The 57,671-nt window shown below is 64.8% G+C and carries 46 protein-coding genes and 3 pseudogenes (1 of these 49 running past the window's edge); 14 read left to right on the forward strand and 35 right to left on the reverse strand.

Features of this window, described 5'->3' with window-relative positions; translation table 11 throughout:
• From J3476_RS07790 to J3476_RS07840, 11 genes and pseudogenes are all read right to left on the reverse strand, one after another.
• Positions 1 to 830 (reverse strand): annotated as a pseudogene (locus tag J3476_RS07790) (hypothetical protein); the annotation flags it as partial.
• A 10-nt stretch (positions 831 to 840) separates the two neighbouring features.
• Positions 841 to 4,308 (reverse strand): BREX system P-loop protein BrxC, encoded by a 3,468-nt coding sequence (brxC, locus tag J3476_RS07795; protein ID WP_207065924.1) that lies wholly within the window; start codon positions 4,306 to 4,308, stop codon positions 841 to 843.
• Positions 4,305 to 4,865 carry a DUF1788 domain-containing protein gene (locus tag J3476_RS07800; RefSeq protein ID WP_207065925.1) on the reverse strand — a complete coding sequence of 187 codons (561 nt, stop codon included), beginning with the start codon at positions 4,863 to 4,865 and terminating at the stop codon, positions 4,305 to 4,307. The genes brxC and J3476_RS07800 overlap by 4 nt, the downstream gene beginning before the upstream one ends.
• Positions 4,862 to 5,521, reverse strand: coding sequence for a hypothetical protein (locus J3476_RS07805; protein WP_207065926.1), 660 nt, complete (start codon positions 5,519 to 5,521; stop codon positions 4,862 to 4,864). Before J3476_RS07805 ends, J3476_RS07800 begins: the two co-directional genes overlap by 4 nt.
• A gap of 613 nt (positions 5,522 to 6,134) precedes the next feature.
• Positions 6,135 to 7,445, reverse strand: coding sequence for a hypothetical protein (locus J3476_RS07810; RefSeq protein WP_207065927.1), 1,311 nt, complete (start codon positions 7,443 to 7,445; stop codon positions 6,135 to 6,137).
• Positions 7,442 to 9,292: an AAA family ATPase gene (locus J3476_RS07815; protein WP_207065928.1), complete on the reverse strand. Its 1,851-nt coding sequence runs from the start codon at positions 9,290 to 9,292 to the stop codon at positions 7,442 to 7,444. The genes J3476_RS07810 and J3476_RS07815 overlap by 4 nt, the downstream gene beginning before the upstream one ends.
• Positions 9,293 to 9,559: 267 nt before the next feature.
• On the reverse strand, positions 9,560 to 9,949 hold the full coding sequence (locus J3476_RS07820; RefSeq protein WP_207065929.1) for a hypothetical protein: 390 nt from the start codon (positions 9,947 to 9,949) through the stop codon (positions 9,560 to 9,562).
• Positions 9,950 to 10,009: 60 nt separating this feature from the next.
• Entirely contained in the window at positions 10,010 to 15,979 is a 5,970-nt protein-coding gene (locus J3476_RS07825) for a DUF4011 domain-containing protein (RefSeq protein WP_207065930.1), read from the reverse strand.
• A gap of 570 nt (positions 15,980 to 16,549) precedes the next feature.
• Positions 16,550 to 16,900, reverse strand: coding sequence for a hypothetical protein (locus J3476_RS07830; RefSeq protein ID WP_286182732.1), 351 nt, complete (start codon positions 16,898 to 16,900; stop codon positions 16,550 to 16,552).
• Between the two features lie 26 nt (positions 16,901 to 16,926).
• On the reverse strand, positions 16,927 to 17,868 hold the full coding sequence (locus J3476_RS07835; RefSeq protein ID WP_207065932.1) for a DUF732 domain-containing protein: 942 nt from the start codon (positions 17,866 to 17,868) through the stop codon (positions 16,927 to 16,929).
• Positions 17,869 to 17,875: 7 nt separating this feature from the next.
• Positions 17,876 to 18,982 (reverse strand): hypothetical protein, encoded by a 1,107-nt coding sequence (locus J3476_RS07840; protein ID WP_207065933.1) that lies wholly within the window; start codon positions 18,980 to 18,982, stop codon positions 17,876 to 17,878.
• A gap of 334 nt (positions 18,983 to 19,316) precedes the next feature.
• On the opposite strand from J3476_RS07840, the gene J3476_RS07845 reads away from it, so the two are divergent.
• The 3 genes from J3476_RS07845 (at position 19,317) to J3476_RS07855 (ending at position 21,867) form a co-directional block, all read left to right on the forward strand.
• A complete protein-coding gene (locus J3476_RS07845; RefSeq protein ID WP_207065934.1) occupies positions 19,317 to 19,628 on the forward strand; it encodes a DUF732 domain-containing protein in 312 nt (103 codons plus the stop codon).
• A 30-nt stretch (positions 19,629 to 19,658) separates the two neighbouring features.
• On the forward strand, positions 19,659 to 21,323 hold the full coding sequence (locus J3476_RS07850; RefSeq protein WP_207065935.1) for an SLC13 family permease: 1,665 nt from the start codon (positions 19,659 to 19,661) through the stop codon (positions 21,321 to 21,323).
• A 199-nt stretch (positions 21,324 to 21,522) separates the two neighbouring features.
• Complete coding sequence (locus tag J3476_RS07855; RefSeq protein ID WP_207065936.1) at positions 21,523 to 21,867, forward strand: hypothetical protein; 345 nt, start codon at positions 21,523 to 21,525, stop codon at positions 21,865 to 21,867.
• Positions 21,868 to 21,871: 4 nt separating this feature from the next.
• On the opposite strand, the gene J3476_RS07860 is transcribed toward J3476_RS07855, so the two are convergent.
• The 3 genes from J3476_RS07860 to J3476_RS07870 all read right to left on the reverse strand — a co-directional run bounded on the left by J3476_RS07860 (position 21,872) and on the right by J3476_RS07870 (position 25,189).
• Entirely contained in the window at positions 21,872 to 22,657 is a 786-nt protein-coding gene (locus J3476_RS07860; RefSeq protein ID WP_207065937.1) for a hypothetical protein, read from the reverse strand.
• Positions 22,645 to 23,925: a hypothetical protein gene (locus J3476_RS07865; protein WP_286182733.1), complete on the reverse strand. Its 1,281-nt coding sequence runs from the start codon at positions 23,923 to 23,925 to the stop codon at positions 22,645 to 22,647. Before J3476_RS07865 ends, J3476_RS07860 begins: the two co-directional genes overlap by 13 nt.
• A gap of 274 nt (positions 23,926 to 24,199) precedes the next feature.
• Positions 24,200 to 25,189 carry an ERCC4 domain-containing protein gene (locus tag J3476_RS07870; protein ID WP_207065938.1) on the reverse strand — a complete coding sequence of 330 codons (990 nt, stop codon included), beginning with the start codon at positions 25,187 to 25,189 and terminating at the stop codon, positions 24,200 to 24,202.
• Positions 25,190 to 25,230: 41 nt separating this feature from the next.
• Here J3476_RS07870 and J3476_RS07875 point away from each other — a divergent pair, with 41 nt between their 5' ends.
• Together J3476_RS07875 and J3476_RS07880 are read left to right on the forward strand one after the other, a co-directional pair.
• Positions 25,231 to 25,479, forward strand: a complete 249-nt coding sequence (locus J3476_RS07875) for a type II toxin-antitoxin system prevent-host-death family antitoxin (protein WP_207065939.1) — start codon at positions 25,231 to 25,233, stop codon at positions 25,477 to 25,479.
• Between the two features lie 491 nt (positions 25,480 to 25,970).
• A complete protein-coding gene (locus J3476_RS07880) occupies positions 25,971 to 26,444 on the forward strand; it encodes a DUF4262 domain-containing protein (protein WP_207065940.1) in 474 nt (157 codons plus the stop codon).
• A 73-nt stretch (positions 26,445 to 26,517) separates the two neighbouring features.
• On the opposite strand, the gene J3476_RS07885 is transcribed toward J3476_RS07880, so the two are convergent.
• On the reverse strand, positions 26,518 to 27,102 hold the full coding sequence (locus J3476_RS07885; RefSeq protein ID WP_207065941.1) for a DUF3159 domain-containing protein: 585 nt from the start codon (positions 27,100 to 27,102) through the stop codon (positions 26,518 to 26,520).
• Positions 27,103 to 27,340: 238 nt separating this feature from the next.
• Here J3476_RS07885 and J3476_RS07890 point away from each other — a divergent pair, with 238 nt between their 5' ends.
• The 3 genes from J3476_RS07890 (at position 27,341) to J3476_RS07900 (ending at position 28,679) form a co-directional block, all read left to right on the forward strand.
• Complete coding sequence (locus J3476_RS07890) at positions 27,341 to 27,481, forward strand: hypothetical protein (RefSeq protein ID WP_207065942.1); 141 nt, start codon at positions 27,341 to 27,343, stop codon at positions 27,479 to 27,481.
• A complete protein-coding gene (locus J3476_RS07895) occupies positions 27,478 to 27,657 on the forward strand; it encodes a hypothetical protein (protein WP_207065943.1) in 180 nt (59 codons plus the stop codon). Before J3476_RS07890 ends, J3476_RS07895 begins: the two co-directional genes overlap by 4 nt.
• A 161-nt stretch (positions 27,658 to 27,818) precedes the next feature.
• On the forward strand, positions 27,819 to 28,679 hold the full coding sequence (locus J3476_RS07900; protein ID WP_207065944.1) for a helix-turn-helix transcriptional regulator: 861 nt from the start codon (positions 27,819 to 27,821) through the stop codon (positions 28,677 to 28,679).
• Positions 28,680 to 28,683: 4 nt separating this feature from the next.
• Here the strand turns inward: J3476_RS07900 and J3476_RS07905 are convergent, their stop codons facing one another.
• Positions 28,684 to 29,484, reverse strand: a complete 801-nt coding sequence (locus J3476_RS07905; protein ID WP_207065945.1) for a helix-turn-helix transcriptional regulator — start codon at positions 29,482 to 29,484, stop codon at positions 28,684 to 28,686.
• Between the two features lie 101 nt (positions 29,485 to 29,585).
• On the opposite strand from J3476_RS07905, the gene J3476_RS07910 reads away from it, so the two are divergent.
• A complete protein-coding gene (locus tag J3476_RS07910; protein ID WP_207065946.1) occupies positions 29,586 to 30,527 on the forward strand; it encodes an SDR family oxidoreductase in 942 nt (313 codons plus the stop codon).
• A 9-nt stretch (positions 30,528 to 30,536) separates the two neighbouring features.
• Here J3476_RS07910 and J3476_RS07915 read toward each other — a convergent pair whose 3' ends face one another.
• From J3476_RS07915 to J3476_RS07960, 10 genes are all read right to left on the reverse strand, one after another.
• Positions 30,537 to 31,721: a hypothetical protein gene (locus J3476_RS07915; RefSeq protein ID WP_207065947.1), complete on the reverse strand. Its 1,185-nt coding sequence runs from the start codon at positions 31,719 to 31,721 to the stop codon at positions 30,537 to 30,539.
• Between the two features lie 260 nt (positions 31,722 to 31,981).
• The gene (locus J3476_RS07920) at positions 31,982 to 32,872 is read right to left on the reverse strand and encodes a hypothetical protein (protein WP_207065948.1); all 891 of its coding nucleotides are present in this window, start codon (positions 32,870 to 32,872) and stop codon (positions 31,982 to 31,984) included.
• A gap of 499 nt (positions 32,873 to 33,371) precedes the next feature.
• Positions 33,372 to 33,878, reverse strand: a complete 507-nt coding sequence (locus J3476_RS07925) for a hypothetical protein (protein ID WP_207065949.1) — start codon at positions 33,876 to 33,878, stop codon at positions 33,372 to 33,374.
• A gap of 12 nt (positions 33,879 to 33,890) precedes the next feature.
• Positions 33,891 to 34,184 carry an ESX-1 secretion-associated protein gene (locus J3476_RS07930; RefSeq protein ID WP_207065950.1) on the reverse strand — a complete coding sequence of 98 codons (294 nt, stop codon included), beginning with the start codon at positions 34,182 to 34,184 and terminating at the stop codon, positions 33,891 to 33,893.
• A 53-nt stretch (positions 34,185 to 34,237) separates the two neighbouring features.
• On the reverse strand, positions 34,238 to 35,083 hold the full coding sequence (locus tag J3476_RS07935; protein ID WP_207065951.1) for an EspA/EspE family type VII secretion system effector: 846 nt from the start codon (positions 35,081 to 35,083) through the stop codon (positions 34,238 to 34,240).
• A gap of 147 nt (positions 35,084 to 35,230) precedes the next feature.
• Positions 35,231 to 36,040 (reverse strand): DUF1206 domain-containing protein, encoded by an 810-nt coding sequence (locus tag J3476_RS07940; RefSeq protein WP_207065952.1) that lies wholly within the window; start codon positions 36,038 to 36,040, stop codon positions 35,231 to 35,233.
• A 73-nt stretch (positions 36,041 to 36,113) separates the two neighbouring features.
• A complete protein-coding gene (locus J3476_RS07945) occupies positions 36,114 to 37,616 on the reverse strand; it encodes a serine/threonine-protein kinase (RefSeq protein WP_207065953.1) in 1,503 nt (500 codons plus the stop codon).
• A gap of 66 nt (positions 37,617 to 37,682) precedes the next feature.
• Positions 37,683 to 39,068 (reverse strand): wax ester/triacylglycerol synthase family O-acyltransferase, encoded by a 1,386-nt coding sequence (locus J3476_RS07950; protein ID WP_207065954.1) that lies wholly within the window; start codon positions 39,066 to 39,068, stop codon positions 37,683 to 37,685.
• A 138-nt stretch (positions 39,069 to 39,206) separates the two neighbouring features.
• Positions 39,207 to 39,743: a YceI family protein gene (locus J3476_RS07955; protein WP_207065955.1), complete on the reverse strand. Its 537-nt coding sequence runs from the start codon at positions 39,741 to 39,743 to the stop codon at positions 39,207 to 39,209.
• Positions 39,744 to 39,847: 104 nt separating this feature from the next.
• Complete coding sequence (locus tag J3476_RS07960; RefSeq protein WP_207065956.1) at positions 39,848 to 40,513, reverse strand: TetR/AcrR family transcriptional regulator; 666 nt, start codon at positions 40,511 to 40,513, stop codon at positions 39,848 to 39,850.
• A gap of 137 nt (positions 40,514 to 40,650) precedes the next feature.
• On the opposite strand from J3476_RS07960, the gene J3476_RS07965 reads away from it, so the two are divergent.
• Positions 40,651 to 41,076: an MmpS family transport accessory protein gene (locus J3476_RS07965; RefSeq protein WP_207065957.1), complete on the forward strand. Its 426-nt coding sequence runs from the start codon at positions 40,651 to 40,653 to the stop codon at positions 41,074 to 41,076.
• Positions 41,073 to 43,928 carry an RND family transporter gene (locus J3476_RS07970; protein WP_207065958.1) on the forward strand — a complete coding sequence of 952 codons (2,856 nt, stop codon included), beginning with the start codon at positions 41,073 to 41,075 and terminating at the stop codon, positions 43,926 to 43,928. The genes J3476_RS07965 and J3476_RS07970 overlap by 4 nt, the downstream gene beginning before the upstream one ends.
• A 198-nt stretch (positions 43,929 to 44,126) precedes the next feature.
• Here the strand turns inward: J3476_RS07970 and J3476_RS07975 are convergent, their stop codons facing one another.
• Positions 44,127 to 44,972 carry a type IV toxin-antitoxin system AbiEi family antitoxin gene (locus J3476_RS07975; RefSeq protein WP_207065959.1) on the reverse strand — a complete coding sequence of 282 codons (846 nt, stop codon included), beginning with the start codon at positions 44,970 to 44,972 and terminating at the stop codon, positions 44,127 to 44,129.
• Between the two features lie 192 nt (positions 44,973 to 45,164).
• Between J3476_RS07975 and J3476_RS07980 the strand changes: the two are divergent.
• Positions 45,165 to 46,316, forward strand: a pseudogene (locus tag J3476_RS07980) (alpha/beta hydrolase family protein).
• Positions 46,317 to 46,416: 100 nt separating this feature from the next.
• On the opposite strand, the gene J3476_RS07985 reads toward J3476_RS07980, so the two are convergent.
• Together J3476_RS07985 and J3476_RS07990 are read right to left on the reverse strand one after the other, a co-directional pair.
• Positions 46,417 to 47,496, reverse strand: a complete 1,080-nt coding sequence (locus J3476_RS07985) for a hypothetical protein (RefSeq protein ID WP_207065960.1) — start codon at positions 47,494 to 47,496, stop codon at positions 46,417 to 46,419.
• Positions 47,497 to 47,781: 285 nt separating this feature from the next.
• Complete coding sequence (locus J3476_RS07990; RefSeq protein WP_286182742.1) at positions 47,782 to 50,403, reverse strand: CocE/NonD family hydrolase; 2,622 nt, start codon at positions 50,401 to 50,403, stop codon at positions 47,782 to 47,784.
• A gap of 308 nt (positions 50,404 to 50,711) precedes the next feature.
• Here J3476_RS07990 and J3476_RS07995 point away from each other — a divergent pair, with 308 nt between their 5' ends.
• The gene (locus J3476_RS07995) at positions 50,712 to 52,346 is read left to right on the forward strand and encodes a fatty acyl-AMP ligase (RefSeq protein WP_207065961.1); all 1,635 of its coding nucleotides are present in this window, start codon (positions 50,712 to 50,714) and stop codon (positions 52,344 to 52,346) included.
• Here J3476_RS07995 and J3476_RS08000 read toward each other — a convergent pair.
• Together J3476_RS08000 and J3476_RS08005 are read right to left on the reverse strand one after the other, a co-directional pair.
• Positions 52,311 to 53,493 (reverse strand): annotated as a pseudogene (locus J3476_RS08000) (fatty acid desaturase). The gene J3476_RS07995 and the pseudogene J3476_RS08000 overlap by 36 nt on opposite strands.
• Positions 53,494 to 53,708: 215 nt before the next feature.
• On the reverse strand, positions 53,709 to 54,848 hold the full coding sequence (locus tag J3476_RS08005) for a glycosyltransferase (RefSeq protein WP_207065962.1): 1,140 nt from the start codon (positions 54,846 to 54,848) through the stop codon (positions 53,709 to 53,711).
• Positions 54,849 to 55,074: 226 nt separating this feature from the next.
• Between J3476_RS08005 and J3476_RS27865 the strand changes: the two genes are divergently transcribed.
• On the forward strand, positions 55,075 to 55,209 hold the full coding sequence (locus J3476_RS27865; RefSeq protein WP_286182744.1) for a hypothetical protein: 135 nt from the start codon (positions 55,075 to 55,077) through the stop codon (positions 55,207 to 55,209).
• A 77-nt stretch (positions 55,210 to 55,286) separates the two neighbouring features.
• Here J3476_RS27865 and J3476_RS08010 read toward each other — a convergent pair whose 3' ends face one another.
• The 4 genes from J3476_RS08010 to J3476_RS08025 form a co-directional block, all read right to left on the reverse strand.
• Positions 55,287 to 55,529: a hypothetical protein gene (locus tag J3476_RS08010; RefSeq protein WP_207065963.1), complete on the reverse strand. Its 243-nt coding sequence runs from the start codon at positions 55,527 to 55,529 to the stop codon at positions 55,287 to 55,289.
• A 314-nt stretch (positions 55,530 to 55,843) separates the two neighbouring features.
• Positions 55,844 to 56,047, reverse strand: coding sequence for a cold-shock protein (locus tag J3476_RS08015; protein ID WP_152515514.1), 204 nt, complete (start codon positions 56,045 to 56,047; stop codon positions 55,844 to 55,846).
• A 186-nt stretch (positions 56,048 to 56,233) separates the two neighbouring features.
• Positions 56,234 to 56,731 carry a DUF5994 family protein gene (locus J3476_RS08020; protein ID WP_373889041.1) on the reverse strand — a complete coding sequence of 166 codons (498 nt, stop codon included), beginning with the start codon at positions 56,729 to 56,731 and terminating at the stop codon, positions 56,234 to 56,236.
• Between the two features lie 272 nt (positions 56,732 to 57,003).
• Positions 57,004 to 57,671, reverse strand: the 3' portion of a protein-coding gene (locus tag J3476_RS08025) for a cytochrome P450 (RefSeq protein WP_207066075.1). The gene runs 586 nt beyond the window's last position; the window shows 668 of its 1,254 coding nt (coding positions 587-1,254); its start codon lies off the right edge, out of view; the stop codon is at positions 57,004 to 57,006.

Below are 57,671 nucleotides of genomic sequence, written 5' to 3' on the forward strand. Positions count from 1 at the left end.
ACGCCAAAATTTCGCATAAACGCCGGATCCATCACCGTCACCTCAACGACGCTGCCAGGCCACTCATCGAACGACCCCGCCGCCGGACAGCCATCGTCCGCGAATCGCAGATACTCGAAGGTCTTGACCAGCGGACTGTCGGGGTGATGCGCCGCCCACCATGCGCCCAACGAATTCTCCAGCAGGAAGCGCACCATGTAGTTCTCGGTGAACAACTGAGTAACCGGCCCAAGGTCCGCACTACCGATCTTGCGCTCGGAAGCGTTGACTTCGTCCTTCTTGTCCTTCTGCCAGAACTGATACACCCACCCCAACGCATCATCAGCGCAAAACACCTCTGAAGGCAGATCAGTGAGGATCTGCTCTAGGGCGTGACGCCCCTCAGGAGCCAACCGAAGCCGCACGCACGGGTCATCGAGACGGAAGATTCCGGGCAGAATTTCGGACGCGAACCGAACCGCCACCGACCAACCATCAGGCTCCCCAAGCTCGGGCGCCAGCTCCTCACAATCGGTCAGCGAAACCGGTGCCTTGTACCGCGGGTGCAACAACAACCCGTTTTCCGCCAAGAACCGCGCAAATAACAGCCGATGCCATTGCTCGTACGCGCACTCAGCAATCAAGAGCTCCTGATCACCGCCGAGCTGCCGCCATTTCGCGCGTAAGCCGTTACGCAAGACAACCCGATCAGCGTCCAAATGTTCCGGACGCCGATCCGAGAACACCCCCATGCCCTCGACGGCCGCACGCGCTGACGCCTCAGCCGCCCGACGCGCACCCAACACAGCAGACTCCAGCTGCCTACGCAACCCCGACGACAACACACCCATCAGCAGATCCTTAGATGATCACGGTCTTGTTGGCGTCGATGTGCGGCTTGACGCGCTTCCGGACGTCATCAAGGTACGTCTCGAGATCCGGGGCTGAGCGGATTGTCGCAGATGGCAACTGTACGGAAATACTTTCCGGCTCGATAAGCTTGGCTGCTTGGAATCGCGCTTGATCCCGACGTCCGGGGACAAAGGCGATCCGATCGTTCCAAGACTTCAGTGGCAAATCATCAAGTACCTGAAGCAACTTGTCGCTGGATGACACGTCCGGCGTCTTGATCTCATTTAGATCTGTTCCCTCGATGATCGTTGCCTGATCCGCCGGGTTGAGCTCGCCCCAGCTCGCCCAGGACTCAAGCTCGGCAACAGCCGCCCGCTGCACCTCCGCGAGACGAGTTGCTTTGCTCTGCAGTTCAGCTCGAAGAGCATCTTCGATTACAGAGCGGATGGGCGTGACTGGATCCGGATCGTCAAGGAGTTGCCGGCTCTCTCGAACAGCTTCGAGTGCGGGCGCAAGTTCGGTCGCGACGGCTAGCCCCTGGGCGTGTCGTACAAGTCGCTGCAGGTCATTCCAGACCATCTCTCGTTTTTTGCGCTGCTCAACAATTGATTGCCATTGAGTCAACCATTGGCTGAGCTGCTCGTGATCGTCTGCCACGGAACGGAACCTGAGGTTTCCGCTCAAGGTGAGCAAGGCCTCGATGCGTTCCGCACTGGGCGGCTGAGGCAGCGGCGGTTCACCACCACACTGCGCAGCGAGATCTTTGAGGTGCTGGAGAAGCGCGGGAATCTGCGTCCCCTCTTGTCCGGATTCGTATGGTATTCCAGCGGCGGCCAACAATCCTTTGACGGCGAGGCGCTGACCGACTGAAGGCGGTTCGTCTTCTCTATAGAAGCTCACCTTGCCGATTTGAGTAGGCTGAACCTCCCGCGGTCCCGCCAAATCTTTCCCGTCCTGGACTGCGCGGATGTTGCCCGCGGACAACAGGGTGAGGAGTGCGCCGTTCACGGCGTCGCGCGGCCAGCCGTAGCGAGGGCCGGTAAATTGGCGGTGAAGGTCAGCACCCTTTGATCCACTCGGATTGACCGCGGCCAGTATCTCCTTACAGACTGCGTTGACGGCGGGTTCTCCGTGGTAACCGACCGCCTCAAGCGCGTCAGGGGCGCCCTCGCGAGCCTTCGTTACCACCTTGTCCCAGTTGGCACTGTCCGCAATATTGAACTTCGGAAATAGCCTTATGAGCGAACGGTTGGCAGCGATGTCGATGCCTTCGCGCAGTGTCGACGTCGTCACTTCGGCGCCACCGCCTTGAAACACGCGTGCCCGTGTGACGACTTGTCGAAAGAACTCTTCCAGCCGATCGTTTTCGAAGGCCAGGCGGGTCCTCATCGCTTGCTGAGCAGTTCGGCCCTCGTCGGTTTGCGGTGTCGGCCTGCGCAAGGTGTCAGCCGCAGCAGCGAAACTAGCTAGGGCATCCTTGATGCTGACGGGTTCATGTTTTGGAAGCAGCACAAATACCGTTGGACTCTCGTCGCCCGCCTCGGCCGCCACCCTTCTCACGGCAGATTCCGTGACCGACCATTCGTCCCGGATCCAGATGGGCACTTCCCCCTCATCCGCGGCTGGTTCAGTCTGCCCCCAATGAACCTGGATTTTGCGTGGAGTCTTACTCAACCCTTGCACCAGTTTTAGCCCCGCCAGGGCGGAATCCACGGCGGCGCTGAGCCGCTCCGTACGTAACTGGGTGATCCGTGCGGCATCATCACGGATTGCGGCTAAGCGGCCGCGGTAGTCCTTTTCCCATTCGGCGCCCTCCTCCGTTTGAAGCTGGTACTCGTCGCCGGTCCACATGAGTCGGCCGTCGTTCACAAGCTCGTCGAGCAACTCCGGAACTCGCTTGTGAAGTCGTGAGCGATCACTTGCAAGATCTTCGATCAGTAGATCGGTAAGAAGCGGAACGGTAGCTCGAAGTCCGGTTTCACCACCGACTGTCCGGCTTGGGATCTGCGTGATCAAGAAAACCAGGGCCAATATCCGGGCCTTCATCTCGCCATTTCCGCCAGAGTCCCGCAGCTCCGCGATGAGTTCGTCGATCTCTTTGAGTAGGACGCCCGACTGCAGCATGCCCGGCGCTTGCTCGTCGTACAAGAAGTCCGCGCCGACTACATTCCCGAGCGGGCGATTGGCCACCTTCCCCGCCGCCTCATGAACAATCCGCAGTTGGGTTCGAAGCACCCCGGCCTTACCGGCGCGGTCGATCGCACGAAGGGCAAGCTCCCAGAATCTGCGACGGGTCGGTAATAGCGGGTAGTCCGCCGCAAGTACAGGCTTGTCCGCCCCCTTGGGAGCAATTTGGGTTCCGCCAAGCTGCTGGTCGATTTCTCCACTCACATCGTCCAAGGCAGACTTCAACTCGGCGACGTGCTCGGGCTTCTTCCGTAGAACGACCTGTCGGACGACTGACTCAACATCCTTGTCGGACAGGGCAACTTGCACCGCGAAACGGTCAGTGAGTTTCTGTAGCGTCGGCGTTGCCGTTAATGCGCTCTGGCCAGTCGCGACAAAGAGCATCTGGCTTTCAAATCGAGCCGAGCATCCTTCGACGATGTTTTGAACAGTAAGCGCCTTCTCGTTGTCATCGTCGATGTACTGCTGCATTTCATCAAGAACCACGAGCGTCAGCGGCAGTTTGCCTGCAGTGGTGGACTGCAGTCGCAACACGTCCTCAACCACGTCGAACATTTCGTCGTCTGTGATGTCCCTTGTGGTTGGCGGGAACTGCGTCTTCAGGAGCTCTCTGACGTCTTTAGTTGAGTCACCGAGGCTAGGGTCTGCCTCCAGCAACGCCTGCGCAATGATTGGGGAAACGTATAGGTCGTGGATCTCCTTCGAGAACGTCCGACCCTGCGCTTTAATAGCATCTTCGATGGTGTCGAGGTACTGATTCTCTCGGGCCCAGATAGTGAACCTCGCGCGCGCGAATTCCTCAGGCAACCCGGCGCTTTCGAAGAGGACGGAGAGAAAAGCGAGACGGGCCGCACTGCTTTTCCCCGCCGCCAATGTGCCAGCGGCTGACCACAAACCACCGAGGCGCTTGCCTGCGGTGCTGAGCTCAGTCAAGTGGTCTCTCACCTCGTCAGGCAGGGTTACGAGATCCCACGCGCGGTCTCCTCCCGGCAGCTCCACGTCGCGCCAAAGGTACTCGAGCACTCGGACCAGATGTGACTTACCACTGCCGTAGAAGCCGCTTACCCAGACGGCGGGCTGCTGCGACTGGGTCATGTTCTTGAGGAAGCTGTCGAGAATCCGTTCTAAGCCACGGGCGTATTGACCATCACACACAAAGCTCCGTAGTTCCCAGCGGAGTACATCCCACTGCTGGTCAGTTTCTGGGCGAAAGACTTTCGCGACGCCGTCGTTAGGAATCTTGGTATCGGTGGGATCCCTATAAAAGATCTCCCGGTTCTTGATCGTCATAAAACACTCCCGCCTGCAGCTATTGGGATCGCCATGTAGTCCCATCCGTCACGCGCATCGAGCAATCGGTAGTTGTTGCCCTCGTGCTGGCCTGGGAAAAAGACAAGCAGTCGTCCGGCTACGGAATCATTCACGGCGTTGAGTAACGCGGAAACCTTCACGGCGTCGCCGAGGCCGAATAGCGCACCAGCGCCAAGAACGGCAACCACGCCTTCTGCAGCGGTGTACTTGACCAGTTCTGCTCGAACTTTGGTTACCAATTCGTCGAAGAAAGCTGGCATCGCGGTCTCGAGGAGCTCAGGATCCTCGAAGTACGCATCGCGGTATTCGTGTGACCCCATCCAGTCTTCGAACGACGTCGTGATGTCGATGAGGGCCCAACCGTGCCCCGCTTCCGTGGTTACTGTCTTGAACGCTGGAAGATGTAGACGAAGCCGACGCTCATGCTCGGGAGGATAGATAACCATCCATATGCGCTGAGGCGGCGCGAGATTCTGCTGCCAAGGTAGCGCAACGGTCCTTTGATACTGAGCGAGAAGTTCGTTGATGTAGCTCAATCGAGCATCCTCGATTCGTGATCGAAAGGTCGGAGCAGCCTTGTAAACCCAACTTCCATGACGCCGCCCGCCCGACGAAACTCGATCATGCCCAATTGCGACGCTGTTGCTGCGTGTTCGATGAGCTGCGATGTCGGATGGTCGAGAATATTCGCCCATAGTGTATTGAAAAGGCTCTGTCCCCGTTGCCCCTCCAAGTGTCCGAGCATGAGTGCATACGCCACTGCTGCAGGGGTGCAACGCGGGTGCGCACGGACCTTCCGGGCGCGTGTTTCCTTAACAAGATGACCGGCCTGCCTCCACGACGACGCGACATTCCGGCCTACCTTCTGACAGATGCTTGTCTTGTAGATACCCGGGAATTTCTCCTCGATCGCCTTCTCAAAATCGGCGCTACTTACCTCGGATCCGATTTCAGCGGTCAAGATCACCGACGATGACGCCCGGAGTAATCGATCCCTGCTCAGCGCACACAGAACCGCGAGCAACGGCTGGCCTTCATCGTCGTACTCCCACAAATCACGCATTGCACGGAAGAGCAGCTTGGAACCGTCGAGAGCGTACAACTCACGCAGCTGACGAAACGCACGCTTGCGGCCATCCACGGTCTGCTTGCCCAGTACGTTGTCATCGATAACGGCAGATCGGTAAGCCACCGGAGGAGCGTCGCTCGGGACTAGCGACATGAGAGCACGCACGCTAGGTAGCAAGATCGTCTGGCTGATGCTGGGTCCGCCGGGAACGTCGGCGTCCGCTATCTCGGCGGCGTGCGCTGCCGCCACTATGTCACCGCCCGCCTCCAATGGTTTGCTAGTCCTTTCCGGCCGGGTCTACGGCTCTCGTCCTATTAGCTCGACCTACGGATATCTGCCGGCGACACCTCATCGGGGTCTGATCGTAGAGACCCATACCGACACTGCCCATACCGGCCCGTGTGGCCAGTCTAGGGAACTAGCGAATTCAATGTATGTCGTTCCACGGATGCCCTGGCGTTATCAAGGCTGAGGTAGCGCCGTGCCGCTCGGCCAGCACGAGGGCGACGAGGCTAATCGGGGCAGCCCCGGTCGGGGGAAATACCATGAAGTCGTGGGCGACAGATCGCTTCTTGAGTCGCTCTTGCCGTTAATTTGCTAACTCTTCGACCGGAGCAGGCTGCCCAAGATCCGACCGGAGCTGGCAAATGATCCGACAAACTGCGCAGCAATTGATTCGCTCTCAGGACGGTCCAACACTGAATAGACACGATCGCAGCAGCCACTGATGACCGCCCTAACCCTCATTCCTTGCGGCACCGACGCAGCTTCCTCCGACTGCATTTTTAAGTGCAGCAATAGCATCCTCGATGTTGGCTGGTATGCGATCGAACCGCGCGGTCTGGCCGGCAGGAGTCGACCACGGGCCGGCCGTGCTGGCTATGGCGTCGTCCTGGTCGTACGGCGGGTAAGCCAGCACGGCGAGCGGAGCTTCGTGGCCCGCGAGGTACGCAGCGAGCTGATACAGGTCGCCGCGCTCAACTCCGCTTGGGCTGCCAATCCACGATCGCAGCCGCTTGTACTTCGCATCGATGACCGCGCAAACCTGTCCGTCAGCGTCGCGAACAATGATGTCAGGCTTAAGCCTACCCAGATGAACACCCAGGCGGCCTTGCGAATGCAGCAAGTAGGTGCCGTCGCGCTGTGCGGTGCCATGCTCCACGCGGCCCGGTCCGAATGCCCGGCGCGCGCAAGTTAGGAGAAAGAGCTCCCACAGTTCGGCAACATCGATCAGGACGCCGGATACGTCCGCGCCACTCGATGAAGTGAGGTGACCGCGACGCTTGACTATTTCGTAAGACAGCCGAGCCACTCCTTCAAACCTCCGGCTGATCGGCGTGTAGCGCACAGCCCGGAGGGCCGACGGCTTTGGCAGTTCGGGTTGCGAACCGACACTGGCGCGAAGTTGGGCGAGAACATTCCCTGTCCGAGCGGGCCGCCATGTCGGTTTCGCCGGAAGGAGCGACCTCAGTGCTCGGTCGGCAAGAACAAGCACACGCGACACGGGATTGTCGAGATCACGCTCGTGGCGCACCGATGCGATTAAGGGTCTGCCCGCAGAACGATGCTTCGCCGTCTTAGAGGTGTCGATCTTGCCTCGTAGATACAGTTCGTCGTGCCGAGTGATACGACGAAGCCGAGGCGTACCGTGGCGGGCCGCGTCAGCGACTGCTGCCGACCACACCCGGTCAATAAGCTCAACGATTAGTGGTCCGCGCGGTCCGACGGCCGCAGACTTCGGTATCACGGTGACATTCAGCGCCAGTGCCAGCCACTCGCCTATCACGTTGATACCGAGCCTTGGCTCGATGCGGATTTGGCGATCTTCGAACCTCAGCTCGCCTATATAGCGCCCTGCCCACCAGTTACCGTCGATTCCGCGAGTCAGCGCGGACTCGTCTTCGTCGTCGACGCCCTTCGGACCACCGGTGAGACGCACGACGTGATCGTCGTGCAGGCGTGCGGCCAGTCGCGCCAGCCAGGCGTCCTCGGCAGGGCTAGCAGGCGTATAGGCGGACAAGTCTTGCAGGGCGAGCGGCTGGCTCACGTCACGGTTCCGGTGAAAAGCACCGCTCTCAGGCGGTCACGCTCGCTCGCGGCGACGTCAGAATCGAGCCCGCCGAGATACTGCACGAGCAGCGGTTCGATCGAGTACTTCCATAGATCTAGCAGGCTGCGTCGTGGTTTGCCCTTGTTCGTCCAGAACACGCCGCCGGTGAGCGTCTTGCGGCCGCGTAACCAGTTGCCGACGAAAAATGCAGCATCGAAGTAATAAGTGTGGCCCAATTCGTACTGTGGCCCGAGGTGTGGTGACTGCGCGATGGCTTGATTGAGCAGCACTGCCCGTTCGGAGAGGGTCGTTATGTCTGTGACGGCGCGGTCCCAGCCCCACTTCTTGGGAATGTGCTGTGGCCAGCGTACCTCGTTGACGGCGACGATGGCGTTCTGCTCGAATTCGGCGGGGCGCCAGAAAAATCGTCGACGAAGCGCAAAATCGAGTTCCTCGACGGACTGGTCGATCAGATTCATGGTGCCGATGACGAACAGATTTGATGGTAAGGCCAGTGTCGGAGTGGCGTCATCTTGGCCATCCGCGTCATTAATCCCCGGGAGCGTGACTTCGGAGTCACGGTTCTCAAGCAGTGTGAAGGCCTCACCAAACATCCGGCTCAGATCAGTACGATTAATCTCGTCGAGGACGAGTACCACCGGTAGGCGGTCGTCTGGGGGAACCTCGTTCATCGTCGCCACGAGCCGAGGGAGGAAGCCGGCCACGTATTTCGTGCTGCCGTCGGGAGCCAGACGCAGGCCGCGGACGAACTCCTCGTAGCCGTAGCCGGGGTGCAACTGCAACCAGTGCACATTTTGCTTGACATAGTCGTCGAGTGCGGACTGCTCTCGGAAAAACCTGGCAGCACCCCATTGCTGGAGGGCGCTGCGACGTATTATCTGCTCAGCCAGCTGGCGAGTCCGGTGCGTCTTTCCGGTGCCGGGTGCACCGAAGATGACCATCTGCTTCTTGTAGAGCAGCAAGTCGATGTCGGTGGCACCACCATCTTCTTGCGCTGATCCGGAGTCCCAGATCGCGTGAAGCGGCGGCCGGTAGAAATCCAGTACCGGATCGCCGCCGGTCGGCTTGGCTCCCAGTTCCATCAGTTTCTGGCGTATCAGGTACAGCTGTTCGTCGGGATCGTCTGGTACGCCGTCGCCAGATAGGAATTCCTTCGCGAAGGCGTCGGTGATGACCCGTTTGTGATTGCGACTCGATATCCGCTCGAACTCGTCGGGGAAGAGTAGGTGGAGCAGGATGTGTCGCATCTCGCGCACCGCGATATTGGGGCTAACATCATCGGCGAAATCACGCATTAACCATGGGTCTTGCAGCAGTTCGTGCTGCTTCTGGGGTTCCTCGATCGCCTTAAAGCGCAGGCAGAAGTCCATGAGGTAACCGAGTTGGCGGTCCCTAGTGAGGTTGTAGCCGGGGCCGGGGTTGGCGACGCCCTCGCTCATGGCATCGGCAATCCGCTGCCAACCCGGCGGAAGTTCATAGCCAGCTGGCTCGATGATGGACTTCAGCATGCTGCGCTTTGCACCGGGACTGATGGCTCCAAGCGCGAAGAGGAAGTAGACCGCGACGAGTTCGACGACGAGCCACCGCAGATCTTCATCGGCCGTCTCGAGTTGTTTCGAGAGCTTCTGCGCGAACGTGCGGTCGGAACCTTCAAGCGGATTTTCGATGAGCCGCTCGCGAAAATCCTGGAGCTTCGCGGTTGTCCACAGTTGACGATCGGGGAAGAGTAAGGAACCGGATTCTAGGAGGCAGCCTGCCTTCCAGTCATTCACGAGTGCGTCGACCTTCGCGCGACTTTTCCCCGGATCTACAAATCGCGCCACGGGACGCAGTCTATCGAAGCGGTTAACAATCGGAGGCTCGATAGCGCGATGAGGGCGATCGCACCTCTCAGCAGTGACATTCTGCGAAGGTGATCTAGTGCGCGTCGCCAGTCGAAACATCGACTCTCTACAGAACAGCGTCGGCAATTACCAGTCGTTAGTGTCTACTGGACCCGTACAACGAATCATTAGTCGTCCGCCTACGGACCAGTCATTCGACGCGATCCGCTGCGCTTGCACCACAGCCCAGAAGGCAACTCTGCTGCCTTAAGAGGATTGGTACTTCTCGAAGACTCGTGCAACCTGCGCCTGAAAGAACTCGAACTTCTCAACTCCCGGGTGCAGTAGGCCCAGCTTCCTCGCCAAGCGATAGAAGCCCTCCCCAGGGTCGCCCGCGCCCTTCTGAACCACGAGCGCCGACAGCATGGCACCAACTTGATCGAGCGTTCCGTCCGTCACTTCTCCCAACAGCGCACCGATTGCCGCTTGATCGCGAGGCAAGTCGTATTCGAACCGCGCATGTCCGGTTCGATTAACGAGTTCAGTGCTGAGGTCGGTGTACGTCGTAAGCCGTCGACCTCTGGCAACCTCGATTAGGTATTCGGTTGCAGTGTCGACTAGTTCGTTCCACTCGTCGTCGCCTCGGCCGTACTTCACGAACTACCTCCGCCAGTTCTGCATCGATGCCACACCTCACGTCCGTACTGCGGATCGACGCTACGTAGCCGAGACATAACCGGCGCCGCGCCTCACCAACTTGCCAAGCCGCTCCGCCTTTGCAATGCACAGCTCCAATCGGTCGGCGGATTGCTTGGTGAGTCTTGACTGATCGAAATAGACCAACGTGTCACGCATCAGCTGCTCCCGGTCGTACACGCCGTTGCGCGCCGCGTGCACCAAAGCGTTGATGATCTCCTCGCCGGCTATTTCGTCGAGCGGCCGGACGAAGCCTGATGGCGTCGTGCGGAATCCCGTCCATGCGTGCCGATCGAGATCGCTCGGCCACACGAAGCATCCCAACTCGTCCTCGTGGATCAGGTCCGCGGGGACAAACTGGCGTACGACCTCTTGTCGCTTCGCTGCGGCGCGGTCGAATCCGAAGCGGTGAACGACGTTCCGAATCAGACGATTGAGTGCGATTGGACCCTCAATCTCGATGGACTCCCGCACCGCGTCTTGGATCCGCGTCCGGACGCTCTCCCATTGCGGACGGTCCAACTCGTCACGACTACCCACCGGAGTCGTCGGTGCCGCCACGTACGGCACCTGTGTGCCTCTGCTCGCGGTCGGCGATATCGCCGTGTTCGACCTCGCAACATGGGCGACAGGAGTCGCCACGTCGACCTCTACCGGATCATTCAGAGGCTGCGGCTCGTCGGTACGCGAACCGGGGTCGATTCTTGCGGCGGGGGCCTCGATGGGCGGAATGTCCGGAAGATCCGCCTCTTCGACCGGCTGCTTCTCCTCGAGTAGCGCAGCCTCTTCCTCTGCTCGCTTAACCTCTGCTGCTTTGGCTTGCTCTACGGCTGAGCAAATCCGGTTCACCACCGAGTCACGATCTCTAATCCACTCTGGGAGCCAAATCCGCTCGCAGGAAGCCCATCCCATCATCGAGTCGAGCAGACTGGGCGTGAGCTCGCGATCGGCGACAGTAGTGCGGCGCGCCCAGCGCGGACCGTCCAGCATGACAGCGACCTGCCAGTGCGGCGATTGTGGTTCACGCACCGCGATGTCGACGACGAACTCCGAAAGCCCGTAATCGGCCACGACGTCTAGTCCCCGCTCACGAAGCGCCGCGGTAATCGTCTCTTGAATCTTCTCGGCCTGCTGGAGTGAGGCAACGGAGGTGACACCGCCGTGACCGGAAGCGTCAGCGGCTGCTTCCAGATACGCCTTAAGGTGTGCCATTCCGACCGATCGTGTACGTGACAGCTCGATGTCGCTGGGATCGAACGAGCAGAACACGATGACCTTCGCGCGGGCGCGCGTGACGGCGACGTTGAGCCGCTTTTCCCCGCCGAACCGCGTGAGCGGTCCGAAGTTCAACGGCATGGTCCCGTCGCCTGGCCGCTTCGAGAACGCGGTGCTGAAAAGGATGACGTCCCGCTCGTCGCCCTGAACGTTCTCAAGGTTCTTGACGAAGATCCCATTCTCGGTGTCCGGCTTGAGCAGATGGATGATCTGTGGGTCGCCGGTTGCTTCGAGGAGGTCTAGAATCAGCTCCTGTTGCTGACGGTTGAACGTGACCACACCGATGCTCTGCTGAGTACCCGACGGCGCCCGTACAAGCGACCGGATCTCCGCGACGATCGCCTCTGCCTCGACTCGATTGGTGCGGAAGTCTCTCTTCTTCTCCTCGCGATTGAAATGGCCCTCGACCCTGCGGAGCTCCAAACCAGTCGCTGGGTTTCCCCCGGGTGCAGGCAGACTTGCGAGCTTCCCGTCGTAGTACTTTTCGTTCGAGAAAGCGATGAGCGATTCGTCGCGACTGCGGTAGTGCCAACTGAGCCAGATGCGCGGAACACTGGACTCGACGCATTCGGTCAGGATGCTGTCAAGATCCTCCGGTACCACCTCATCGTCGGCGTCGTCTTCGTCATCTCGGTTGGTGGTGACCTGCCCGAACGCCGTCGGCGGCATTTGCTGCGAGTCACCGACGACGATCGCCGACCGCCCTCGTCCCAGTGCTCCAATGGCCTGCGCGACGGTGATTTGCGACGCTTCATCGAACACCACGAGGTCGAAGGTTACCGAGTCAGGAGGAACGAACTGTGCGAGCGACGCCGGGCTGACGAAGAAACATGGAGTCGCAGAGATGATTTCGGAACCGTAGTCCTCCATCAACCGTCGCACGCTCTTACCTTTGCGGCGAAGATCCAGCTGGCGGCGCAACTCTCCGATCTTGCCCTTGAGCTCACCGACCCGGAAGTTACGGTGCCGCATGATCCGCGCGGGAAGCGCCGTACTCTGCTCCCGCCGTACCGCGGTTGCGACGTCGTTGAAGTCGGCTGTTTCGCCGCTGCGCACGTGCGGATCGAATCCGTCTAGGTGATGAGCCTTGAGGCGCTCCCTCATCGAAGCTTGCGCCGTGCCGGCAAGATATTCGAACTCAGCATGTGACGCTGCGATGGAGCCGTCGAGCAGGCCCGCCACGAAGCCCTCGAGGCCAGGTTGACGCAACGGGGCCAAGGCCGCCGACGCCCGCGCGATGCGTCGAGGTAGATCGGGGCCATGCTCGTCAAGCTCCGCGATCCAGGACTCGTGGTCGCGCGCCCACGCTTCGAGCCAGGTCGAACTACCTTGCCAAGCTACTGTGGATGTTGCCCCAGCACCCAACGCGCGCGTCCACCCGTCCCAGGCCCTTAACGCGCGAGTCAAGACGTCGATAACTGATTGGTCAACGCGCACACCCGAACGAAGAATGCCCCACTGAAGCGGGTACCGCTGCAAGAACTCGATGGACGACCGAATGTAATCCAGGTGATGTTGTAGGTCCGGAATGGCCGCCGGCGACAGCGAGTCCCAAGCTGCTGGCGCTAAAGGGCCCAGCGCCTGGCGCATCTGCGCCTCCACGTGCGCACTATGGTCTCGGGCACTCGGCACCGAACTCAACAGCGGAATAGCCTCCTCGGCGGTGAGCATCACGTTGGGCAACACCACCGCGGCCAGACTCCTGGCGAATTGCTCTTCCCGCTTCTTGCGCCCGAACAGCCCGCGAGGCACCTCCGAGGCTTGCTGCACCAATGCCGCATGGTCACCGCGGGCGAGAAATACGGGATTGAACGTCGATATCAACCCGGCCCACGTCGTCTGCAGCTGCGCTGTCTGAGTCAGCAACCCCGCGATGAATCTCGCCCAGTCGGCGGTTGCGAATCGACGCCACTCTTCGTTGGGCACCGAAGGAGCAGTCAGCTCACGGGTTGCGCGCTCGAGCAGTGGTGTGACGTCTTCTGCTGAGCCACAACTTGTTAACACGTCAAGCGCCGTCGCGTTCGATTGCAGCGCTTTGAATGCGGCGTCGAGTTCACGGGCGGCGACTCGGATCGAGTCATCGTCCTGCGGATCGCCGGCCAAGCTCCACGGGTTGTTGGGCCGGCAGTCTCCCGGTCGCACGGTGCGGGTAAATAGCCTTAGCGCATCCCGATTAACGGTGAACTGCTCGGGGGTGGTGGTGGCAGGGTGCACGTCGGAGATGAGAGCGCTCGAACCGCTGCCGAGCGAGAGTACTGCTTCGCAGGCAGTCCACAACGAGTCACCGAGGACGTTTCGAGAGTGGATCCGCTCGGGGTACTCAGCCAACGGGGCATGCTTGGAGCGGAAGTCCGCGAGCCGCGCGTCCCACACGCGCTCGTTGTAGTCGGCGCGAAGCTCGATCGATTCCCGCAGCTGATTGCGAACCTCGACGACGCTCTGATTCCGTCCGTGGAGATCGAGAGTGAACGGCTTCAGCCCAATCGCGTCGAGGCGTTTCTTGACCACTTCGAGCGCGGCTTGCTTCTCGGCGACGAAGAGGACGGAGCGACCGGCGGAGAGGTTGCGAGCGATCAGGTTGGTGATGGTTTGCGATTTTCCGGTACCAGGCGGGCCCTCGAGGACGAATGTGCGCCCTTGCGCAGATAATTCGACGGCACGCAGCTGAGACCCGTCCGCGTGTATAGGCGTCGGCTCAGCGGTCTCGTCGACTTCGATACCGTCGAGATCGACAGCCTCGGAGGCTCCGTCGACGAAGCTTTCGCCCGGACGATGCGTTAGATGATCGACCAGCGGGCTCTGGCTCAGGATGTCCCAGGAGTCGCTGAGGTCCTTCCACATGCCGAACGTGCCGAACTGGCAGATCGCCAGGACAGCTGTCTCGTCGATCCGGAAGGGGAGGCGGTTCTCGACCAGTCCGGTGCGAATGGCCACCAGTGCTGCGTCGATGTCGATCCCGGAGTCGTCGAGCGGTGGGCTGCTGAGTGCGGGGATGTTGACGTTGTGTTTAAGGCGTAGCCACTCGACCAGGCAATGGTTCGAGGTAGCGACGTTCGTCGAGTCGATGAGGATCTCGAACGCACTGTTCCCGGTACCGCCCACCAGCTGGACGGGAAGCAGGAACAGGGGTGCCCGAGCCTCGGCGCCCGTCGACGTGGTGTGGACGAGCGACCCGAACGTCAGGTACAGGTTCGAAGCTCCGGTTTCCTCGAGCAGCGTTCTCGCGTCACGTTGGAGTCGCTTGAAACGTCGCGCATACGCCTCCTCTCCGACTGCGACAAATGCAGTTTTATCCTGCTGCAGCGTTTCCAGCAGCGACGCGGGATCGATGTCTTGGGCGGTTCGAGCGCCCTGAAGCCGGTAGATCGAGCTGAGGTCGTTGTGCGCTGCGAGCGAGACGCGCTTACCGTCGTGTACCAGATCGTCGAGCATCGCCAGCCCCTGCGCCGGGACCACGAGGTCGACGACCTGCGCTGATTGGCGAAGATTCAGCAAGCGATTTCGCGTACTGAGGTCGAGCAGCGACCGCTTCCACTTTTTGACACGCGCCGGCGATATGTCGGCAATGTCGAGGACAGCGTCGCCGGTCGCACGTCCCTTCAGCTCAGGTGGAAGGTCGAGCAGCGCGGTAGTACTTGTTGCCTGCTCAACTTTGACTTCCTCGGGTGTGTCTTCGAAGGCGGTCGGCAGCGGCCGAACGCCATCGCGGCGTGCGGTCGATACGTCGATGACGGCGCGAAGGGTGGCTGGGTTCGCGAAATGACGTCGGGCGGCGTCGACGGCGTTGCGGAAAGCGCCCTCCGGGCCCTGTTCGTAGTAAAGCGCCTCGACTGCGATCGCTTTGTGCGATTCGAAGAGGTTCACCAGGGTGTTGGTCTCGGTAAGCGAGGTGTGCGCAAGCGACTCTTCGTTGAGCATGAAGCCGGTGAATGCGTGACCGTCGACCAGCCATATCAGCGGATGCAAGCCCGTTTGTTCGATACAAGCGGCGTAGGTGACGGCAAGATCGATACAGGTGCCGAACCGCTCGTCGAGCACCTGCGCGGTGGTACGGACCTTTTGCCCCGTGTTCTCAAATGATGCCGGCGGCGAAATGTATCGGATGCCGCGAGCACGCAGCGCCTCATAGACGGCCGCAGCGATGAGCGCAGCCCGCTCGGGTCCTCGCTGATATGCGTCTAAGGATCCGCTTGACGTCTGCTTCTGGAGGATGTCGGAAGCTTCTTCGAGGATTTTCCGAACTGCTCGCGTATTCGGTTGAACGAAGGCGGCCAGCGAGTCATAGAAAATCGGCGCATTGAACCACTCATTATGAGCGAGAACTTGGAGCGGAATTCTACTAACGACGTCGTCCTTAAACCGTTGCTCGGCCGACACGACAATCGCACCTGGATAGCTCTCGTTAAGTAGCTTCAGGTGCTCGAGGTCGGGGATGACGTCGTCGAGGTCGTTCCACGCGCGTGTAATTCCTGGCTGCAAGTCTTCGGTCAGCGAGCGCGTCCACTCTGGTGCGAGTTCTCCATCGCTGCCGTGGAGCCGAACCGATAGATGGAGACCAGAAACCGGCACGTCAGAAACATTCGTGACCGCAATTTCGGTAACCAACGGCACTCGGTTGTGGACAAGAGCCAGGTTCACCGCGGGTTGCGCATAGAGGTCGATCCGTAGGCCATGTCGCTCGACGACGTGAGCGGGCCAGATGTCGTTATCGGACATATTCCCCCGGTAGAAAGGCAGCTACTGGAGGCCGCGCCGCAGCCTCCGCGAAAAGCTTAGGTGAGCTGACCGACAGAATGTGCCGGTTCGCTGTCACTTGCGGAATGCGTACGCACCATGTCTCTCCGCAAACGCGGCGACGGCCCTGACGGACCGCCTTCCACTGACGGTCCGACTCTGATGCAGGACCGCTTGTGGGCGGCGCGCACCTCGTCGGCAGTGAATTCCGTCTCGACGACGAGCCGCACCGGCTTCAGACATTCTCGCCACTCGTGCTCGTTATCGCTCACCCACGCTGAAAGCGACATCTATCCCCTGCTAGCACACCCTGCAAATATTGACGCAGCCTAAGGCAAGTGCCTGACAAGAACTGGGCCACGGTAGCGATCGTGGTCAACAAGCCCCTGGACTGCACCTTCGTCCACGCGCTCGTACCGATCGCAACAATTCATCCCCTGATCATGCGACAAATGGGCCGTCTTAGGGAATGGGGAACATCCCTAAGAATTCGAAGGCGACGCCGACAACCCGGGGCATGTCTCTTCGACGACACTGTGCGTCGTCGCCCGGTTACCCTTCACGCACGAGCTCCAGAACTGTCGGCCGAGTCGAGACGACAGACACTTCTCGAAAATGCGCCAGCAGCGCACAGACGAAGGCCGACCTCTTCACGTTCAGCGAATTGAGCAGCTCCTCGTGGGTCAGACGCCCGTGTCGGCGAAGGTGAGCCCAAGCGGTATCGATCATCCACGCGGGGACGAGCTGCGGACCGGAACCCCGGTCCTCGGACCGGATCGTTTCGACCTCGATCCCAGCACGATCGATCGAGACGATCCGGTTGGGCCGTTTCGACGTCAACGTGTAGATGTCGTCGCCCGGCGCCACGACGGCACGGATCCGGTCGAGCAGGCTGTCATCCAATTCGCGCCGTCGCGAGTCACCCATCATCAACCCAACGACAACGCCACGCCGCCGGCGCGCAGCTCGTCGAAGGAGTAGCTGAGCTCCCCTCTGCGGCCGACTGACACGACGTAGCGGTCTTGGCCTTCGGTGATCTCGAATGTGAAGCCGAAGGTGCACATGTACCGGCCGCCCTTGCCCTCCTCGAGGTAGGTGGTGGTCAGCGTCTCCCCCTTGCCGTTCTTGACCGTCACCGGCGTTCCCGAATCGACGTCCGAATATCCGCCGGACCCGGTACACGACGAACCGTCTACCTCGATCGCGGACGAATAGGCGTTCGCATCCTCGTCGTTGAGCGTGAAGCTACCTGTGATGGTCGCCGTCTCCAGCACGTGGAATCCCTCGACGAACTGTGGGCAGAAGTACTGCACGGCAACCTCATCCGCGGGCATTCCCTGCTGCGGGCCACCTTCCTCCAGCTGCCGACATACGCTCTTACCGTGTGCCACAGCATTGGCATCGGAGTTGAACTCGCCGGAGAACCCGTTCTGCCGCAGCGCCGTGAGGTACCGGTCGTCGACAGTCGTCTGATCACGGTTGACGTACAAGAATGCGCCAACGGCCGCTCCCACCACCAGCAAGATTGCCGTTGCTGCCGCGACGGATAGCCATACCCGGCGCCGGCTGGCTGGTGGGGTTGTCGCCGAGGAGCTGTCGTCGCCAGATGATTCCAGCTGCTGCTTACCCAGCGGGTCGAGCGCCTCCACACCGCCGTCACGGATCAGGTCCGTCGGCTGTCCAGCGACGAAGTAGCGGCCCTCATGCCGGCCCGTGGGGTCGGGCAACCATCCCACTCCTGAAGGGGGATTCGGGAAGTCCGTCTGTGCGTACGCCGATTCATGCCAGGTGCCATGGACATTGACGGCACCACACGAGTGACACCGCATCGCGTCGGCCAGGCGCCCGCCACAGAACACACAGAAGCTCATCGTCCACTCACTTCCTGTACACGGTGGTGCCTTCGACACCGAAGAGGGAACTCACGAACTTGGCGAAGCAATCATCGACCCCAAGGTCCTGCGAGTCGCACCATCCGTTCGCCGCGGCTGGGTCGACGTCTGGTAGACCCACTACCGTCACCCACCAGTCCGGTGAGTTGAAAGTCGTCCATTGCCCCGAGGACACCAATCGCACCCCGCGGTATTTTGCGCGCAGGTCGAGATGGTCACGCAGAACGTCGGCACTCGTCAACGTCTTGCCGTCGACAGTCAGACCCGCCTTCTTCGAACTGATCTGCGGCACCCACCGGTTGGCGATCGACCCGGAGACGAATCCGTAGTCGGCATCTCGCAGCTCGCCGAGCACCGCGTCGGCGACGCCGTCGATACTGCCGTGCTCGGGTTCGGCAACCGCTTGCGCGACCATCCTGTCGGCTGCCGCGGCGCGGGCTGTGGATCCCGACTGCTCGCCCGGGTGGAAGACGAGCTTTGGCGCGCCGGAAAACATGGCCGGTGTACGCCAGTACATGCCTGCCGGGAACACCAGCGTGCGGCGCGCGGTCTCACCAGGTTTCATCGTCAACGGCGCAGCCGAGAAATCGAACAATCCTGCGGCGATGTCCCGGTTGCCGTCGGCGACGGTGATTCGCACGGATTCCCCCGCTTCCGTGTTGCCTCCCCCGCACTGCGACAGAAACGCGGCGCCGACCGTCAGTCCCTCGGGCGTAAGGTCAACAGACTCTGCCTGTACCGCCGGCGCGGCCGTGCACTGCGGCACCATGCCGGCAGGATCGACGCCGCCGGTGGGGAACGCCGGCGAAGCTGTTTCTGCCGAGTCGTCGGCCGACGACCGAGTCAACAGCACAGCGACCGTCGCGGCGACAGCCACCACCACGACGACCGCGGCGATCGCACTTCCGACGAGCAAGCCTCGCCGCTTCGGCGCAGCATCACGTGCAGCGTCCTCGTCCTCAGACTCATCGTCAGGAAAGGCCACCACGCCGATGGGAAGCCCGCACTGGCTGCAGAACTTGTAGTTCCAGGCGTTAGCGTGCCCCTGCGGACAGACCACCATCGGTCCCGTCCCGTCGAACTCGCTGTACACCGCTCCCCCAAGCCCTGTGCTGTTTGGCCCGAGCTCTGCCGAAGCCGCCCTGACTTCATGAATGATGCCCCAAACCGCCGACACGACGAATCGGGATGACCCCCCGAATATCAGCGGCGGCTACCACATCTGTCCAATACGTACCGTCTGCCACAGCTGCATCATTCAATCTGCCGTTTCGAGCTTTGACTGTCTCACCACTCACGTATCGGTTGCGCCTGAGACGCAACGATCTGATCCTCGTTTTCCCGTAGTCGAGGCCCGCGGGCGCTGCTACAACTAGAGCGAATACAGCGCGCGTGCCACACACTGCGTTCGACAGTTGGGAAACCGCATGAATCCGCTGAGCGCCGGACTTGGCGTCGCCGCCGGGGCCGCAGTGACCTCCACGCTGATCCTGGCTCCCGCCGCGGCCGCGCAGCCCCAGGACGCGGCCTTCCTCAACAGGCTTCAGAGCGTTGGTATCACCACGTCGAATCCCTATGCGACCGTCATGTACGCGCACGGCGTCTGCCGACAGCTCGACCTCGGTGTCCCGCCTGCCCGAATCGTCGACTTCGTCCTCAGCGACAACCCGTCGTTCGACCGCAAAGGCGCTGGCGACTACGTCGTGCTCGCCTATATGACCTACTGTCCGCCGGCTTGAACGCGACCACGCTCCCGCTACCTTCTTCCCATGACCATCCTGGCCGCGGTGATCGTCGTCGTGACGTTGATCGTCATGACCACCGGCCGCCAGCCCGCGGTGCTGGCGCTGATCTGCGCGCTGGTCGTCGCCGGTTTGGCCGGCATCGCCACCCCGGCCGAGCTGTTCGCCGGGTTGTCCAACGGTGGCGTCATCACCATCGCCGCCATGCTCGTCATCGCCAAGGGTGTGCTCTACACGGGCGTCATCACCCGCGTCACCTACCGCCTACTCAACGGAGTCACCACCGCCACCCAGACGCTCGCCCGGCTCGTCCCGCCCGTCGGCGTCGCGTCAGCGCTCATCAACACCACCCCGATCGTCGCGATGCTCATTCCCGCCGCCAAGGAACTCGAACGCCAGTCCGGCGTCCCGGCCCGCGGCGTGCTGCTGCCCATCGCGCACGCCACCACGCTGGCCGGTTCGGCCACTCTGATCGGCACCAGCTCCAACCTGCTGATCGCCGGCATCGCCGACCCGGCCGGCGTCGAGCTAACCATGTTCAGCTTCGTGCCCATCGCCGTCCCGGTCGCCCTGGTCGGCTGGGCGGTGCTGTTCCTGCTCGCCCCACGGATGCTGCGCGGCGCCACCGAACACAAGGAACGGAAACTGGAGTGGCGGGCCGAGATTCCCGTCGCTCGAGGCTCCAACGCCGTCGGGCGCACCGCCGCTTCCCTCGGTGTGGCCACTACACCCGACTTCGAGCTGCTCGAGATACAGCGCTGGGGTGAAGCCGTCGACGCCGACGAACCGATGCAGGCCGACGACGTGCTGATCTACCGCGCCACCGAATCCGGGGTCCGCACGCTGTGGGCCAGCCCCCGCTTCGGCCAGGCACCCCAGGACCTGTACATGGTGTCCATCTCCACCGACGAGCAGAAGTCCGTGCGCGACCTCGAGGTCGACGACAACATCGAGGTCATCGCCGCCCAGACCACCAAGCTGCTGCGCGACGCCCCCGCCCGACCCGGCGAGATGTGCCTCGTCACCGCCCGCTCGGTCGAGAAGCTCGCCGACAACCCGCTCGTCGGGCTGTGGCAGAAGGTCGCCGGCAAGGCCCCGCAGACCCGCAAAACCTGGATCGCGCTGCTCATCCTGCTGGCCGTCGTCACCTCCGCCGCGCTCAACCTGGCTCCCATCGAACTGATCGCCGTCACCGGCGCCACCCTCATGGTCGTCACCGGCGTGCTGACCCCGCGCTCGGCGGTACGCGCCCTGAACTGGAACATCCTGGCGATCATCGCCGGCTCCGTCGGCCTGGGCGTCATCGTCGTCAACAGCGGCCTCGGCGACATCATCTCCTCGGCGATCCTGTCGCTGTCCACCGGCAGCGCCGCGCTCGTCGTCCTCGTGATCGCCGTCGGCACCACCATCTTGACCAACGTCGTGTCCAACGCCGCCGCCGCGGCCATCCTCACCCCCGTCGCGCTGACCGTCGCCGACACCACCGGCCTGGACCCGATCCTGTTGCTGACGCTGATCGGCACCTGCATCTCGTTCACGTTCATCAACCCGTTCAGCCACCAGTCCAACCTGATGGTGATGAAACCCGGCGGTTACTCCACCGCGACGTTCGTGCGCTTCGGTGTCCCACTGATCCTGGTCTGCGTGGTGACTGCGTTCCTAGTGGGCTGGGGGCTACTTTCCTTGCGTTGAGGCCGCGCCCACGGTGGAGAAGTGCGAGTGGGGCCACCGTGAGTGCGGTATGAACGAGGCATGGACGTAGCGACAGGGTCGTCGGCCGACGCGGATTTTGCCGAAGCAGTGTTGTAAAAACTGCTGCAGCGCATCGAAAAAGGCCAACGCCGAAGGGCGCGGACCGTATCTTGTCTCGCACGCCTGGACCGCCGGACCGATGCTGTACGTCGTCTACACCGCGCCGCCGTCGGACCGGACCTGGGGGCTGGCCCGAGACACCACCGAATCGGTCGTCGATCCCGGTCCGTGGACGAACGACGACGAGGCTGCCCGGTACTACTACCTGGTGGACTTCGAGGAGAACCAACCCTCGACGTCTTTCCGCCGCCCCGGCGACGACGATTCCATCTGGTGGTTCGGCCATCCACGGAACGGCCTGCCCGAGCGGCCCTCCGACCTTCCGAAGCGCGCACGGCATCGAATGACAGCATCACCGAATACCCAGGGCTCCAGCCAAGAAACTCACATCGAGCCACGGCGGTACGGGAACCGCTTCGAGTAGATCGTCAGGCGGACAGGTCGAAGTCCCCCTCGGCCAGACGCCGTGGCGCTCGGCTATCGATCAGTTCGTCACGGTGTTCGGGATGTTTCCAGTAGTGACGCACCAGCCAGTACAGCGCTGCACCTTTCGTAACGTAGAGGGGAAGGCCGCTCACCACTTCCTCCGTGCCCTCGCGCAAGCACAGCACCACCGCCTTTCCGCCTTGATTCGCCTTGGTGATGGACGCGGCATCGCGCACATCGACGACGTCATTCCACTGCACTACACGCGTCTTGAGAACATCGGCGATCTCGATCCTCGTCGGCGTGAACTTGAGATAACCGGAGCCGCCACGGCGTATTCCGGCGGCCAGTGCCACAACAGCGAGCAGGGCGAGTGCCCAAAAGGCCACTGACACCGCGATCTGCATGCCACGAGTTGTGGAAACGTGGAGCTCACCGCGCGACAACAGCACAGCGAACAGCGCTGCCGCCGGTACCAGCACGGCCATCACCACGAAGTAGGCCACGCTGAGGCGTTTGTCCGGCCGGAAAGTCAACCCGGACGAGTCGCTCGATACACGCTGCCGCGCCCCGCCCACCGCCACGGCCAGGTATGCGGCCACCAACAAAAACGGCGTTCCCAACGTCGCCCACCAAACAATCGCGGTGAGGTAGCTGCCCTCCCATACAGCCACCAGCCCTCTGATGACCACGTAGCAGAACGCGACGGCCAAAACGACTTTCACCGAGAGTGCGACTTTGCCGGTTTGTGCCCAGTTCTCCGGCTCGGGGAGTCTCAGTTCGGGCATACGACATCACCGATGAACTTGCCCAACTCGACTCCACCGAAGGCCCCGATCCCGCCGAGGATGATGGCACCGGCCGGTACGGTGACCGGGGCGAATGGACCGCCCAGAGTGCCCGCTGCCGCGCCCAATTCGACGCCGCCCCAGCCCCCACCGCCGCCGGCGACACCGGCGACCAGGGCGATACAACGGTCCTTGCTCGATTCCGCCATCACCATGTCGAAGACGGTGGTGGCTGCGGTCAGTGCGGGACCGCCGAATTTCATCGTCTTGCCGATGTTGTCGAACGATTCGGTGGTGAGCATCGGCAGCGTGCCGCCGCGGGCGACGTGCTTCTCGAGCCCGCCCATTCCGGTGGTGGTAGCGATGGAAAGGTTGTCGATCAGTTCGACGGGAACGGCGCTGTGCCGGCCTTCGGCGGTGGTGTAACCGGCGGACCGGTTGCCGGTCGAATCCATCGACATCGTCAGGTGCGAGCCGTCGGCATACGTGATCGTGGTGTAGTCGCAGTCATTGCCCATGTCGTGCCACGAGCTGGTCCTGGCAATGAAATTCCCCTTCTCGTCGAACTCCTCCATCATGTAAAAGTTCTGCTTGCTGGGGTACTCGAACGGATCCATCTCGGTAGTGACCGCCTTGCTTCCGTCCTGTTTGATCACCGTCGTCACCTCCTCGCCGTACTCATTCACCGAATACTGGACCTCGCGAATGTGCTGCTGCTGATCAGCCGACCTCACGGATTCCTGCGCCATCATGCCAACGGGGTTGCGGGGATCGGGAACCTCATCGGCTGGACGCTGCGCCGTCGGTAGCAGTAGGCGGCCGAGATCGTGCGGACTTTGCCCTACGAGACCGTTCTTCCTGCCTGCCGCCACGATCGCGTTGGCGGTCGCGTCATCGGCGTCGCCGACAGCGATCAGGAGGCGGTTGATCTCGCACTGCTCATCCAGTGCCAGCGCCCGCAGTGTGGCCATCTCGTCCTCTGACACCATTACCGGGTCGATCAGCACCACCCATTGATCGGTGACGTTGAGGGGACCGGCGTCAACCCGATCAGTCTTCGTCAGCAGGGCCGCGCGGGCGCCGCCGAGCGCGCCGGCGCCATCCCTGAGCACGGCCGCCACCGCCGTCGTGTAGGCGGCGAACCGCTGGGCTGCGGCATCGGCACGACCGAACATTTCGTTCGCCGCCTCGTGGGCGGCTCCGGACCATCCGCCGGTTTCTGGCAGCCGGTTGACCGCATCGTCGATCCCCGAAACGGCGGAGCCCACGGACTCACCGCCCGATTGCACTGCACCACCTCCCACAGTCAATGCGTCCGGGTTCCAGCTCTGCAGCGTCGGTCGGGAGGGCAGCACGGTAGTTGATTGTCCCCTAGCTACCGAGCGTCACGGCGCACCAGATGCCGAGGACTCGCCTTCTGAGCGGATGGGCTCGGGCTGGCGGTAGCGCGGGCCGAAGCACCCGATTGATATTGGCGCTGCGCTCAGGGCGGGAAAGTTCGAGTGGAGGTCGCGCTGGCTGCAGTATGAACACAGTTCGTAGTCAGCCCGAGGTGTTGGCGTCGCGCCACGCTTGCCAGATGTCGGGGCGCAGCCGCCCACGGTCGGGTACATCCAGACCGGCAGCACGTGCCCAGGAGCGGACCTCGGCGGTGCTGGGTTCCGGCGCTGCGGCGGTGTCGGTCACGGGGGCGATATCGATTCTGGGTGACAACATACGCTGCAGCGCAGCGGTTTCAGTACTGGACCAGTCATGGGCGGCGGCGAGGAACCGGTAGGTCCATTCTTCAGCGAGAGGACGAGTCTCGCAGAATACGATAGCCACGTTGGGCCAGCGGATCTGCAGTTCCGCCAGCCCGTCTGCGATCACTGCGGGCCGGACGCGGTCGAGCTTGAACAGCTGTGAGTAGCGGTCCTCCACCACAACCGCCGCGCGCGGCAGCGCGGCCAGATCGGCGACCTGGTAGCGCAGCTTGCCGCCGGTGAGGCTGCCGACCAGATCGGCCAGCGATTTGCGTTCCACACTGGCGACCAATTCGCCGTCGACGAGCACGCCGTAGTCTCCGCAAGGCAGCGCCCGCCGCACGGTGGAGACCTGCTGGGTGCTGAACCGATACGGGTAGCGCTCGTGCGCGTCGACGAGGATCTCCAGTTCAGCGATACTGTGCGCGCGGGCGGTGGGGGTGCGCACGTTCGGACGCGCCTGCTTGCGGGTGCGCGGCGCCTGCCAGAACACCGCGTCGCGACCCCGCGCGGTGGTGAACACCAGTTGGGAGCGGTTCTCCCGGGCTCGCTGCGCGATCACATCGATGGCGGCACCGCGGCGCTGGCAGGACCGCAGCGGGAGCCGTTCGACGATCTCGGCATCAGGGGGCCACTCATGCAGACCGACTGGGTGGCAGTACAGCGCCTTGACCCTCGGCCACGTCCCTGAAGTCCGAAACACGAGGTCGCCGCCGGGCAGCGGAACACGCAGCAGGTAGGGCAGCCGGGAGCCCTCATCCGGGTTGAGCGCGATCAACAGCTCGGCCACGGCCACGAGTCTGCCTGAATTGGCGCGCTATGTTGGGCCGCATGGTGCGATTCATCTCGCAGCGGGAGCTACGTAACCAAAATGCCAAGGTCATGGATGCGGTGGCCGGAGGCGAGACTTTCATCGTCACCCGCAACGGGGAGCCGGTGGCCGAGATTCGTCCCATTCAGCCTGTTCGGAAGACGTTCATCAGAAGCCAGGACCTGTCGCGCAACGCTGGCATGGGGGTCCGGACCGACCCGGAAGAATTTCGTCGCGACCTCGATAACGCCGTCGATCAGAGCCTGTAGATGGCGGCAGGACTGCTCGACACCTCGGTGGTGGCTGACCGGCACGACCCGTCAATCGCCGACAAGCTGCCGGACGACATTGCGATTTCCGCCATCACCGCCACTGAGCTGACGGCCGGTCCACTGCTCCACCACACCGGCCGAGGCAGCCAAACGCCAGTCCCGGCTGCAAGAGGTCGAGTCGCTACTCGAGCCAATTCCGTTTAACGGCAGAGCAAGTCGCAGGTACGGCCTGATCGTAGCGGCCGCGATCAGCGCTGGCCGAAAACCGCGCAGCCGCTTCGCGGATCTGCTCATCGCCGCGACCGCACACGCCAACGGCCTGGACCTCTACAGCCGCAACCCGGACGACTTCCAGGGCTTGGCGGACCTGATTCGCGTCGTGGCGGTGTGAGGATTCCTCGGTCTCCCGCTGACGGCGGGTGGTGAGAACTCGTTCTGTCGGTGGGTGCGTGCACGCTGGGCCACAACCACGACATGAAGGGGAGGCCATGTGCTGGCAGTGCGATCACCCGGATAAGACCACCGACGACTACGTGGACGTCCTGCGAAAGACAATCGAAGATCACCGATGGGCAGTGCAGTTCGTCGAATGTGACAAGAGGCCGTTCGCCTACACCGTCGGTCTGCATGAGAGGGGTCTGCCGGAGTTGTTGGTGACGGGTCTGCCGGCGCAGACCTCAGCGAAGCTGCTGAACGTCATCGGTCAGGGAATGGTCGACGACGGTATGGTTCTTCGGCCGGCCGAGCACATCGACTGCGGGGGAAGGTTCCTGCTCGAGGTGGTTGAGGTCGAGCACCCGGACGTCCACCTGACATTCGCCATCAGACTCGGCGGTCCGGACGTGCACGCCTACCAACTCGTGTGGGCCGACGACCGGGGCCGGTGGCCGTGGGATCGCGGGTGGGGCCACGGCCGACGCCGACAACCGGTTCTCGGCGTCCGCGGCTCGAAGCCAGCGTAGCGGCACCGTTGGCGCCGCAACCAAGGCCGGAAAGTTCGGGTAGGCCCCGCCTTGCGCGCTGTCTGAACGGGATTCACCGCACGGGGACGGGCTGCGGCGCCGGGACCATCGCCTCCGCGACGGCATAGGCCCGCCGCAACACCCGAATCTGAAAGTAGGTTGTGACGACGGCCAGCGGCACCCCGGCGACCAGGTCGGCGATGCTCAACCCCACCACGTCGTCGGCGAAGTAGAACGGCAGCTTCGACACCGTGCGGATCGCCGCCGCGGCGGCCATCAACGCCGTCGCCCAGTCATACCCGCGCAGCAACGCCGGATCGGTCCGCCAGTTGCGCCCGGACACCACCGGACCCAGGATCATCCCGATCAAGGGCCGACGAATCACGATGGACACCAGCATGATCGCGCTGAATACACCGGTCTGGATCAGATCCGGCAGGAAGACATCTCCTCCGTCGCCACCGGCCAACGCCATCAGCGCGGACATCGCCACCAGGAGCAGCCCACCGACGGCCGGCGCGACCGGCTGTCCTGCCACCGCCCGCGCCAACACCATCAGCACCGCCATCGCCAACGCTGACATCGTCGCCGCGACCAGATCGACCATCACCAGATACACCACCAGCAAAAGCAGATTCGGCGCGACAGCGTCGAACACCGCCCGCCAATCAGTTCAAGAATCGGTGTCTGCGGCGACGCGATCAACGCCGACAGCGTCTCCCGACTGCGCGTCAGCCCACCCCGGAGCCTGTGTTCTGCCATTGTGGGTATCTCCCTTGCCGGTTCGTTGTCGATGCCCCACCATCGCCACCGCGGCGTCCGCCCAGCAAGGTCGCAGTCATCCAGGGATCGACACGCCCTGGCAGCCAGCTCAGCCCGCAGACAGACTCGCCGTCATGCGAACAACCCCGACGGCGCCGCGACGCGAGCCGACCCGCGGCGAACTGATCTTCCTGCAGCAGTGGCTGCGCGAACCGACCCGCATCGGGGCGGTCGCCCCCAGCTCGCCGCGCCTGGCCGCCGCGACGTCGTGGTGAGCAGCCTGCCGTGGGCGTCGTTCGGCCCCGCACTGCAGCGACGGCTGACCGACGCGGTGACGGCGACGCTCTCCCCCGACAGTGTGTTCGCCACCTTCGCGTACCTGCACGCCCAGCACCTGCCCCAAGCGCAGCGGTTCCGCGCGCCCTGCTGGGCGAACGGTTCGCGGAGGTGACCGTCGGCCAGACCGTCTGGTGCCACCTGCCGCCCGCCTATGTCCTGCAGGCGCGGCGACCGCGGCGACCGCGGCGACCGCGGCGACCGCGGCGACCGCGGCGACCATAGGGGGTCCGACGATCCCTGGCACGCCCGCACAACCGCGGGGACACTGGGCTGATGGATCAGCGACAGTTGGCCGACTTCCTGCGGACTCGCCGCGAAGCCCTGCGCCCCGAGGACGTCGGGCTGCCCGCCGGCCAACGGCGGCGCACCGCCGGGTTGCGCAGGGAGGAAGTGGCCTCGCTGGCGGTGATCTCGACCGACTACTACTGCCGGATGGAGCAGCAGCGCGGCCCGCAGCCGTCCGTCGAGGTGCTGGGGTCGTTGGCTCGGGCGCTGCGGTTGTCGCTGGATGAACGCGACCACCTGTTCCGGCTGGCCGGGCACAACGCTCCCGCCCGGACCCTCGTCGGCGAACAGGTCAGCCAGGCCACCATGCGCATCCTCGACCGGCTCGCCGACACCCCGGCACAGGTGATGTCCGCCCTCGGCGACACGCTGGTGCAGACGCCCGCCGCCCGGGCGCTGCTCGGCGACCAGACCTCCTTTGAGGGCCACGCACGCTGTGTGGCCTACCGCTGGTTCACCGACGACACCTCCCGCGAGCTCTACCCGGCCGAGGACCACCCGGCTATCGGACGCAACTACGTCGCCGCTGCCCGGATGGGCTACGCACGCGACGGCGCCGGGTCCCGAGCGGCCGAGATCGTCGACGACCTGCTGGAGCGCAGCGCCGAGTTCGCCGAACTGTGGGAGCTGCACATCGTCGGCATGGCCCACGAGAACGAGAAGCGGCTGCTCCATCCGAAGCTCGGCCTCCTGGAGGTGCAGTGCCAGATACTGCACGACCCCACCCAGCTGCACACCATGCTGGTGTTCACCGCCGAGCCCGGCTCCTCCAGCCACGCCAAACTGGCCGCGCTGGGCGCCGACCCGCAGTCCTACCTGCGCGACGTCCCGGTCGACGCGCACGCCTGACGGATCAGCCGAACCGCTGCAGCCCGACCACCGACGCCAGCGCCAGCCGGGATTCGCTGTCCGAGCCCGGACGAGCCAGATAGAGCACCACGCGCAGCCCACCGTCGGCAGTCAGCACCTCGCGGTCGAGGTCGACCACGCCGACGTGCGGGCACACCACCCGGGCGCGCCGGGCGGGCGCGATATCCCCGGGCTGGCGCCAAAGTTCGTCGAACTCGTCGAGGCCACGCAGCTGTTGGACGAGAGCCGCTGCGGCGCTTCCGTGTTGGCGCTGAAGATCGGCGACGATCTCGGCACTGATCAGCGGCTGTTCGTCGGCCGGGTAGTGTCGACGCGCGGCCGGGTCGGTGAACCACCGGTAGTAGCCGCTGCGCGACCAGCCGGTGCAGGCGGTGTGGTCGCCGAACAGCGCCCGGGCCGGCGGAGTCTGAGCCAGCACCTCGCCGAGCGGATCCACCGCGAGGGCTGCGACGTCGGTGAGCCGACCCAGCATGTGCATCACTCCAGGGCATACGTGCATGGGCCCGTCGTCGTATCCGGCCGCACTGAACAGTTCATCACGCGTCGCACGGGTGAATCGCAGCGCGCGGGCCAGGCTGGCCAGTGTCGCCGGAGACGGGCGCGGCCCGCATCGACGTTCCAGCCGCGCATAGTGGACGGTCGAGATCGAACACAGCGCGGCGACCTCGTCGCGACGCAATCCGGACGTGCGCCGGCGCCGTCCCCGCGGCAGCCCCACATCTTCGGGTTGTAGCACCTGGCGGCGGTCGCGTAGCAGCTCCGCTACCCGGGCGTGGTCGGCCATCAACCGATCCTCTACCGGTCGCGCGGACGCAGGAAGGCTTTGGGCATCAACGGATCGACAGTCCCTGAATGCGCCTCGGGTTGTGGGCCACAGTGGAGGCCATGAAACGCAAAGCCACAGTGGATGTACCAGACTTGCACGGGAACCTGGCCGTGGTCACCGGAGCAAGCGACGGCGTCGGCCTCGGTCTGGCGGGGCGGCTCGCCGCCGCCGGAGCCGAAGTCATCATGCCGGTGCGCAACCCTGACAAGGGCCAACGGGCCGTCGAGCAGATCCGGGCCGCGGTGCCCGACGCGCAGCTGCACCTGCGGGCGCTGGATCTCGCGTCGCTGCAGTCGGTGGCTGACCTCGCCGGACAGCTGCTGGCCGAGGGACGGCCGATCAACCTTCTGATCAACAATGCCGGGGTGATGGACCCGCCGCGCCGGCAGACCACCGTCGACGGATTCGAACTGCAGTGGGGCACGAACCATCTCGGTCACTTCGCGCTCACGGCCCGGTTGATGCCGCTGCTGAGCGCGGGCAACGCCCGGGTGACGACGCAGTCGAGCATCGCCGCCCGCGGCAACGCCATCAACTGGGATGACCTGAACTTCGAGAAGTCCTGGACGTCGATGAAGGCCTACAGTCAGTCCAAGATCGCCAGCCTGATGTTCGGGCTGGAACTGGACCGTCGCAGCCAGACCGCCGGCTGGGGCATCACCAGCAACGTCTCCCATCCCGGGGTGACCGCCACCAACCTCCTGGCCGCGCAACCGCACATGGGCCGCACCAAAGACACCCTCAACGTCCGGGTGATCAGGATTCTGGCCCGGATCGGCGTCGGACCACAGACCGTCGACCAAGGCCTGCTGCCCGCTTTGTACGCCGCCACCCATCCCGACGCCGAAGGCGGCAAGTTCTACGGACCCAGCGGATTCCAACATCTACGAGGTGCCCCCGCCGAACAGGAGGTGTACCGCCCGGCGCGTTCGGTCGCTGATGCGGCCCGGCTGTGGAGTGTCTCCGAGCAGCTCATCGGCCTGCAGTTCGCGCAGCGCTGAGCGGTGTGGTCAGTCCGGCGCCACCAGCGATCTGAGTTCGGTGCCCTCATTGGTCAGCTGCACCAGGGTGCCGTCGATACGCCAGATGCGGTCCAGTGAATCGACTTCTTTCGGAATCGTCCACAACCGGTCGCAGGAGTTGAGATCTCGGGCCGCCAGCAGGACCTCACCTTGGACGTAGCTGAACTCGAACACCAGGGTGGAGTCGTGGTGGCCGACATAGTCGTCCATCGGGAAGTTGCAGACCGGACCGGCTGCACCGTCTCGCATGCTGTACTGCTGCCACTCGGGGAATTCCTGACTGTCAGTCATATTGACCATCAGAGTGGTCCCGACCAGAGCCACAGCGCCGGATCGGGCCTCGAGCAGTTTCCGGCCATCGGCGGAGAACACGACCGTCTCGTCGTCGCGCTCCGATGAGACAACAGGCAGATCAATCGAGCCGTCGTCGGGCGCGCTGTAGCTGTCGTTTCCGCTCAGACGCTTCCCGGACTCGTCGAAGAACGCCAACTCAGCGGAAACCCCGTTGGGCTCGTTCACTTCAGCTGCGAAGCCGCCGGTATAGAAAGCCACCTTCCCGAGTGTGTAACCCTCGCCGATCTCGGGTTCAATGACTTTGCCGTCCGCAACTGAGAAAACGGTCGATCGATATGTTCGAGGGTTGGCTTCGAGCTGCGCGGTGAGCGTCTGCCACGAATCCCTCGACCGCATTGCCTGCGAGACGCGTATCGACCCGTTGCCCGGCACGAACCATGTGGTCTCGGCTCGTGGACCGATACCGAAGACACCCTGATCTTGGTCGATCGCAACGGCATAGATACCGACTTGTTTGACCGACTGGCCGCCGTCAAGGGCGCGAAGGTCTGTAGGGCCGCGGTATTTCATCACACCGGATTGCGCGTCAATCACTGCTGCAGACGGAACTGGAGAGCGGCCTAAGCACAAGACGTCAGTTGGGCCGTTGAGAAAGCACTGCGGAGGGCGTTCGTCTTCGCTGAACGGCACCGCGTCGAACAGTGCACCACCGGTCGAGGCATCCAGGCCCACCAACCACCATTGCACCTGATCGCCGGATGTGCTGTGGGCCAGAAAGTACGCCCTGTTCTCGACCGAGCCGCCGAATGGTCGGGGACCGAATGGATCACCGCTCACTGCGATTCGACTGTCGCCGGCGCCGGGCAGGCCCAGCTTCACCGGATCCGTGCGCCAGCCAGGCACTGGCTGTTCACGCATCGGTGAGGATATCGCCGCTTCCGGTGGAGGCTGCCACGAAGCGCGGGCTGTGTTGAGCCGGTAGGCCGGGACCCACCACGTGATGGCCAGGGTCGCCGTTACCGTTACACCAAGCAGCAATACAACGCCGACCATGACTCGGCGTCGACGACGGTCGGTGTTGGTTGTCAGGCCAGCCGCTGCACCTGACTGCGTTGCCTCACCGCTGCGTCCTACCACCACTATCCCGGCGACACCAGAGAGATCAGTTCAGTTCCCTCTTCCGCCAATTGCACCAGAGTGCCGTCGATGTTCCAGATGCGGTCCAGCGAATCGACTCGCTTCGGCAACGTCCACAACCGCTCACAGGAGTGAAGATCGCTTGCGGTCGCTAGAACCTCGGCACTCGGGTTGTGAACTTCGAACACCAGTATCGATCCGTCAGTGCCGATGTAGTTGTGCATCAGGTAGTCGCACACCGACCCTTCGGAGGTCCCGTCCCGCATGTTGTATAGCTGCAGCTCAGGAAAATCTCGGCTGTTGCCGGTATCCACCATCAGCGTGGTCTCGACGAGATGCAGAGTTCCGCCGGGGACTTCGATCAATGGCTGTCCTTCGGTCGTGAACACCGTATTGCGATCGTCCGAAGTGGGTCCGATCACCGGAAGATCGACCGGACTGTCGCCGGGTTTACCCTTGCCTTCATAACTGTTCAACCGTGTTCCACTGTCGTCGAAGAATACGATTTCAGAGGGTATTCCGTCAGGGTCGCTCACCTCCGCGACAAATCCACCGGAGTAAAAGAACGGCTTCCCGAGTGTGTAGCCACCGTCGATCTCAGGTTCGATCACCTTGCCGTCAGCGACCGAGAAGACAGTGAAGATATAGGTTCTCGGGTTCACCTCGAGCTGTGCCGTAAGTGGTTGTGCTGATACCGCCGGTCGCGAAGCGTCAACCTTTCTGACCGACCCGTCACCCGGCACGAACCACGTGGTTTCCGCGCCTGAACCGATGCCGTACACACCCTCATTCTGCTTTCTGGCGACGGCGTACATTCCGACCTGATCGACTTGGAACTCTCCGAGATCACTTGGACCGCTGTACTTCAGGGCCCCTGAGTTCGCGTCGACCACCCACGCTGATACTGAGGGCGAAAACCGACTGACACAGAGGACCTCCTCGGGCCCGTTGAGGAGGCAGTACGGCTGGGAGCGTGAAACACCCAGCGGCACCGCGGCGAAGAGCGATCGACCGTCGCGGGTATCCACTCCAGTCAGCCACCACTGCGAATTGTTTGGTGCACCGCTACGTGCGACGAAGTAGGCGTTGGGTCCGACGTTGCCTACGAACGGCCTCAGACGCCGCTCTCCGTTACTGACCGCAAACTGACCGTCGGGGGCAGGTAGGCCCAGCTCAGAAAGACCGACCCGCCACCCGGGGACCGGTTGTTCCCGCATCGACTCCGTGAACACGGCCTGTGGCGGCGGCTGCCAAGAGGTCCGGGCAGAGTCCATGCGGTACGTGGGGAGCCACCAAGTGAAGACGAGAATCGCCAGGACCGCGATCACCGCCAATATGACGGCGCCGACGAAGAATCCGCGACGCCGAGAACGTCGATTCGCTCTCTGGCCGTCAGTCGTCATATGTCCGATAGCGAGCAGAGATGACCTCGGCGATGCGGACATTGGTGGACTCGTACGTCGGTAGGCCAACCGAGTGCTCGAGAAGCGCACTCACGCCGGCCCCGTCCTGCCCAAGACCGCGCATTAATTCGACGGTCACTTCATGTTGCGCGGACCGCGCCTTCGCGCTTGCAAGTGAGGCCATCTCCAGAATCTCCTCGCCCAGCTGCACCTCGTTGAGGCGCGACACGCCGGTCAGGTCAATGCGCTGGAGGCGACCGCCGATTCCAGCAGATGCCGACAGTGTTCCGGACGGATTCGACACCGTGAACGAAACATCGAGACGAAGCTCCGGCTGGTCGGCAACGGCATATCCAGCGGCTCTACTCCAATCGTCTTCGCTTGCGAACTCGTTGTGTTCAATCGGGTAGGTTGCGACCCCGTCCAAACCGATGCCGTCCGTCCCAAATGGCAGGTCGGCCTCGTCACCGTCGTCCCAAGGGGCGTCAGGGCGCATCGACATCCACGCTCACAACCCACATGAATCGATGTCCTTCCGCGCCCGCCAGTCGGCGTTGTTGTAATTCGACGAGGCCATCCGCAGCCGTACGGAGAGATCGTGCGACATCCGCCAGAGCACACCATCCGCCGCATCCCGTGCGGTCTCGACGGCATCGACCGCCATGTTGCTGGCCGCGCACACCACCCCGTGAGTCGACCACACACTCGATGCCAGGTCGTTGACCGTCTCGCCCGCAATCTTCAGATCACCCGCCGCAGTGTCCTGCTTCGCGGCGAGTTCGTCGATGTGCTCGGTGAGCACCCGCAGATTCTGTGCCAGGTAGGTCATTGATTGCTTCTCCTCGTCTTCTGGCCTCAGCGAGGCACAGGTGTGCCGTAGGGCGTCGCGGGCGGATACTCCACCGGCGGACCCATCGGTTCAGGGGGCGTGAACGACTCATCATTTTCGGCGCGATCGGGCAATCGACCGTCGGTCCTCTCGTCGCCGAATGGTTCCCCGCAGGGAAATCTGTCGGCTTTGTCGTCACCGGGGTCCGGTTCGGCGTCAAGCATCTTCTGAGCTGCTGCACTGTCGTACCTGCCCAACGGCGTTTGCATACTCTGCGCCACAGAGACCGACTCGGCCACCAACTTCGCCATGGATGCCTGCGCCACACCGAGTTGCGTCGCAGCCACCGCAGCATCGGACGCCGCCTTGACTGCGGCGCCACCGGGAATGAAGTTCATCCACGATGTCGATGTGTCGTAATCGGACAGGAAGTCGATGGCGTCCTGTAGGTCCCTACGTGTCGACCTGACCTGGACCGCCAGCCCGCTCAATGCCTGGCGCATCTCCTTCTCAGCCGCGGCAACCTCGAGTGTGAGGCGGCGATGCTCTCCATTCTTCGCTTCGTAGGTGTCGGCCGCGGTACCGTCCCACCGGTCCTCGACCGGCGCCGCATCGATCAGCAGGTTCCCGGCCTCCTCGTAGAGGTCCGCGGATTTCTCGAACGCCTTGCCGTCTTCCGGCTCCCCGGAGCCCGTCGTCGCCTTCATGCCCTGGATGGTCAGTTGCGCCGCCGCGAGTATCGGCGAGCCTGCCAGATTGGTGACGGCTGGACCGAGAGTCCGGTCCAGGATGCTGGGCCCTTTCTCCCAGTCGATGCCGACGACGTCGCCGTACTTGCGCAGCAAATCGAGCGCTTCCCCGAGCAGACTCACGCTGGACACACCCCCTCGGCGATCAGCATAAGACAGCGCCAGAACCCCTCCGCACACCAATTCCTGCGTCGAGACTGCACCCACGTCGGGAAAGTGCGAGTAACGGCCGCGCTGGCTGCAGTCTCAACGCGAGGTCTCAACGCCGGGCTACATGCGCGAGTAGCGGGTCAGCGCGAAGCTGTACAGCCCGTAGGCCGCGAACCCCACCGCGGCGAACAGCAACAGGGTCCTGCCGAACTGGGTGTGCCCGACGGTCTTGACCGCGGCGTCCAGCCCGGCGGCCTTGCTCGGATCCCGCAGGAACGGCGCCCCGATGACCGACGCCCCGGCGGCGAACAGCACGATCCCCTCCCCGATGTGCCCGCACATGCCCAGCACGGTGATCAGCAGCCCGCCCCGCACCGTGAGATCACGCAGGAACTTCTTCATCGCCCCCTTGTAGACCAGGTAGGCGCCGATGGCGGCGATCACCGCGCCGACGGCCACCAGCACGAGATTGCCGCCCTCGGTGCGCATCAGCCGCGCACTCAGACCCACCGCCCGCTCGCTGCCTTGCCGGCCGACTCCCAGCGCGAACTGCGCCGCGGTGAACGACAGACCCAGGTAAAGCAGCGCCAGACCGAAAGCCTTGAGCCGATTGACAAGCGGCGACTCCCGCAGATGCGCATGGCTGTGCTCACCGGGGTGCAGCCCGATCACCGTCTCGGCCAGCCGCCACATCGCCAGAGCCAGCAGCCCCGCCGCGACGATCCACAGCGACGACTCCCCGCCCCGCTGATCAGCCAGCGTCGCCAACGCGCCGGTCTGGTCGGCTTCGCCGCGGAAGCCGAACGCGATGCGCACGATGATGTAGGCGATCAGCAGATGCAGCACCCCGTTGACGGGGTAGCCGGACCGCGCGATGACCTCCACCGTGCGGCTGCCTGTCGCCCAGTTCACCGCCCCCTTGAAACTCATGGCGCGTTCGTACTGCGCTGAGCGCGGGAAAGTGCGAGTAGACGCCGCGGTGGGCGCGGTCTCGACGCGATGCTCATCGCGCCGAGCCGTACTCGAGCGCCGGCTCGGCAGAGTCCACGGAACCGTTACTCGAGATCGTCAGCCGGTCGGGCTGCACGTCATAGCGTGCGCCGTCGTCCGGGCCGACCGCGACGAACCCGTCCCCGGAGCGCCGCACGTTCTGGATCTCCCGGTTCGCGCCGTCGCGCAACCGCTCCCCGCGGTAGTAGAAGTCGTCGCCGTCCTCGCAGATGATCGCCAGCGACAGCGACGTCCGGATCATCGCCGCCGGCGCGTCACCGGCGTCGCAGCGCGCCGTGTGCCCGACGAAACCCTGTGCATCCGTTCCGGATACGCCCTCAATCGCCGGGGCGGACGAGGACGGCGCTTCCGACGGCGCTGCCGATGACGAGGGCGCGGACGACGACGGTGGCGGCGCCGCGATCCGAGGCGACGGATCCGAGTCACCCGAGGACACCAGCACGAGCGCCAGGATGACGGCCGCGGTGAACATCACGATGGTCCCGACGATCAAAGCGATCTGCCCCCGTCCGGCCCGCCGCGACGGGCGCGTCGGCGCCGGCGGCGCAGGTGGGTACGGCGCGTAACCGGCACCCGACGGGTTCGGATAGGCCTGCGAGAACTGCCGCGTCGACGGCGGCGTCACCGGTGCGACGGGAGCCGCCGAAGCCGCCACCTCGCCGTCCACCGCGGCGGCGGCGGCTCGCGCCAGTTCCCCGGCCGTGCGGTAGCGCTCCTGGGGATTCTTCGCCATGCCGCGCGCGACGACGTCGTCGAACGCCCGGCTGATCCCGCGCCGCATGATGCTCGGCCGCGGCGGCGGCGCGAACATGTGCGCCCCCATCACTTCTCGCAGGTCCGCCGAGTCAAACGGCGCCCGGCCCGTCAGGCATTCGTACAGCAGGCACGCCAGCGAGTACACGTCCGAGGCGGGGCCGCCCCGGTCGCCGCCGAACCGCTCTGGCGCCATGTACGCGCTCGACCCGACCACCAGGCCCGTCGACGTCACCGACGCCTCCCCGCCGCCGTGCGCGATGCCGAAGTCCACCAGGTAGGCGAAGTCGTCGGCGGTAAGCAGCACGTTCTCCGGCTTGATGTCGCGGTGCACCAGGCCGTTGGTGTGCGCGTCGTCGAGCGCCGCGGCGACCTGGCGGACGATCGACACCGCCCGCCCCGGCGCCAACGCACCGACCTGCCGCAACAGCGACGCCAGGCTGTCGCCCTCGACCAGCCGCATGTCGATGTAGAGCACGCCGTCGATCTCGCCGAAGTCGTGCACCGGGATCACGTGCGGCTCCTGCAGGCGGGCCGCCACCTTCGACTCCCGGCGGAAGCGCTGCTGGAAGCTGTGGTCGGCGGCCATCTCGGGGCGCAGCAGCTTGATCGCGACCATGCGCTCGCGGGCGGTGTCGTAGGCGCGGTACACCTCGCCCATGCCGCCGACCCCGATCACCGACTGCAGCTGGTAGGGCCCGAACCGGGTGCCCAGCCGCGAACCGCTCTTCGGGGAGCCCACACTCGATCCTTCCGTCGCTGACCTCGGCCGCGGTCTAGGCTTCCCGATTCCCGCGGCGCCTAAAGATCAGCAACGGGCGAGCAGGTCACTCAACTCGGACTTGAACCGGTCGGCCAGGTCCCACAGATCGTCGGCGAGCTGCGGGCAGGAGATGATGCCGACGTTGAGTTTGTCGGCCACCGAGACCACGGTGATGTTCAGCCCCGAGCCGGGAAAGATCGGCCCCAGCGGATACAGGCCCTTGACCTCGGCCCCACCACTGTAGAGCGTCATCGGCGGGCCGGGCACATTCGAGACGATGACGTTGTGGATCGCGGTGTTGCCCAGCGGCGAGCGGGACATCAGGCCCATCATCGCGCCGAACGCTCCCCGCGAGATGCTCTGCGCCAGATCCAGCAGCAACGTCGGGCCCAGCGAGGCGCTGTGTTCCTTGGCGTGCCGATTCGATTCGGCGATGGCGTGCAGGCGCTGCACCGGATCCTCGATGTGGGTCTGCAGGTTGCAGAACATGCCGGAGAGCTGGTTGCGGCCCGGCCGGTCCGACTGGCCCTGCACCGACGAAGGCACCATCGCGATCAGGGGCTTGTCGGGGAGTTCGCCGTGGTCGGCCAGATAGCCGCGCAGCGCGCCGGCGCACAACGCCATGACGACGTCGTTGACCTTGGCGTCGCACTGGTTCTTCGCCGTCTTGACGTCGTCGAGGTCGAGCTGGACGGTGGCGATGGTGCGCTCCGCGGTGAGCGTGCCGTTGAAGCGCGTCGTCGGCGCCGAGAACGGGGCCGCCATCGATTTGCCGCTCACCACCCGTCCCACCGTCTTGGCAACCATCGACGCGGCGACCGGAACCGCCCTGGTCAGCTGCCAGGGCAGCGTGACGAAGCGCCACAGCCCGTCCGCGGCGATCGCCCACGCCGGGACCGCGCCGGGGCCGTCGACCGGTTCCGGGGTGGCGGCGTTGGGCTCGATGTCACACAGCTTGTCGAGCAGGTTGGCCGCCGACACCCCGTCGACTGCGGCGTGATGCACCTTGATCATCAACACCACGTCGCCGCCGTCCTCGGCCGCCGAGCCGCCCAGGCCCTCGATCACCCACATCTCCCACAGCGGCTTGCTGCGATCCAGCGGCACCGACGCGATGTGGCCGCACACCTCGGACAGTTCCTGACGTCCGCCCGGTGAGGGCAGCGCAACCCGGTTGAGGTGGCGGGACAGCTCGAACTCCTCGTCCTCCACCCACACCGGATGGTCGAGGTTGAAGTCGTTGTCGGCGAGCTTGCAGCGAAACTCCGGCACCGCCGGGACGCGCTTCTCCACCTCGGCACAGAACTTGGCGAACGAGTAGCCACCGGACATCGTCGACGGGTCGAGCTCCATGACCGAGCACACGTGCAACGGCACCGTGGTCGACTCGCTGTACAACATGCCCGCGTCCAGACCACTCAGCCGTTCCATGTCCGGCCTGTACCCGAAGTCACACTTCACCCAAACTGTGACTTCCCTGATCGTTGACACTGAAACCAGCGCGGAAAAGTTCGAGTGGACACCGCGGCCAACGCAGCCTCAACGCGCTCGAGGTGAGCTACTCGTGAGCTACTTGGAGTGCCGCGCCGTGCACGACACCGTCACCACGTCGGCGACCTTGAGCGTGCCCATCGCCAGCGAGTAGGGCTTGACCCCGAAATCGGTCTGGCGCACCTGCTGTTCACACGACATCGACCACTCGTCGCCCTGATCCTCGACCCCCAGCTCGACCACGCAGTCGCGGGTCTGGCCGTGGATCTGCAGCGACCCGCTCAGCCGGTAGCCGCCGCCGGTCGCGGTGATGTCCTCGGCGTGGAAGCGGATCTGCGGGTAGCGACGCTGCTCGAGCGCCTTGAGCGCGTTGGCACGGGCGACGACGCGCTCCGGCGGGGTCAGCGGCGTCACCCCGCCCTCACCGCTCTGCACCTGCAGCGAATCCACCTCCACGGTCAGGTCGACCTCGGCGGGGGTGTCGCCGTCCCAGCGCACCTGCGCGTGCCAGGTCTGCATCGCGATGGTCAGCCGGTGGCCCATCTTGGCGGCCGGGCCGGCCACGCCGGTGCGCACCAGCAGCTCGCCGTCGGACTGATCGAGATTCCAGACCATGCCCGACCCTAACCCCGTTGAGGCTGCGCTCACTGCGGGAAAGTGCGAGTGGCGGGCACCGTGGCCGCAGTCTCAACGACCGTGAGCCGCCGCCGCTCGGAGTCTTAACGCTCGCCCGTCTCCCCCGTCGGCGGCCACGCGTACATGGCGGCCTCGAGCTCATCGTGGGTCAGCGCGTCGACGGGCAGACGGTCCAACCCCGGCTGACACCGCATGCCCTGCAACAGGATCGCGACGTAACGCCGCCACAGATCGGGCGACCGCCCGTCGGAGTACTCGCTCACTGCGCCGGCCATCAAACCCAGCAGCGGCGCGTCGGTGGAGCGGATCTCCGGGCGTAGATAGCCGTCCCGCTGCGCCCGCTCCACCAGCTTCGTCACCACCGGGTCGAGCCGGGTGCGCCCGGCGTCGACCCGCCCGCCGCAGCAGGCCCGGGAGAACGCGACCTCACGCAGCCCGCGGTCCGTCGCCGTCAACTCCGTCATCTGCTGCACGAACCATGCGAACCCATCCCAGGAGTTCTCGGCTTCCAGCGCGGTTTCGGCCAGCGCGACGAGCTGGTCGACGCCGTCTTCGAAGATCGCCTCGAACAGCGCCTCTTTGGTGGGGAAGCGACGGTAGACGGTGCCGACGCCCAGGTTGGCGTGATGGGCGACCTCATTCAGCGTGGCCTCGAGGCCGCGGGTGGCGCACAGCTCGCGGGCGGCTTCGATGATGCGCCGCCGGTTGCGTTCGGCGTCGCGGCGCAACGTCTGCTCGCCGGCACTCATGCGAGCGAGTGTACGGGCCGTCACAGGATAACCGGATTGACTTTGTCCACTTCGATTGGTTCTATCCACTTAGTTCGTTAGACCGTCTAGCTCAAGGCGAAAGGCTCGTTCGTGACCCACCTCTACGCCCCCGAGCCGTGACCGCACTCGCCAAACGGGTGTGGCTGCCCGTGCTGATCGTCATCGCCGTCGTCATCGGCGCCACCACCGTCAGCCAGCTGCGAGAGGCGTTCGGCGCCAACCCGGTCCTGGTCACCCCCACCGGCAACAACACCGCCGAATCCTTCAACCCCAAAGTCGTGACCTACGAGGTGTTCGGCTCCGGCAGCACCGGCGTCATCAACTACGTCGACCTCGACGGCATTCCGCAGCGCGTCGAAAACGCCGCGCTGCCCTGGTCGCTGACGTTGAGCACCACCGTGCCCGCCGTCAGCGCCAACATCCTCGCCCAGAGCGACGGCGACGACGTCACCTGCCGCATCCTCGTCGACGGGGAACTCGAACAGGAGAACACCGCCACCGGCGTGAACGCCCAGACCGTCTGCGTGGTGAAGTCGGCATGAGCGCACACACCGCGACCAAGCGTCCCTGGCTGCCCCGCACGTTGCGAGTGCTGGCGGTGCCGATCATCCTGGCCTGGATCGCCCTGATCGTCGCGCTGAATGTCGTTGTGCCGCAGCTCGAAGAGGTCGGCAAGATGCGCGCGGTGTCGATGAGCCCCAACGACGCGCCGGCGATGATCGCGACGAAGAAGGTCGGCGCGGTGTTCGAGGAGTTCGACACCAGCAGCTCGGTGATGATCGTGCTCGAGGGCCAGGACGACCTCGGCGCCGACGCGCATGAGTTCTACGACCAGATCGTCGCCGACCTGCGCGCCGACACCACCCACATCCAGCACGTGCAGGATTTCTGGGGCGACTCGCTGACCGCCGCCGGCGCGCAGAGCAACGACAACAAGGCCGCCTACGTGCAGGTCTACATCGCCGGCGACCAGGGCGAGACACTGGCCAACGAGTCGGTGAAGGCGGTGCGCACCCTGATCGACAAGACGCCACCGCCCGACGGGGTGCGTGCCTACGTCACCGGGCCGGCGGCCACCACCACCGACCAGAACATCGTCGGCGACGCCAGCATGCGCACCATCGAGATGGTCACCTTCGCGGTGATCATCGTGATGCTGCTGATCGTCTACCGCTCCGTGGTCACCACCGCGGTGGTGATGTCGATGGTGGTGCTCGGTCTGATGGGTGCGCGCGGCATCGTGTCGTTCCTGGGCTACCACGACGTGTTCGGGCTGACCACGTTCGCCACCAACATGGTCGTCACGCTGGCCATCGCCGCGGCCACCGACTACGGCATCTTCCTGGTCGGCCGCTACCAGGAGGCGCGGCGCAACGGCGAGGACCGAGAGTCGGCGTACTACACCATGTTCCATGGCACCGCCCACGTGATCCTGGCCTCCGGGTTGACGATCGCCGGCGCCACCGCGTGCCTGCACTTCACCCGGCTGCCCTACTTCCAGACCATGGGTATTCCGCTGGCGGTCGGCATGACGTTCGTCGTCACCGCCGCGCTGACCCTCGGGCCGGCCGTCATCTCCATCGTCACCCGGTTCGGCAAGGTGCTCGAACCCAAACGGCTGGGGCGCGCCCGCGGATGGCGCCGCGTCGGCACCGCCACCGTGCGCTGGCCCGGCGCGATCCTGGTCGCGGCGACAGCGGCCTGCCTCGTCGGGCTACTCACGCTGCCGGGCTATCACACCATCTACGACGACCGCGTCTACCTGCCTGACGACGTCCCCGCCAACGTCGGCTACGCCGCCGCCGACCGGCACTTCTCGTCGGCGACGATGAACCCCGATCTGCTGATGGTGCAAAGCGATCACGACCTGCGCAACCCGGCCGACTTCCTGGTCATCGACAAGATCGCCAAGGCGCTGGTCGACGTGCGCGGCATCGCCGAGGTGCAGACCATCACCCGCCCGGAGGGCAAGCCGATTGAGCACTCGACGATCCCGTACACGTTGAGCGCCAACAGCACCGGGCAGATCATGAACAACGACTACGTCCAGAAGATGCTGGACAACATGCTCGCCCAGGCCGACGACATGCAGGTCAGCATCGACTCGATGACGAAGATGAAGTCGCTGACCCAGCAGATGTCGGAGATCACCAACAGCATGGTGGCCAAGATGAAGGACACCAGCGCGACGATCGCCGACGTCCGCGACCACCTGGCCGACTTCGACGACTTCTTCCGGCCGATCCGCAACTACTTCTACTGGGAGCCACACTGTTTCGACATCCCGGTGTGCTGGGCGCTGCGCTCGGTGTTCGAGAGTTTGGACGGTATCGGGTCGATGTCCGAGGACTTCGCCGCGATGATTCCCGATTTCGAGCGGATGGCGTCGCTGATGCCGCAGATGGTCACGCTGATGGATCCGATGATCGAGACCATGCGGCATCAGAAAGAAATCATGCTGACGCAGTACCAGATCCAGAAGGCGCAGCAGGATCAGACGATGGCGATGCAGGACAACGCCACCGCGATGGGTGAGGCGTTCGACGCCGCCCAGAACGACGACTCGTTCTACCTGCCGCCCGAGGCGTTCCAGACCGCCGAATTCCAGCGCGGCATCAAGCTCTTCCTGTCCCCGGACGGGCATGCGGTGCGGTTCACCATCATCCACCAGGGCGACCCGCTGACCGAGGAGGGCACCGCGCGCATCGACGCGCTGAAGATCGCCGCCGAGGACGCCGTCAAAGGCACGCCGCTGGCCGGGTCGACGATCTATCTGGGCGGTAGCGCGGCGCTGTACAAGGACATGCAGCACGGTGCCGACTACGACCTGCTGATCGTCGCGACCGCCGCGCTGATCCTGATCTTCACGATCATGCTGATCCTGACCCGCGCCGTCGTCGCGTCGGCGGTGATCGTCGGGACCGTGGTACTCAGCCTCGGCACGTCGTTCGGGTTGTCGGTGCTGCTGTGGCAGCACTTCATCGGGATTCCGTTGCACTGGATGGTGTTACCGATGTCGGTGATCGTGCTGCTGGCCGTCGGCGCGGACTACAACCTGCTGCTGGTGTCGCGGATGAAGGAGGAGTTGGGCGCCGGGCTGCACACCGGCATCATCCGGTCGATGGCCGGCACCGGGTCGGTCGTCACCGCGGCGGGCATGGTGTTCGCGTTCACGATGATCTCGATGACGGTGAGCGACATGATCGTCATCGGGCAGGTCGGCACCACGATCGGGCTGGGTCTGTTGTTCGACACGTTCGTGGTGCGCTCGTTCATGACGCCGTCGATCGCCGCGCTGCTGGGCCGTTGGTTCTGGTGGCCGCAGCACGTCCGGATGCGCCCCCGCCCGCAGCCCTGGCCCTCGCGCGGTGTCGAGGCTCTCCCCACGCACTAGCGAGCTTTAGTGCGCCGGGGCTCCGGATGCGTTGGGGCTCCGGATGCGTTGGGCCCCCATGCGTTGAGACTGCGTGTACTGCGGCAAAGTTCGAGTAGACGCCGCACTGGGCGCAGTCTCAACGCACGGTGAGTGCAGTCTCGACGCACGGGGGCGCGGGCACTGGTGCAGGCTTGGCGGGCACTGGCGACTCCCTGGCTACGAGAAGCCGCCGCGGGCACGCACCGCACGCTCGACGCGCGACAGGATGTGCGCCTGCGTCTGACCCTTGACCACCCGAATCACGATCCATCCCACGCCGGCCAGGTATTCCATCCGGATGATGTCCTTGCGGTAGGCGTCGGGATCCTCACGGTGATGCTCGCCGTCGTACTCGACCGCGACTTTGATGTTCTCCCAGCCCATGTCGAGGAAGTACTTCGGGTATCCGTCCGGCCCGGCTACCGGGATCTGCGTCGTCGGCCTCGGATACGCCGCGGCGATCAGCATCATCCTCAGCGACGACTCCCTGGGAGATTCGGCACCGGCGTCCACCAGGTCGAGCAGCCTCGGCACCCGCCGCAGCCATCGGACGTGCGGATGCCAGTCGGCCACGGCAAGCACGTCCTCGGTCTTGAAGTGCGTGGCCCTGGCCAGCGCATCCAGCCGGGCCACCGCTCTGCTCTCGCTGTCACGGCGGGCCAGGTCGAACGCGGTTCGCTCGGGCGTCGTCACCGGAAGACCGTCCAGCGTGGTGGTCTCGCCCGGCACCAGGGTGTCGTTGCAGGTGCGAACTCCCGGCGGGGCACGGTGGTTGGGCCAGTTCAGCACGATCACCTCGCCGTCCACCCACTTCGCGCCGTGCAGCGCCGACGCGGTCAGTCCCGCGACGACACCCTCACGCCCCGACCACAGCCACGCTGCTGTGGCGCGCTGCGGCAACGTGAGAACAGCCCGCTTGGGCGCATACACATCGGGCAGCAACCGGCGATGGTGGGTGCGCAGCTCGTGGCCCGTCAGCTCCTTGCGCGCCAATGCCTCACTACCGAGGAAAATTTCCTCCATGCCCGAAGCGTGTCACTTCCTGGACCCAGAACGCGGATTCATCCCCAACCCGACGTTCATCCCCAGCCCAGGTTGCGTTGAGAATGTAGTCAGCGCGGAGAAGTGCGAGTGAACCCCACTGTGGGTGCAGTCTGAACGCACTGTTTGACTGGAGTGGTGCGGATCCTCAAGCCAATCCAGGTCCTGTCAGCCCTGATCTTCGCCGCGGCGCTGCTCATACCGCCGACGCTGGCCCACGCCGCCACGCTGAACTGGTCCGGCCTGGATGCCCGCTTCTACGACGGGCCGATCCCGCCTCCGGGGACCACCATCGAGTCGGTCCCGCTGGACCCGGCACTGTCGCTGACCGGGGCCGGTCCCGCCTACCGGGTGCTGTATTCGACTGTCGACCAACATGATCAGCCCGCCGTCAGCACCGGCGCGGTGTTCCTGCCGCCCGGTCCGGCACCCGAGGGCGGTTTCCCCGTCATCGCCTGGGCACACGGCACGGTCGGGCTCGGCGACGACTGCACCCCGTCGGCGCTGCCGCGCTCCCCCCGCGACGACGAGTACCTGTCGCACTGGCTCAACCAGGGCTACGCGGTGGTCGCCAGCGACTACGCCGGCCTGGGCACCCCCGGTCTGATGAGCTACCTCAACAGCGTCACCACCGCCCACGGCGTCGTCGACTCCGTCATCGCCGCCCACGACATGGGCCTGCCACTGTCGCCCGAGTGGGCGATCGTCGGGCAGTCCCAGGGCGGCGGGGCCGCCGTCGCCAGCGCCCGCTGGGCCACCGAGTTCAGCGCCGGCACCCGACTGGACTACCGCGGCGTCGTCGCCACCGGCACCCCCGCCAACATCGACAACTTCGTCCGGCAGGCCGGCCCCGCCCTCGAGCTGCCTGAACTCGGGCCGGTCGCCAACGCCTATACCGCCTACATTTTGGCCGCGTTCCGGGAAGCCCGCCCCGACCTCGACATCAACAGCGTGCTGACTCCGGAGGGGCTGGCGGCCGCCGAGCGCGCCGAGACGGTCTGCGTGCGTCCGCTGACCGACGAGCTCGCCGACCTCAACCCGGCGGCCTTCTTCAGCGCCCCGCTGTCGTCGATCCCCGGAATGGCCGACGCGCTCTATGAATACATGGGGACACCGTCGACGGGGTTCGACCGGCCGCTGTTCCTCGGCGTGGGGCTGCTCGACCGCGACGTGCCGCCGGCGTCGACGTTGGCGTTCTACGACCAGCTGGTCGCCAACAACCAGAACGTCACGCTGCGTATCTATCCCGAGTAGGATCACTCGGGCACGGTGCTGGCGTCGATGGCGGACTCGACGCCGTTCCTGCGCAGCGTCTTCGCCAGCTGACCACACCGTTGAGACTGCGCCCAGCGCGGGAAAGTGCGAGTAGACCCCGCTGTGGCTGCAGTCTCAACGCATCTGGTGCGCGCTGGGCGGGGTCTGAACGTCATTCACGATAGACGGTGGTGCCCGTGACGCCCGCCGCCGAGCTGACGAACTTCGCGAAGCACTCGTCGACGGCGAATCCGTTGACATCGCACCACCGGTTGGCCTCGGTGGCGCTCAGCTTCGGCGGGCCGACGACCGTCACCCACCAGTCTGGGCTGTCGAACGTCGACCAGTGACCCGACCAGAGCAACCGGGCACCGCTGAACTGCTGCCGCAGCGCCAGATGGTCTCGCAACACATCCGCGGCGGTCGATGTCACCCCGTCGACGGACTGCCCCACTTTCATCGAACTGAGCTGCGGGACCCAGCGATTCGCGAGATCTGCGACCGCGCCGGAATAGTCGCCGCTGCGGAGCTCTTCCAGCACCGCCTGCGCCACTCCGTTGACGCTGCCGTGCTCGGGTACCGCGGGCGCCGCGGCGAGCAGCAGGTCGAATCCTGACGTCTTCGGCGGTGTGACACCGGCCGGTACCGCCGCACCCCGATGCGCGGTCACCGTCGGGGTCTCCGGCACCATATCTGGCGTGCGCCAGTACATCCCGGGCGGGAAGATCAGCGTCCGGCGCGCGGGCAGACTGGGCTCCAGGGCCAACGGATAGGTCGCGAAGTCGAAAGCGCCCGCCGCGATGTCGCGCTGGCCGTCGGTGACGGTGATGCGTAATTCGGCGTCAGCCTCGAGCGGCTCCCCCGGACACGGGGACAAGAAGGCCGCGTCGACGGCAAGCCCTTCGGCGCGCAACTCCATCGACTCGGCCCGGATCGTCGGTGGGGCCGGGCAGAAGACGGGACCGGTCGGCATCGCCGACGGGGTTCCGGTGACGAAGCCGTCGCTGCGCCGCTGCTCGGAGTTGTCTCCGGAGGACGGCGCGAACACGATGAAGGCGGCCACGCCGACGACGATCAGCACCGCGATCGCCATACCCGCCACAGCCAGAATCCGTCGATTCGCCGGTGGCGTATCGACGTCCTCCGGCCAGTCCAGGATCTCGATCGAGGCTCCGCAGACCATGCAGAAGCGCCGGTCACCTCTGTTGACGTGACCGAGCGGGCACAGCACCGTGGCGCCGTCTACCGACATGACTCCATCGGTGAATCGTGGACTGCCCGCCCCCGCCGAGAAATCGGGGGATTCCCTCGATCTGTCCCGAAACCACACATGTCACCACCCCCAGCAGCAACGACGATACGCCGCAGTCGGCCTGGGGAGGCCATACCACGCTCACGGCGAGCCAAACTCACCGCGTTGAGACTGCAGCCAGCGCGGAGAAGTGCGAGTAGACCCCGACGTGAACGCAGTCTCAACGTTCTGGATGCGACGCCCCGAACGTTCTCGATGCAACCGGCCCAGACGCGGACGCGGTGGTCAGGCTGCGACGGTGGCTGACTCCTCGGCCGCGCGGGTCGGCAGGCTCACCGACATCCCCTCGACGGTGATCGCGCCCCAGGAGTAGAAGTTCAGGAACTTCGCCGACGACGTCACGATCTGCACGGTGACCGACTGCCCCGGCGCCAGCGTGTGCGCGACCTGCCCCATCGAGAACGTCACCGTGTGCGTGTCACCGTCGAGCACCACCGGGATCGGTGTGGCGTGGTTGCCCAGCACCAGACCGGTTCGATCGTCGACGATCTGCGCGTAGACGTGCTCGGCGTTGCCGTCACCGGAATAGGTGAGCGTGATCTCCGGCGCGCCGACGATGTGCGTCAACTCGGTGACGTCAGGCACGCGCAGGCTGACCGCGTTGATCGCGCCCGCCGCCGAGGGCAGACCGAGCAGCGTCGCGATGAGCCCGCGGGTCAGGATCAGCGGGTTGGGTCCGGACCCACCGAGCAGCGGGACGAACGGAATGGTGCGCCGGTCCGTGCGTTCGGCGACGACGGGCGTGCCCTCGGTGACCGGATACTCCTCGGCGCTGTACCACTCGCCGTTCTGGTCGACCCACTCGAATTGCGGTCCGGTGTCGACGCTTTCGTCACCCTTGACGTAGCGGTCCAGCCAGCGCAGCGTCCGGTCGATGACCACTTCACCGTCGTTGTAGTCGCTGAGGCAGGCGCCATGCCCTCCGCAGTACCAGACCACCTTGGTGGTGGTGCCGGCCTCGATCAGGGCCAGCGCATTCGTGTGCGCCTGATCCAGCGTGAACAGCGTGTCGACCGTGCCCTGGATCAGCAGCGTCGGCGCGGTGATGTCGCCGATCTGGTCCTGGAAGCCCAGATCGTTGACCAACTCGATGTCGGAGTCTTCGGCGATGCCGAACAACACGCCCTGGATGGCCACCGGGAAGATGCGCGGGTGCTCACGGGCGAACGTCAGCGCAAGCACCGTCGGCAACAGGGTGCCCCACCCGCTGTTGACGGCGCCCCGCGGAAACAGCACGTCCACCAGGCTGTTCCAGGCGATCGTCGGCACGATGGCGTCGATGCGGTGATCGATTGCCGCAGTGGCGAGTTGGATGCCGCCGCCGTAGGAGGCGCCGGTCATGCCGATCCTGGGATCGTTCGCGGCGTCGAGCGCGACCTCGGGCAGGGTGGCCAGATAGCTGATGATGTGGGACATGTCGCGGCCCTCGTAGTCGGGCGAATCCAGCGTCATGATCCCCTCGGACCGCCACTCCCCACGCGGATCCCAGGTGACGACGTTGTAGCCCGCCTCACGCAGCGCGCCGACACCGATCGTGTCCCGCGGCAGGAAGCTGTCGACATCGAGCTCGAGCGTGGTCGCGCCGGGCAGGCCCAGACCGGGACCGTTGAGCACGGTCGGCGCGGTCTCACCGGCCTGCAGTCCCTTGGCAGGCATGAAGTGCACGAAGATCCGGGTGCCGTCGAACGACGTCACCCGGAAGCTGCGCGCCTGCGGAGTCCCCTCGGGAGCCCAGTGGTCGATCGGGAACCCGATCACCGGATTCAGGATGTCGCCGACGAACGGGATCACGTGGGCCAGCCCAACCAGCGGGGTGACCACCAAAGGCCCCAGCACCGGGATGTTCTGCAGCCACTGCAACGGCGGTGTCCACTGCTCGACGACCACGTCGGTCGGGATCGGATACTGCGCCGCAGCATCGGCCTCCACCAGGCTGGTGGTCACCAGATCGCCGACGCTTTCGGGGGTTTCGTTGGTGGCTTCGCGACCGGCGCCGACGATGGACATGACCAACGAGGCGAGCGCGGGCAGCGCGGGGCCCTCGTCGAGGGCCTGCTGCTCGGGGTCGAGGGCTGACACGTCGGCGGTGACGACCTCGGCCTCGGCACCGGGCACCTCGGGATCGGCGGGCTCGGAGACCGGGCTGGGTTCGGCCGGTTGCCCGGCCGCGGGCTGTTCCGTGGCCGGTTGCTCGCCCTCGTCGGTCGGCGTCTCGGCAGCTGCCGGCTCCTCGACCTCGACGGAAGCCGGTTCCTCGACCGCGTCGCCGCCGGCCGGTTCGGCGTCGGACAACTCGGGGCGGTCGCTGCGACCGTCGGCACCACCGGCGGCCTCATCGGCCGACTCGTTGCCACCGGTCGCCTCGTCGTCTCCGCCGGCCTCGTCCGGCGTTTCGTCGACGGAGGCGTCCTCCTCTGCGGCGTCTTCATCGACGTCGTCAACAGTGTCGTCGCCGACCGCGTCCTCATCGGCCGCGTCCTCGTCGACCTCGTCCTCGGGGTCCACGGCGTCCTCGTCAACGGCGTCTTCGTCGGCCGCGTCCACGGCGTTGTCGTCGACGCTGTCTTCACCATCGAGGCCGGCACCGTCATCGGAATTGACGGTGTCGTCAGAGGGTTCGCGCTCCCCGGCGTCACCAGCTCCCGACGTACCCGACGTCGAAGAACCCGACGGACCCGACGTCGACGATCCCGACTCCGACGAAGAAGACGACTCCGAAGACGCCGACGACGAGGAACCCTCGCTGTCCTCAGCTGCCGCGACTCCGGCGCCGGCCACGATCGCCGCTCCGACGCCGAGCGCCACCGCCAATGAACCGATTCGACCTACGTACGACCCCGCTCCCATGGGAGACATACTTACCTTGCCTAACGTGACTTAGGGACGCCTTCGATCATTTCTTACTGATGAGTCAGATCCGCGGCGGTTCGTCGACGGATTTCGCTGCGTACGCCGCCGAACCCGGCGGAATCCACCCCAGCAAAGCAGAAAGCTCACCGCTCAACCGGGCGCGTTGGCCACGGGACCGGGCCAAGACCGGTACGGTCGAGTCACCTGAGGACCATCTGGGGTGGATCCAACGAGGGGGCAGGCCTTACCCACAGTCGAACTCCAGCGGCTCGCACCACGCCACGTCGGCGTCGCAGAGGAACGCAATGAGTCGCTTCACCCGAACCATGTATGCCAACGCTGCGAGCAGCACGAAGGGTTTCATCACCGGCGATCCCCACGCTCCGTTGCGCCAATCGTGGGCCGAGGTGCACGAACGGGCGCGCAGTATCGCGGGCGCGCTGGCTGCGGCCGGGGTGGGTCACGGCGACGCGGTCGCCGTCCTGGCCGGCGCCCCGGTGGAGATCGCCCCGACCGCGCAGGGAATCTGGATGCGCGGGGCCAGCGTCACCATGCTGCACCAGCCCACTCCCCGGACCGACCTGGTGCGCTGGGCCGAGGAGACCACCGCCGTCATCGACATGATCGCGGCCAAGGCGGTCGTCGTCTCCGACCCGTTCATGGCCGCCGCGCCCGTGCTGGCCGAGCTGGGCATGACGGTGCTGACCGTCGCCGAGCTGCTGACCGGCCCGCCCGCCGACCCCGTGGACACCGCCGACGACGACGTCGCGCTGATGCAGCTGACGTCCGGCTCCACCGGCTCCCCCAAAGCCGTTCAGATCACCCACGCCAACATCGTCGCCAACGCGGAAGCGATGACGGTCGGCTGCGACTTCGACATCGACACCGACGTGATCGTCAGCTGGCTGCCCTGTTTTCACGACATGGGTATGACCGGCTACCTCACCGTCCCGATGTATTTCGGTGCCGAGCTGGTCAAGATCACGCCGATGGACTTCCTTCACGACATCTTGCTGTGGCCGCGGCTGATCGCCAAGTACCGCGGCACCATGACCGCGGCACCGAACTTCGCCTACACCCTGCTGGCCAAGCGGCTGCGTCGCCAGGCCACCCCCGGCGAGTTCGACCTCTCCTGTCTGCGCTGGGCACTGTCGGGCGCCGAGCAGGTGGATCCTCTCGATGTCGAGGAACTGTGCAACGCCGGCGCCCCGTTCGGTCTGCGCCCGGAGGCGATCGTGCCGGCCTACGGCATGGCCGAAACCACGGTCGCGGTGTCGTTTTCCGAATGCGGCCGCGGCATGGTGGTCGACGAGGTGGACGCGGATCTGCTCGCGGTCCTGCATCGCGCGGTCCCCGCCACCCGCGGTCACACCCGCCGGCTGGTGTCGTTGGGGCGGCCCCTGCACGGCCTGGAGGTGCGCATCGTCGGGGAGGACGGCTCCGATCTGCCCGCGCGCGGCGTCGGGGTCATCGAAGTCCGCGGCGAACCGGTGAGCCGGGGATACACCACCGTCGTCGGGTTCCTGCCCGCACAGAATGAGCGCGGCTGGTACGACACCGGCGACCTCGGTTATCTCACCGAATCCGGCGACGTCGTGGTGTGCGGCCGCATCAAGGACGTCATCATCATGGCCGGGCGCAACATCTTTCCCACCGACATCGAGCGCGCCGCCAGCCGTGTCGGCGGGGTGCGACCCGGCTGCGCGGTGGCGGTCCGCCTGGACGCCGGATTGTCCCGTGAGACATTCGCCGTGGCCGTCGAGTGCACCGATTTCGACGACGACGAGCAGGTCCGCCGCATCCAACGCCAAGTCGCCCACGAAGTGATCGCCGAGGTGGATATGCGGCCCAGAAACGTCGTGGTGCTCGCACCGGGCACCATCCCCAAGACCCCGTCGGGCAAGCTACGCCGAGCGCATTCGCTGGCGTTGGTGAGCTGACCGCAGCCGCTTCAGTGCGCCGCCGGGCGTGCGCGCGGACGCGGTCTCCGGTGCGGCGTCACCGGTCGCGGTCAAAAAACCCATCGGGCAGCGCGAGTTTGTGAATCGTCCGGAATGTCGACAGATATTGCTTGGCAATCGAACCCGTGGTGTACGGCAGGTCGTACTTGTCACAGACAGCACGAACGCGGTGCGCGATCTGTGCGTAACGATTGCTCGGCAGGTCGGGGAACAGGTGATGCTCGATCTGGTAACAAAGGTTGCCGCTGGCGAAGGCCAGCACCGGGCCGGCATTGAAGTTCGCGGTACCGAGGATCTGGCGTAGATACCACTCACCGCGTGTCTCGTGCTCGAGGACGTCAGCACTGAACTTCTCCGCGCCGTCGGGAAAGTGCCCGCAGAAGATCACCACGTAGGCCCAGAGGTTGCGACACAGGTTTGCCGCCGTGTTCGCGCTCAACGTACGACGCCAGCGTCGGCCGCTCAGAGCGGGCCACAGCACATAGTCCTTCAGCACCTGACGCGCGGACTTACGGATCAACTCCCTGCGGGCCGCCTTGTGCTCGACAGTGCCTGCCCCCACCCGATCGCGCTCCGAATGGATCCCGTGCAAGCCGATACCCCATTCGAAGATGACCGCCAACAGCAGATTCCTCAGCGGCTGCACCAGATTCTCCGGCTTCCACGGCTGGTCTGGTGTCACCCGCAAGACGCCGAAACCGAGGTCGTCGTCCACGCCGATCACATTGTTGAAGACGTGGTGCCGGTAGTTGTGGGAATACCGCCATTGCGACGACAGCCCGACCATGTCCCACTCCCAGGTGTTCGAGTGGATCTCCGGGTCGTTCATCCAGTCCCACTGGCCATGGACGACGTTGTGGCCGATCTCCATGTTCTCGATGCTCTTGGCGAAGGCCAGGGCTGTCGCGCCGACCAGCCAGCCCATTCGCGACGTCGAGCCTGCGATGACCAAGCGGGCGACCACGTCGAGAGTGCGCTGGAACGAGATGGTGCGGCGGATGTACGCGGCGTCCGCCGCGCCCAACGAATCCTCGATGTCACGGCGGATGCTGTCGAGTTCGTCGCCCAGCGACTCGATTTCCGAATCGCTCAGATGCGCGAACGCAGCGATGTCAGCGATGGCCAAAGTGGTGTCCCGTCGGTATGTCGGTCAACGTCACGTGGGCTCGAGTACGAGCCGAATTCTCTGCGGGCCACCAGCCAGAAGGGGGGAGCTGTGGCGGACTGTCGGCGTCTTCGCAGTTTACCTCAGCTCGCCGACCACGTGGTGGACACATCGTCTGACCCGCACCCATCCCGGGACCGAAAGCGCTGCGGCAGAATCGATGAGACATCTCGACGCTACCTGCGGCGCTGCCGATCAGCGAGTACCCGATGGGCCAGCCCGAGGTAAGCCTCGGCGACCACCGGCCAGGCAACCTGAGATGCGAGTTCGCGTGCCTGCGCGGCCATGGACCCCGCGAGGCGCGGTTGCGTCAACACCTGCCGCAGGGCCGCGGACAGAGCGGCCGGGTCGTCGCGGTCGACCAGGATGCCGGCACCCCCGCAGAGCATCTCGAGGGCATGGGGGAAGGCCGTTGCGACGACAGGCCTGCCACTGACCACGGCATCAACCAGCACGCTGGAGGTGACCTTCTCGGTCGAGTCGTAGGGCAAGGCCACGACGCTGGCCGTCTGGATCAGCGATGTGAGCGCTTCTCCGTCGTGAAACCGTGGGTCGAAAGACACCGAGCCGGACACCCCCAACCTGCGGGCCTGCTCGACCAGCGCGTCGCGATAGGCCTCGCCGTTGGCTGCCGACTCCTGCGGATGGGTCGGACCCACGACCAGATATCGGGGTTGACCCGGAGCGTCCTGCAGGGTGCTCATGGCGTCGATCACGCGCTCGACCCCCATCCCGGGCCGCAACAAGCCCCAGGTCAAGATCACCGGTCTGCTCGCACGCTTGCTGCGCGCCGTGGTGGGGACGGTCCCGCCATGCGGAATGGTCACCACCCGGGTGCGCTCCACCGCGTAGTCGCGGGACAGTCGCTCGCGCGCCGCCTCCGACAGCACCACCAGGCGGTCGGCCGATGCGGCTATCCGTTCCAGAACCCAGCGCTGATGTGGCTCCGGGTCTTTGGGCACCGAGTGGACGACCACGATGATCGGGACACGGAGCCGGTCGATGACTCCCAAGAGTTCGTCGCCGTGGGTGCCGCCGTACAAGCCGTCGTCGTGCTGGATGACAGCGATTCCGCTGGCGTTCAACAACTCTGCACATCTGGTCGCGGACTCGGCCCGTGTTTCACCGAGTTGCTCGGTACTCTCGTGCGTCGACGCGCTGTCACGGACTCGGACGAAGTCGACCTCGGTACCACTGCGGCGCAGTGCGGCCACCAAGCCGGCACCGAACCGGGCCGATCCTTTCCGAATCGGTGAACCCGAGCCCATGAAACCCACTCGAACACTGCGCGAAAGACGTTGGGGCGCTGCGGACATTCGATGGGAGCCAGACAAAGACAAGGTGTTCACAAAATTCCTACAGCCGGTTGGTACCGGCATGTCCGGCGCGAGCGGGTTGCTCGGCGTGTCCAGAGCGAACCAGATGCTTGCCGGACTGGCAGGATTCCCAACTTCTCCACGGTACACCCTGTCGGGGCTGGAATTCGCGCGTAGTGTCGGGACACCGGGACCATCCAGGGCTCCGCAACGAAGGGTCCGATCCATGTCCGACAAGTCCCCCCGACAATCGATGACCAAGAAGTCAGGCAAGTCGCTGAAGGAAAAGCGCGCCGACAAACATGCCAAGGCAGCTGCAAAGGCGTCCTCGGCCAGCACAGTCAACGACATAAAGCGCTGACCGCCAGAGCTTTTCCCGGCTAGCAGGTACACCTTCCCAGTCGCCGGTTGGGCGGCTGGGAAGGCTTTACCGAGTCCCTAGGACTTCGATTCCAGCTTGTTGGTCAGATCCAGGATCAGAGTCTCCAGCTCGACCACCGCGTGCGCCACGACGCTCGACGCCAGCGCGGCACGACCTTCGGGTGTTCGCGGGCCACCGGTGGCGGCATTGTCGACGTTTTCCAGACGCTTCAACATGCGGCGCGAGATCTCGGCCCGCGGGTCCAGCTTGTCGATGGTGAAATTGTTGAAAGCTGTGAATTCTGAGGGTTTTTCGGTCATCGGTTTCCTCGCTCGCGGGATGTCTCTCGGAAGAACGTCGCGATCAGCCAGCGCGGTGGGGAGCCAGAGACGAAGAAGCCTGGGGTTCGCGTGAAAACGGAAACAGAGGTTCGTGCCGGCGAGAGCCCTACCACCGAGAACCGTGGTTGATCTCGGGTCTGAACAGTGCGCGTGTTGTCACGACGCGTGCACTTCACTGTACGCCGACTGCGCGTCGGACGGCTGCGAACTCGGTCCCCTGTCGGCGACCGGGTCCTGAAACGAATTGTGGGCTGGCGGAAGATTTCCACCAGCCCACACGGAAGTTGTCGCCGTCAGACGGCAGACACCCTCACAGCCTGCGGACCCTTGTTGCCCTGCTCGACCTCGAACTCGACTCGCTGATTCTCTTCGAGCGAGCGGTATCCGTTGCCGCTGATCTCCGAGTAGTGGACGAACACATCCTGTGCGCCACCATCGGGAGCGATGAAGCCGAAGCCCTTATCGCTGTTGAACCACTTCACAGTTCCCTGTGCCATACTTTTCCAACTTCTTTCATTTCGAACGGATGCCGAACAAACATCCGCGATGAGCCTAGCACGACCTGCGGAAATCAGCCCCATCAAGATTTTTCGGGCGGTCGCGGCGGGCGGTGCGCGGTCTCCGTCTTGTTACGAGCCCACATCCTGCGACGACCACACGTCTTGTTACGAGCCCACGTCTTGTTACGAGCCCACCTTGCCCGAGGCCGCAGGTGTGGTGATCTCGCAGCGCCACTGTGCGCTCTCGACTTCGGCGAGCTGCCAGACCGCGTGCGCCGTATCGCTGACCCGGTTGTCGGCATCGTCGGCCGGTAGTCCCGCCGCCGTGCGCAGCATCATCAACCCGAGTGCCTGCGACGTCATGCTCGGCACCACAAGGAGTTTCACACGTCGTTCCCGACCGGCCACGAACATCAGGCGCGGGCGACGCGGCACGGTATCGCCCTTCATCATGCGGGTGCCGGCCGCGATCGTCTCGAGGTCGAGTTGGCCTTCGGTCGCCGACCAGTTGATCCGGATGTCGACGACCTCGCCCAGAATGCGGTGCAGGGCGCCGACCAGATCAGGAAGCTCAGCGGCGATCAGGGCCGAATGGGGCCACCATGCGCCGTCGATGCTGCCCGTCGACAGGCGGGCCAACGCGAGCCGGGTCGGGCTGGCGGCGCGGCGTGACCGCGCCATCCCGTTCACGTCGTCGGCGAATCGCCGGAGCGGGTCGGGCGCTGCTGATCAGAAAACACCGGCGCCTGCACCGGTTCGCTGGACACCGTTGTCGAAACCGCGACCTGCGGCCCTTGGCGGTGGGAAAACAGTTCGGACGAATCCATGAACAAGGTCCTCACGTGGTACGGGACAAACCCGTACGTCGGTTACGAGCGAAGAGAATCGCGTCGCAGACCGCATCGCTGGCATCGGGGACACCGTCTCCGGCGCGACACGACCTGCCCGAGACACTACACCGCGGCCTGCGGTTTGGGGGTTGACCGGATCCGCGCGCCCCGTCGGGGCACGAAGATCACGTGCTTGAGTCGCGGCTTCTCCGCCGGCTCGCTGGTGGTGTGCAAGTCGACGCGGCGCAGGATCTCCCGCAACACCACCCGGAACTCGACCATCGCGAACGTCGCTCCGAGGCAGCGGCGGTTGCCGCCGCCGAACGGGAAGTACGACGACGGGCTCAGCGTCGCGTTCAGCATCCGGCCCGGATCGAACCGCTCCGGGTTCGGGTAGAGCTGCGGGTCGGCGTGCACGGCCACGAGGCCGGGCACCACCATCACCCCGGCCGGCAGCCGGTGCCCCGCCAGCTCCACCGGTTCGGTGAGGATCCGCCCGACGTCGAAGACCACCGGCCGGTTGCGCAGCGTCTCCTTGGCCACCGCGTCGAGGTAGTCGTCGTCGCCGTCCTCGGCAGCGCGCACCGCCCGCTCCAACACCGCGGGGTGACGGCTCAGCCGCTCCAGCGCCCACGCCAGCCCGGTGGCCGTGGTGTCGTGACCGGCCAGCAACAACGTGATCAGCTGATCGCGCAGCTCCCGGTCAGTCATCTCACGCCCGTCCTCGTCGGAGGCGCGCACCAGCATCGACAGGGCGTCGGTGCGCTCGGCCAGGTGCGGGTCGGCGCGGT

Origin of the sequence: Mycobacterium sp. PO1 (assembly GCF_017312405.1) — a bacterium.
Taxonomy (GTDB): domain Bacteria; phylum Actinomycetota; class Actinomycetes; order Mycobacteriales; family Mycobacteriaceae; genus Mycobacterium.

Excerpts from the sequence above, each read along its gene's own strand:
- brxC (WP_207065924.1), bottom strand. The coding sequence starts at position 4,308 with ATGACGATCAAGAACCGGGAGATCTTTTATAGGGATCCCACCGATACC.
- J3476_RS07825 (WP_207065930.1), bottom strand. The coding sequence starts at position 15,979 with ATGTCCGATAACGACATCTGGCCCGCTCACGTCGTCGAGCGACATGGC.
- J3476_RS07835 (WP_207065932.1), bottom strand. The coding sequence starts at position 17,868 with ATGAGCTTCTGTGTGTTCTGTGGCGGGCGCCTGGCCGACGCGATGCGG.
- J3476_RS07845 (WP_207065934.1), top strand. The coding sequence starts at position 19,317 with ATGAATCCGCTGAGCGCCGGACTTGGCGTCGCCGCCGGGGCCGCAGTG.
- J3476_RS07850 (WP_207065935.1), top strand. The coding sequence starts at position 19,659 with ATGACCATCCTGGCCGCGGTGATCGTCGTCGTGACGTTGATCGTCATG.
- J3476_RS07855 (WP_207065936.1), top strand. The coding sequence starts at position 21,523 with ATGCTGTACGTCGTCTACACCGCGCCGCCGTCGGACCGGACCTGGGGG.
- J3476_RS07860 (WP_207065937.1), bottom strand. The coding sequence starts at position 22,657 with ATGCCCGAACTGAGACTCCCCGAGCCGGAGAACTGGGCACAAACCGGC.
- J3476_RS07875 (WP_207065939.1), top strand. The coding sequence starts at position 25,231 with ATGGTGCGATTCATCTCGCAGCGGGAGCTACGTAACCAAAATGCCAAG.
- J3476_RS07880 (WP_207065940.1), top strand. The coding sequence starts at position 25,971 with ATGTGCTGGCAGTGCGATCACCCGGATAAGACCACCGACGACTACGTG.
- J3476_RS07890 (WP_207065942.1), top strand. The coding sequence starts at position 27,341 with ATGCGAACAACCCCGACGGCGCCGCGACGCGAGCCGACCCGCGGCGAA.
- J3476_RS07900 (WP_207065944.1), top strand. The coding sequence starts at position 27,819 with ATGGATCAGCGACAGTTGGCCGACTTCCTGCGGACTCGCCGCGAAGCC.
- J3476_RS07905 (WP_207065945.1), bottom strand. The coding sequence starts at position 29,484 with ATGGCCGACCACGCCCGGGTAGCGGAGCTGCTACGCGACCGCCGCCAG.
- J3476_RS07910 (WP_207065946.1), top strand. The coding sequence starts at position 29,586 with ATGAAACGCAAAGCCACAGTGGATGTACCAGACTTGCACGGGAACCTG.
- J3476_RS07925 (WP_207065949.1), bottom strand. The coding sequence starts at position 33,878 with ATGCGCCCTGACGCCCCTTGGGACGACGGTGACGAGGCCGACCTGCCA.
- J3476_RS07940 (WP_207065952.1), bottom strand. The coding sequence starts at position 36,040 with ATGAGTTTCAAGGGGGCGGTGAACTGGGCGACAGGCAGCCGCACGGTG.
- J3476_RS07950 (WP_207065954.1), bottom strand. The coding sequence starts at position 39,068 with ATGGAACGGCTGAGTGGTCTGGACGCGGGCATGTTGTACAGCGAGTCG.
- J3476_RS07955 (WP_207065955.1), bottom strand. The coding sequence starts at position 39,743 with ATGGTCTGGAATCTCGATCAGTCCGACGGCGAGCTGCTGGTGCGCACC.
- J3476_RS07960 (WP_207065956.1), bottom strand. The coding sequence starts at position 40,513 with ATGAGTGCCGGCGAGCAGACGTTGCGCCGCGACGCCGAACGCAACCGG.
- J3476_RS07970 (WP_207065958.1), top strand. The coding sequence starts at position 41,073 with ATGAGCGCACACACCGCGACCAAGCGTCCCTGGCTGCCCCGCACGTTG.
- J3476_RS07975 (WP_207065959.1), bottom strand. The coding sequence starts at position 44,972 with ATGGAGGAAATTTTCCTCGGTAGTGAGGCATTGGCGCGCAAGGAGCTG.
- J3476_RS07985 (WP_207065960.1), bottom strand. The coding sequence starts at position 47,496 with ATGTCGGTAGACGGCGCCACGGTGCTGTGCCCGCTCGGTCACGTCAAC.
- J3476_RS07990 (WP_286182742.1), bottom strand. The coding sequence starts at position 50,403 with ATGGGAGCGGGGTCGTACGTAGGTCGAATCGGTTCATTGGCGGTGGCG.
- J3476_RS07995 (WP_207065961.1), top strand. The coding sequence starts at position 50,712 with ATGAGTCGCTTCACCCGAACCATGTATGCCAACGCTGCGAGCAGCACG.
- J3476_RS08005 (WP_207065962.1), bottom strand. The coding sequence starts at position 54,848 with ATGTCCGCAGCGCCCCAACGTCTTTCGCGCAGTGTTCGAGTGGGTTTC.
- J3476_RS27865 (WP_286182744.1), top strand. The coding sequence starts at position 55,075 with ATGTCCGACAAGTCCCCCCGACAATCGATGACCAAGAAGTCAGGCAAG.
- J3476_RS08010 (WP_207065963.1), bottom strand. The coding sequence starts at position 55,529 with ATGACCGAAAAACCCTCAGAATTCACAGCTTTCAACAATTTCACCATC.
- J3476_RS08015 (WP_152515514.1), bottom strand. The coding sequence starts at position 56,047 with ATGGCACAGGGAACTGTGAAGTGGTTCAACAGCGATAAGGGCTTCGGC.
- J3476_RS08020 (WP_373889041.1), bottom strand. The coding sequence starts at position 56,731 with ATGGCGCGGTCACGCCGCGCCGCCAGCCCGACCCGGCTCGCGTTGGCC.